Source organism: Rhodococcus sp. T2V, assembly GCF_029269925.1.
Taxonomy (GTDB): Bacteria; Actinomycetota; Actinomycetes; order Mycobacteriales; family Mycobacteriaceae; genus Rhodococcus_F; species Rhodococcus_F koreensis.
The window spans coordinates 1-57671 of record NZ_JARJBD010000051.1 but is presented as its reverse complement, the minus strand read 5'-3'; the positions used below and the strand labels follow the sequence as shown (position 1 = coordinate 57671).

The following is a 57671-nucleotide window of genomic DNA, read 5'->3' as shown; positions in this document are numbered from 1 at the left end:
GTGGGGGAACGGTTCAAGGCCGTCAGTGAGGCGTACGCGGTGCTATCGGACCCTGCCAAACGCAAGGACTACGATCGCACGCGCCGGCTGTTCCGATCCGGGGCGTTCGCGAGGACGGGTTTTCCTCCTGAAGCTGGCACCACCGCCGCGCGCGCCGGGTCGGGCGGCTTCGACTTCGGTAACCTGTTCGGGAGCCGTTCACCCTTCACCGTGGGCGATCCTCTTGGCGGGGTTGGTGATGTGCTCGGAGACCTGTTCCGGCGCGCCGGAACCAGAGCGGAGTCGGCCCGGCCGAGGCGGGGCAGTGACGTCGAGACCGAGACCCGGCTGTCCTTCCGGGAGGCGGTCGCCGGGATGGTGTTGCCGCTGCGGGTGAGTGGGCCGATGGTGTGCACCAGCTGTCACGGCTCCGGCTCACGACCGGGAACCCGGCAACGCACCTGCCCACACTGCCACGGCGTCGGGACGCGCAACCGGAATCAGGGCGGCCTCGGGTTCGGCGAATCCTGCGACGATTGCCGGGGCACTGGATCGATCGTCGACAGCCCCTGCCCGGACTGCCAGGGCGCCGGGATCGGGGACCGCGCCCGCACCATCTCCGTCCATGTCCCGCCCGGAGTGAGCGACGGGCAACGCGTCCGGCTACCCGCGCAGGGTGAACCAGGTCTCGCCGGGGCACCGTCGGGGGACCTGTATGTCACCGTGCGGGTGGACCCGGACCCGGTGTTCGCCCGCAGCGGCGATGATCTCACCGTCACCGTTCCCGTGTCCTTCGCTGAACTTGCCTTGGGGACAGTGCTGTCCGTGCCCACCCTCGATGGCCAAGTCAGTGTGAAGATCCCGCCAGGCACCCAGTCCGAGAGAACGTTCCGGCTGCGCGGACGCGGGGTGACCCACCGCGGCGCAGCGGTCGGCGATCTGCTGGTAACCGTAGAGGTCGCGGTCCCGCCCGAACTTGACCACGAGGCCGCCGAGGCGCTGCGCGCGTACGCTCGGGCAGAGGAAACAAGCGGATTCGACCCCCGCGCCGGATGGGCCGGAAAAAGATAATGCCGAGAAAAGCGGTCGTGATCGCCTCGGGCAGTCCGGTCGGAGCCGTTCTTCGGGATAGGCTCGAGCATCTTTCGGATCGTGTGGGCGGTCGGGTCGAGTGCGAGTGGTTCGGTTTCCATCGGCACGGTGACGTGTGCGGTGGACAATTCTGCGGTGGGACAATGAAGTGTCGTCGCGACCACGCGCCCGTCGAGGAGGCGCATCCGCAGTGACATCACGAAACGAAGGTCGGCGCCTCGACCGCGTCCACGCGATCGACTGGAACCGGGTGCCCGATGCGACGGACGCCGCCGTGTGGGATCGGCTGACCCGCAACTTCTGGCTCCCGGAGAAAGTGCCGCTGTCCAACGATCTTCGTTCCTGGCAGACGTTGACCCCGACCGAGCGGCAGATGGCCGTCCGGGTGTTCACAGGGCTGACGCTGCTCGACACCACCCAGGCCACCGTGGGGGCCGTCGCCATGATCGCCGACGCGCTCACCCCGCACGAGCGGTCGGTGCTGACCAACATGGCCTTCATGGAGTCCGTGCACGCCAAGAGTTACAGTTCGATCTTCTCCACCCTGTGCTCGACACGGCAGATCGACGAGGCGTTCACCTGGTCGGAGGAGAACGCTCACCTGCAACGCAAGGCCCAGATCGTCCTCGACTACTACCGCGGCGACGACGCGCTCGCACGCAAGGCGGCCTCGGTGATGCTCGAATCGTTCCTGTTCTACTCGGGGTTCTACCTGCCTCTGTACTGGTCCTCACGGGGCAAGCTCACCAACACCGCCGACCTGATCCGACTGATCATCCGCGACGAGGCGGTGCACGGGTTCTACATTGGCTACAAGTGCCGGCGCGTGCTCGATCGGATGCCCGTCGGCCTGCGGGCCGCCCACCACAACTACACCCACGAACTGCTGCACGCCCTGTACGAAAACGAGGTCGGGTATGCGCGGGATCTGTACGACGAGGTCGGCTGGACCGAGGACGTGCTGCCGTTCATGCGGTTCAACGCGAACAGGGCGCTGGCGAACCTCGGCTACTACCCCGCATTCCGGGACGACGAGTGCCAGGTGAATCCCGCGATCCTCGCTGCCCTGGACCCCGGCGGCGGGGAGACGCACGAGTTCTTCTCCGGTGCCGGCAGCTCGTACGTGATTGGCAAGCACCAGCACACCGAGGACGCGGACTGGGACTTCTGACCCGTGCTTTTGCCTCGTCACGGTCGGAGATCGCTTGGGAGGGGAACAATTCCGAGGAGAAGAGGCTCGGCCGATCCGTGACGATGTCCGCGATTACGTGGTCGACTGTCTCGGTGGGGTGAAAAGAGGGCCTCGGCCGGCACTGCGGCGGGCCGCGATCACGACGAGTTCGAGACCGGAGTCGACTCCGTGCAGGTCGATTCGGAGCACGTCGTCGGGCGTGGTGTGGGGGACCCGGGCTGGGATGCCGTGAGGGGCTTGGGTTCATTGGCGGATTTTTTCCTTCAACTGCAGCGGCGGCGGAGCAGGCGCCGGTGGGCGTAACGTTCCACCGGCAATTCGGATCTCGACCACGGTGGGGAGCAACTGCGAGGCTGCTAACGTAGGCCTCCTCACTCGGGACCCAGGGGCGCTCCGTCATGAAGTACACCGTTTCGATCGAGATCGCCCTGCCGCGGGAGACAGCGGTACAGCTGCTCGCCGACCCGGCACACCTGCCGAAGTGGCTGCGGGGTCTCGTGCTGCACGAGCCGCTGAGTGGGGTGCACGGGCAGGTCGGTACCACATCGCGGGTCGTGATGCAGATGGGGAAGCAGAAGTTCGAGTGCACCGAGACCATCACCCGTCGGGAACCGGCAGACCTGCACGCGATCCCGAAAGGGAGCGTCGTTCACTTCGACCGCGAGATAGTCGGCGAGGGCATGTGGAGCGCCGTGCGCGACCGGCTGACCGAAGCCGGTCCGCAGATGACGTTCTGGGAGAGCGAGAGCGAATACCGGTTCAGCGGCGTGCTGATGCGGCTGGTGGGGCTCCTGATGCCCGGCGCCTTCCGCAAGCAGTCGCAACAGCACATGCAGGACTTCAAGGCGTTCGCCGAGCAGGGAAAGGACGTCCGCGAAGCGAAGGACTGATCTACGATCAGCCCTCGTCCCTCGGAAAGTGGGAGCAGCCGGAGGTGACGGCGGGCCGACCACTGTCGGGAACGTGCTCGGGGCGGCGTCGAGTACGGGGGTTCGAGTGCGGTCAGGCCGATACCGATGACCGTATGGGGTGGGCGAGGGTTCGGCGGATGAGGGCGGTGTCGGCGCCGGTGGCGAGCAGGATGGTCAGTAGCACCCGTGTCTTGAGCCCGTCGAGCAGCCCGGCTGGGACGAGGCCGCGGCGTTGCAGGTCGATCTCGCCGCCGACGCCGCCGTAGGTCGAGCGCAAGGCGGGTCCGGTGCCGGGCCGCCCGGCGTAGAGCATCGGGATGTGCCGGGCGATCTGTTCGAGCGGCTGCGCCCACGACGGGGGTGTGGAACCACCGCCGGCGGCTTCGATCACCAGGCCGCGGTAGCCGAGGTCGACGAGGTGAGGGAGCAGTCGTCCGTCGTCGCCGATCGCGGTGCGCAGCAGTGCAACCGGAGGGAAGGGCCCGTCGGGAATTCCCACGGGGCGCCGACGCGGTGGACGGGTGTGGACATACACGACGCCCTCGCTGATTTCACCGAGCGGGCCGCCGGCGCTGACGAAGGCGTCGACGTGGGTGGTGTGCCGTTTCTGGACCTGGGAAGGCCCGTGGATGCGGTCGTTCATGACGACGACGACCCCGACGTCGCTGGTGCCGGGGTCGGTGGCGACCCGCAGCGCGCTGACCAGGTTGGCGGGGCCGTCGGCGCCGGGCGCTCCGGGATGGCGCATGGCCCCGGTGACGACCAGCGGGGCCGGCGCCGACCACATCAGGTCGAGGGCGAACGCCACTTCCTCGAGGGTGTCGGTACCGGTGGTGACCACCACACCGTTCGCCCCGGCGGTGACCTCGGCGTCGGCATGGGTGACCACCGACCGCAGAAGGTCGAAATCTACTGCCGCGGAAGGGACCTGAGCGAGACTGTGTTCGGTGATCTCGACCCCTGGTAGTAGCCGCTCGATCACCGGGCGCAGGTTCGGGGACAGCTCGCCCGGGAGGAGTCCGGGACCCCCAGCGTGAGGAAAGGACGCGATCGTCCCTCCGAGGGTGCAGAGCGCAACGCGGTGGCGGGCGCTCACGCGCTACACCTTTCGGCTGCACCGGGGTGCGGGGGCGGCGTCAGGTCGAAAAGAGTGCCGAGGTGGGGGAGTTTCTTCGCGCGGGCGAGTTTCAGGGGGTCGCTGCCGTCGCGGACGCGGGCGCCGTCCTCGCCGAGCTCGGCAACGGTCCTCTGCGCCCACGCCAGGTCGGCGACGGCGGTGCGGAGCAGGTCGGGATCGGTGTCCGGGGTGGGTCCGTCGATGGGGGCGGCGATTCCGGCGAGACGGCTGTGGTGGGCCAGGACCGAGCGGGGGTGCGCGAGGGCGGGTTTGTTCGGTGCGGCGACGCCTTCTTCGAGGTCGAGGATCACCGCGGCCGCGTCGATCCGGATGGCCTGCCGGGTGGTGGTGTCAGTGGTGAGTGTGCTCATCGGATTCTTTCTGTACCTCTTCGGCGACCTCACCGAGGGCTTCGGTGCCGGTTTCCGGGGCCCACGCCCAGCAGATGAGGCCACCGATGGCCAGGACGATCACACACGCGATCAGTGCCACGTCGACGCTGTACTGGGCGACGATGATCGGGAGCAGGAAGGTGCTGGCGGCGGAGCCGATGCGGCTGGCGGCGACCGCGATGCCGACGCCGGAGGCGCGCAGGTCGGTGGGGAACAGTTCCGGTGGGTAGACGTATTCGAGGTTCACCGCGGCGGCCAGGACCAATGCGAACAGCGCGAAGATGACGACGGCGACGACGGGGCTGGTGTCGGCGAAGGCGACGAGGGCCGCGAGCAGGGCCGCGCCGAGGAAGAATGTGCCGATCAGGAATGTGCGGCGGGAGAGTCGGTCGATGAAGAGCAGGCCGAGGACGGCGCCGATGAGCAGGAAGGTGTTGTAGGCGGCCCCGGCGCCGAGTTTGCTGGTGACGCCCAGCGATTCCATCACCTGGGGGGAGAAGGTGCCCAGCGCGAAGAACGGAATGACTTGGCAGACGTAGAACAGGGCGCCGACGGCGGTGCGCTTGCGGAACTTCGGGGTGAACAGCACCCGGATGCCGCGGCGTTCGATCGTGGTGGTCTCCACCGGGGGTGGGAGGACGCCGGCGCCGAGGTGGGTGCGGACGACGGCGGCGGCTTCCGCGGTGCGGCCGTGCTGGGTCAGCCACAGCGGGGATTCGGGGACACCGAGCCGGAACCAGAAGATCAGCAGGGCGGGGAGGGCGCTGGCGGCGAGCATGTATCGCCAGGATTCGCCGTGGAGTTGGGTGAGGAGGTAGCCGACGAGGTAGGCGGCGACGTAGCCGGTGGCCCAGGCCACGGCGAGCAGGCTCATCAGCCGGCCGCGGAAACTGCGGGGGGCGTGTTCGGTGACGAGGGATTTGCTCACGACGTAGTCGGCGCCGAGGACCACCCCGATCAGCAGTCGTAGCACCAGGAGCTGCCAGGGCGATTCGATGAAGAACTGGATCGCGGACAGGACCGCGAAGAGGAGCATGTCCCATGCGAAGATGCCGCGGCGGCCGATCCGGTCGGCGATCGGGCCGGTGACGATCGCGCCGACGAACAGGCCGGCGAGGGTGGCGGCGCCGAGGAGACCGATCCACAGCGGGGTCAATCCGAGGGCGCCGGTGGAGGCGGTGATGACGATGCCGATGATGCCGAGGATGAACCCGTCGCTGAACTGTCCGCCGGTGCCGGCGATGGTGACCTTGATCTGGAACTTCGTCAGCGGGGCGTCTTCGTAGGCGACCGGTGCGGTGCGGTGGGCGAGGTTAGTCATGGCGGGCACCATTCGTGGCGGGGGCGGTCTGCGCCTGGTCGTGGTAGCGGGTGGTGGAGGTTTCGTAGCCGGTGGTGGCGGCGAGGGTGACCCAGGAGTCGAGGGCGCCGCGCAGGTTCTCTTCGCGGCGGGGTCCGTCCCAGGTGATCCCGTTGACGCAGCGGCGGGCGAACGAGGTTGCGGCGGAGGTGATGTCGGCGAGGATGGTGATGATCGAGTCGACGATCACCGGTTCCATGATGTTCAGTTCCAGCTCGCCGGCGGCGACGGCGCACTGCACGGTGTGGGCGGCGCCGCGGATCCGGTAGCTCAGCTGCATCACGTACTCCGGGATGGCCGGGTTGACCTTGGCCGGCATGATCGACGACCCCGCCTGCACGGCGGGGATGGTCAGGTCCCCGAAGCCACCCGCGGGACCCGAGGACAGCAGCCGGATGTCGGCGGCGATCTTCGCCATGGTGAGGCCGGCGCGGGCGCCGGCATCGGCGATGGCTGCGTACGGGTCGAGGTTGGCCAGGGCGTCGAACAGATCGGGGGCCGGTTGCAGGTCACGGCCGGTCACGGTCGCGAGTTCGCGGACCGCGATCGCGCGGTAGCCCTCCGGTGCGCCGAGCCCCGTCCCGACCGCGGTGGCCCCGAGCGCCACGGTGTGCATCTCCGCGACCGCGTCACCGAGGGCGCCGGCGGTGCGGCGGATCGCGGCGGCCTGGGCGCGGTGGGACTGGCCCGCGGTGAGGGTCACCGCATCGCGCACGCAGGTGCGACCCAGATGCGGGGTCTGATCGAACTCGGCGCCCTTCGCCTCCAGTGCGGTCGCCAGTTCGTAGAGCGCCTCGAGCGGCTCGTGCGCCAGATCCAGCATCGTCAAGGCCATCGCGGTCGGGTAGGTGTCGTTAGTCGACTGCGAGGCGTTGACGTGGTCGTTCGGGTGAACCGGCTCGCCGAGCAACTGGGAGGCTCGGGCCGCGACGACCTCGTTGACGTTCATGTTCGTGGTGGTGCCCCCGCCGCCGAGCAGCAGCGCCGACGGGAACTGGCCGGGGTGCGCGCCGTCCGCGATCTCCTCGCACGCGGCGACGATCGCGTCCCTCCTTCCTTCGTCGAGGACACCGACCTCGTGATTGGCGCGGGCCGCGGCCAGTTTCACCAGCGCATAGTTCCGCACGAACGTGGGCACATCACCGAAGGTACGACCGGGCCCGGGGAAGTTCCCGAGCGAGAGGGTTGTCTGCTGACCGTAGAGCCGGGTTTCCGGCTCGGTGGTGGTCTGTGCGATGACCATGAGGTGGACCTTTCGTGTGATGCGAACCACTGGGGAGTGGTGACAACTGTATGAATCGCATCCAGCGCGTCCAACCACCTGTGCTTGCACAGCAACACTTTTTTCGACCCACTGGGGGTTTGGCGCAAAATCGTGAAATAGTGTTGTTTCCACAGCAACGAAGGGCAGGTCTGATGTCGGAGTCGAGCGCGGAACGGGTAGCCGCGCTGCTGCGCGCGTTCGGGCGCGGCGGCAATGCCCACGGTGAACACTCCGTCAGCGACCTGGCTCGCGCGGTCGGCCGCGAGCGCAGCCAGGTCTCGCGCATGCTCAAGGCACTCGAACGCGGCGGGCTGGTCGAGCAGGTTCCCGACACCCGCCGCTACCGGCTCGGATGGTCGCTGCTGGTCCTGGCCACCGGCGTGGGCGACACCCCGCTGCTGCGGGCGGCGCGGCCGGTCCTGCAAACCCTCGTCTCCCGGGTCGGGGAGGTGGCGTTGCTGTCGGTGCAACAGGGCAACCGGTCCCTGACCGTGCTCCGGGAAGAGTCCCACCAGTCGCTGCGGGCCGGCGGGTGGGTCGGGCGCAGCTCCCCGATGCACTGCACTGCCTCCGGACGGGCACTGCTGTTCGACAGCGACGACGAACTCGTCGAGGCGCTCACCGCCGAGGACCTGCTGACTCCCATCTCGACGCTCGCCGCTCCGGCTGATCTGAACGAACTCCTCGAACGCCTGAAAAGTGAACGAGCGCAGGGATATTCCGTCGCCAGCGAAGAGGTCGAGATCGGATTGACGTCGGTCAGCACACCCGTTCGCGATCGCAACAACACGATCACCTCCGTCGTCAACATCTCCGGGCCCACCTCCCGGCTCATCACGCACATCGAGGACATCGGGAAACTACTCAAAGCGGGCAGCGCCACGATCCAGCGAACCCTGACCTCACCGGGCACCCCGAGTCTGTCGGCCCGGCGAGGCTGAGCACCAGCCGCGGTCCGGCCGGACGCATCCGCGCGATCGCCGCCGCACAGGTCCAGCGTGCGGCGGCGATCCCGACAGCATCGAAGAGCGGATCCGGTGCTCAGGCAGCGACGAGAGTCTTCTGTGGGTAGAGGAAGAGGTTCTCCGGGTCGATCGCGAGGTCCACTTCACCGCGGTGGTTCGGGGTGAGGCAGTTGGCGGCGATCTGGTCGCCGCCGATTGACAGTAGGTATTCGTAGCGGGCGCCGACGTACGACGAGGAGTCGACGTGGGCCCGGATGAGGTTCGTGCCCGGGGAAACCGCGTGTCCGGGGGTGGTGATCGTGACCCGCTCCGGTCGGACGGCGACGGTGACCGGGTCGCCGGCGCGGACGTCGAATGTTCCGGCGGCGTGCACGATCTGACCGGATCCGAGTTCGACATGGGTTTCGGTGGCGTCAGCCCGGACGACGCGGCCGTCGAGGAAGCTGCAACTTCCGACGAACGCGGCGACCTCGCGGGCGGCGGGCCGGTCGTAGATGTCGGTGGGTGCGGCGATCTGCACCATCCGGCCGGCCGCCATCACGGCGATCCGGTCGCTCATCGCCAGCGCTTCCTCCTGGTCGTGGGTGACGTAGATGGTGGCGATGCCGACCGACGCCTGCAGTCCCTTGAGCCACGCGCGGGCCTGCTCGCGCAATTTCGCGTCGAGGTTCGACAGGGGCTCGTCGAGGAGGAGGACGCGGGGCGAGTAGACCAGGGCCCGGGCGAGGGCAACCCGCTGCTGCTGGCCACCGGACATCTCGTGCGGGTAGCGGCCGCGCAGGTGCAGCAGGTCGACCTTGTCGAGTGCGTCGTCGATCAGGTCGTCGCGCCGGGCTTTGGGCACCTTGCGCAGTGACAGCGGCAGCGCGAGGTTGTCGGCGATGCTCATGTGCGGCCACAGCGCATACGACTGGAAGACCATGCCGAGGTTGCGGCCCTCGGGTGGAATGAAGGTGCCGTTGCGTCCGCTGAAGAACACGACGTCGTCGAGTTCGATGGAGCCGGTGTCGGGGCGGTCGAGTCCGGCGATGCACGAGAGGATGGTGGACTTACCGCACCCGCTGGGGCCGAGGAGGGTGAAGAACTCGCCGTCGTGGACGGTGAAGTTGATGTCGTGGAGAACCTGGGACCCGTTGAAGGTCTTGTTGACGTCGGTGACGGTGAGTTCAGGCATCGGAGTGGCCCTTCAGGAGTTTGGTGGCGACGGTGACGAAGAGGACGGTGATGGCGATCTGTACGGTGGCGAGTGCCGCGACGGATCCGGCGTTTCCTTCGGCCCACAACTGGAGTGCGGTGGTGCCGATGACGCTGGACTCGGAGTTCGCCAGGAAGACGGCGGGTGAGTATTCCTTGATCATCGTCACGAAGACGAGGATCAGGGCGCCGGCGAACGCGGGAACGATGAGTTTGCCCAGCACCCGGGTGAACGTCTTGAACCAGTCGGCGCCGCTGATGCGGGCCGCGTTGTCGAGTTCCTCGCCGATCTGCATCAGCAGCGGTGAGATGTTGCCGTAGGCGGTGGGCAGCGCCCGCATGCCGAACGCGATGACCAGGATCCAGATCGTGCCGGTCAGCAGGGTGGAGACGAAACCGGGGGAGAAGGCCAGCGCCCAGAAGAATCCGATACCGACGATCAGTCCGGGCATCGCCTGCGGGGCGAGGGCGAGGTACTCGACGAGCTTGCCGCCCTTCATGGTCGACCGGCGAGCGACGAGAACCGCGAGGGTGGCGAGCACGCCGACGACGACCGCACCGACGATCGCGATGATCACGCTGTTGACGATGGACATGTAGTAGGAGCGGTAGCTGAAGATCGGAACGTAGTTCGCGAAGGTGAGGGTCGAGAACGGCGACTTCAGCGGGGTCAGCACCAAGGTGAACGACCGGAACACCAGCGTCGCGATGGGCAGGAGCGCACCGAAGATCAGGTAGACGGCGATGAACGCGGCCGAGATCCACTTGATCCACCCGAGGTCGAACTGGCGGGGGCGGGTGGCCTTCCCGCGAACGGAGACGAACCGCTTGGAGTTCTTCAGCAGTTTCGCCTGCATCGCGACCATTCCGACGGTCACGACGAGGATCAGGACCGAGGCGGCACCGAGGACGCCGTAGTCGGGGTCGATGGCCTGCAGGCCGTTGGTGTAGAGGAACGTCGAGAAGACGGTGATGTCGGAGGGCTGCCCGTAGAGCAGTGGTACCGAGAGCGTTTCGAGTGACATGCTCACGATCAGCACCGAGCTGTAGACGATCGGCGGCCGCAGCATCGGAACGACGACCGACCGGAGGATGCGCACCGGTCCGGCGCCGCAGACCTGTGCCGCGGATTCGAGGGAGGCGTCCGCCTGGCGCAGCGCGCCGACGCAGAAGGTGAACGCGATCGGGGCCAGGGCGACGGCTTCGGTGAGCGCCATTCCGGGGATCGAATACAGGTTCCACGGAACGAACCCGAAGAACTCGCGGAACTGGACGCTGAAGAATCCGGCGGGCCCGTAGAGGATGATCCATCCGAAGCCGAGCAGCAGTGAGGAGATGTAGAAGGGCCAGCGCATCGATCCGGCGATGAAGTTGCCGAAAGGCAGTTTGGTGCGGGTGATCACGATGGCCATCGGGACGGCGAACAGCTGCGCCAGGATCGTGGTCAGTCCCGCGAACAGCACCGTGTTGACGATGACGTCGCCGAACCCGGCCTCGGTGAACAGGCGGCCGTAGTTGTCGAGGCTGAAGATGCCGCCGCTCTCGTAGAGCGGGCGGTCGATGAATGACTGGTAGAGGGTCGGCACGACCGGTGCGAGGACGAGGGCGGCGAGAATCAGCAGCACCGCGTACTGGATGAGCGTGTCTCGGCCGATGTTGCGGAACTTGCGGTAGCGCGGGCTTCCGAGCTCACCCGGGCGTAGCGGGACGAAGGATTCGGTGGGCCGCGTGTCGGGAGGTGTCGTCAGTGTCATGGTGTGAATTCGCTATCTCGGCTCAGCCGGCTTGCAACGAAGACCAACGGTTCGAGAACTGTTGGATTTCCTCGTCGGATGCTTTGGTGTACGGGATGAGGATCGTGTTCTTCTCGCCCACCGAGGCGATGACGTCGCGGTACGTGGGCACACCGCCGTCGACGCGCTCGACTCCGTCGCGGTACGCGGTCAGTCCGCCCTCGGCGACGGCGGCCTGGCCGTCCGCGGACAACACGAAGTCGGTGAACAGCTTTGCCGTCGCTGGGTGCGGGGCACCCTGCAACATCGACATTCCGCGGCGCAGCAGCGGCGTGCCATCCTCGGGGAAGACCGCCTTGATCAAACCGCCGGTACGCTGCTCCGCGGTCAAAGCCGGCGATCCCATGAAGAACCCGACGGAATACTCACCGGCAGTGACCTTTTCCACCTGCGATCCGGTGGAGGTCTCGTTCTTGCTGTAGGGCAGGATCTGCGCGAGGGCGTCCCAGGCCGCCGGATCGTTCTCGACGAACGCCCGGGTCACGGTGAATCCGAAGGCGCCCTTCGGGTTTCGGACGGTGACGGCACCGTCGAATCGATCCGGGTTGGCCGTCACCTTCTCGGCCAGATCGGCGATTCCGGTCGGCCGGTCCTGCTCGTCGAGTAGCGCGGTGTTGTAGATCATCGAGATCGGGTCCACCGACAGCGAATACACGGAGGGCAGGGCCTCGGCGAAGGCGGGCAGATGTTCCTTCTCCGGCGACTGGTACGGGGCCACCGTTCCGGGGCGTTCGACGAAGTCGGCCCAGGCGTCGGCGGCCCCGGTGACGATGACATCGGCCGACGTCTGCCCGATCGCTTGCTCGCTGAGCACCCGCTGGAAGACTTCGTCGCTGTCGAGGTTGGTGGCGTTGATGCGGTCCACCCACGGGTACTTCTTCTGGAATGCCTTGAAGATCGGCGCCCAACTCTGCTGGTCGGTGCTCGAGTAGATCGTGAGAGCGCCGCCTTCGTTCTTGGAGGCCTCGACGACGGACGATGCGTAATCGCTCGGGTAGTAATCGGGCAGCGCCACCTGGTAGTCGCTGTAGTCCCGTCCCACCCCGCACGCGGTGAGTGCGCCCGCGGTCACCGCCGCAACGGCAAGGGCGCCGAGTCCGCGGCGCACCTGCCTCCGCGAGGTCCACGGTGCGCTGCGCCGCAGGTCACCCTGCTGGTGTGTCATGTGATGGTCTCCTCGGATGAAGTCATCGTCTCCGCCGACGGCGGAGAGCGCCGATGCCGGTAGTTCGATTTGCCCGCCGTGTGGTGGGGAGCGGTGGGTGTGAGGTGGAACACTAGCGCCGGGTAAGGTGTTTTGCAATGCCTTAATACCAACACGGGTGGAGGGTGCACCCAGGTTTGCCGGGGTGTGCCTCCTTCGTGGATAAAATTGACCGACTCCGAGAGGCGGCAGGACGTGACGATGACCGCAACACCCTTGGTGAACCAGATCGCCGTGCAGATCGTCGAGTACATCCGGGCGAACGGGCACGAACCCGGCACCCGGTTGGTCGAACGCCGATTGGCCGACGACCTACGCGTCTCGCGGTCTCCGATACGGGGTGCGCTGCGACTTCTCGAGCAGGACGGGGTGGTCGGACCGGCCGAACGAGGCGGGTTCGTCGTCCTCAAGTCCGGTGATGCGCTGTCGGCACCGGTCGTCGCCGATTCGGGCCACCGCGAGGAGGTCTACCTGCGGGTCGCCGAGGACCGGCTCAACAATGAGCTGCCCGACAAGATCACCGAGAACGAACTCGCCCGCCGCTACGACCTCACTCGCTCCGAACTGGCCGAACTGCTGCGCCGAATGACCAAGGAGGGCTGGATCGACCGTCTCCCCGGCTACGGCTGGGAGTTCCTGCCGATGCTGACCTCACTGAAGATGTACGAGGACAGCTACCACTTCAGGCTGGTCATCGAGCCGGCCGCCATCCTGGAAACCACCTTCGAACTCGACCGGGCCGCGCTCGAGGCGTCACGCGACGCCCAGCAACGGCTCGTCGACGGCGATATCTGGACGGTCTCGAACGCCGAACTGTTCGACCTGAACTCCCATCACCACGAGGTCATCATCGGCTGCAGCCACAACGCCTACTTCGTGGACGCGCTGCAACGCATCGACAAGGCGCGCCGGCTCATCGAATACCGGAAGTCGCTGCAGCGCGAGAAGGCGATCATCCGCTGCCGCGAGCACGTGCAGATCGCCAACCTGCTGCTCGACGGCGACAACGCCCGTGCGAGTTCGCTGATGTACCGCCACCTCGCCACCGTCAGCGTGGAGAAGACCGCGCACTGACCGGCCCTCCGGGGTCTGTGGTCGCTCTTCCCTTCGCGCATTCCTGCATGTCAGACGCCTGCGTTCAGCCATGTCGGAAAAGGTGGTATTAAGTAGTTGTGAAAAACCAACAGAAGCCTTAGTGTGGTGGAGCACACCGAAGAGTTCTGGTGTCGCGACTCACCGAAGAGGACCAGCAAATGTCAGGCAGCACGAACATCCCCGCCGATGCGCCCGCGATCTGCGACTCCCACGTCCATGTGCTCGATCCCGAGCGCTTCCCGTATGCGGGCGAACGGACGTACACACCGGCGCCGGCGACGGTCACCGACCTCGAAACCTTCATGCAGAAGACCGGGGTCGGGCGTGTGGTGCTCGTGCAGCCGAGCGTCTACGGCACCGACAATGCGGCGCTCGTCGACGGCCTCGGCAAGTTGGGCCCGGGCGTCGGCCGCGGTGTCGCGGTCATCGACACCGCCCGCACTTCCGATGCCGAACTCGGATCTCTGCGCGACCACGGCGTGCGCGGCCTGCGCGTGAACGTCGCCGTCCACGGCGACGACGGCAGTGCCCTCGCCGCCTGCATCGACCGGGCAGCCCCGTTCGGGCTGGCCGTCGAGATCTACGCGGGCATGCCGTTTGTCCTCGCCCACCGCGGCATCATCGAATCCTCGCCGGTGCCAGTGGTTCTCGACCATTACGCCGGTGTCGACCCCGCCGCCGGAAGTGCCGCGCCCGGGCTCTTCGAATTGACCGAGATTCTCCGCACCGGGCACGTGTGGTTGAAGATGTCCGCGCCGTACCGGCTGCCGAACCGACCCGCCTCCGGCGATGTGGAAGCCCTGTCCCGCCACCTCGTCCGGGCGAACGTCGATCGCCTGTTGTGGGCATCGGACTGGCCGCACACCGGACGCCTCCCCAATGGGGTCGCCCGGACACCGGACGCGATCGATCCGTTCCACGATGTCGACGACGTGTCCGTGCTGGCCGCGGTCCGCCGCGCCGCCGGATCCGACGAGAACGCGTACCGCATCCTCGTCGACAACCCCGCGGCACTGTTCGGATTCTGATCTCTTTCCCCTGAAACCACGGGCATCGCTGCCCCGTCAAAGGATCGACATGGCAACACATACGAAGGCACCGCGAGGCACCGGCCCGCAGGAACTGTCCGGGCACCCCTGGCGCGCCCGGTGGTGGGCCCTGATGGACCGCGACATCGGGATCATCCCGATCCCGATCTACATCCTGCTGGTCGGGCTGCTGATCGGGTTCACCGCGATGGACGTCGTCAAGAGCGACATCACGATGGTGATCGCCGTGATGGCCGTTTTCGCGTTCACCCTCGGCGAGATCGGCAAACGCGCCCCGGTCATCCGCAACATCGGCGGCGCCGCGGTCGTGGTCACGTTCGTGCCGTCCTACCTGAACTACAAGGGGTGGATCCCCGCGTCGAACGTCGACATCGTCAGCGACTTCTTCAAATCCACGAACATCCTGTACCTGTTCATCGCCGGGGTGATCGTCGGCAGCATCCTGAGCATGGACCGTACCGTCCTCATCAAGGGGTTCGTGAAGATCTTCGTCCCACTCGCGGCGGGGTCGGTCGTCGCCGGAATCGTCGGCACCGCAGTCGGTTCCCTCGTCGGGATCGGCTTTCGTGACACCCTCTACTTCATCGTCGCTCCCATCATGGCCGGCGGCGTCGGTGAGGGGGCGGTCCCGCTGACCCTCGGCTACGCCCAGGTCGGTTTCGGTGAGCAGGGTGAACTGCTGGCCAAGGTGATGCCCGCCATCCTCGTCGGCAACCTCACCGCCATCATCCTGTCCGGTCTGCTCAGCTACCTCGGCAAGAAGCGTCCGCACCTGACCGGTTTCGGCCGTCTGCAGCCCGGCGTCAACGACGACCTCCTCGAGGCCGAGGACACCAGGGACCAGTCCAACCTGTTCAGCGTCCAGAACATCTCCGCCGCCATGATCGTGGCCGTCACCCTGTACCTGGCCGGGCAGATGGCGCACGAGGTGCTCGGTCTGCCGGGCCCGGTGACGATGCTGTTCCTCGCGGTGCTGCTCAAGCTCGCGCACGGCGTCACCCCGCGCATCCAAGCCGGCTCGAAGATCGTCTACACGTTCTTCCTCACCGCCATGGCGTTCCCGATGCTCTTCGCCTTCGGACTCGTCCTGACGCCGTGGGAGAAGCTGATCGAGGGCTTCGCGCCCCGCAACCTGATTACCATCGTCGCGACGGTCACCGCCCTGGTCGTCACCGGATTCTTCACCTCCAAGCTGGTGCGCATCCACCCGGTCGAGGGCGCCATCATCACCTCCACCCACTCCGGTATGGGTGGCGCCGGTGACATCGCCATCCTGACCGCCAGCGATCGCATGCGGCTGATGCCGTTCGCGCAGATCGCCACTCGCATCGGCGGCGGTATCACCGTCGCCGGAATCCTCGCCCTCGCCGCCGTGTGGGGCATGTAAGTAACACCCTCTCCACCACTCCCACCGAAAAAGGACATTCCCATGAGCACCAAGATCCTCGTTCTGCCCGGCGACGGCATCGGCCCCGAAATCACCCCCCGCACCCTGCAGGTTCTCGAGGCCGCCGACCGCGCCCTCGGTTTGGATCTGCAATTCGAGATCCACGACATCGGACTGAAGAGCCTGGCGGAGAAGGGCACCACCCTCACCGACGCCACCATGGCCCGCATCCCCGAGGTCGACGGCGTCATCCTCGGGCCGGTCTCCCACTACGACTACCCGCCGCGGTCGGAAGGCGGCATCAACCCGTCCGCCGAACTGCGCACCAAGTTCGAGCTGTTCGCCAACGTCCGCCCGTGCCGCTCCCGCGAGGGGCTGAGCATCCTGCGCGAGCAGATGGACCTGGTCATCGTCCGGGAGAACACCGAAGGCTTCTACTCCGACCGCAACATGTTCGCCGGCACAGGCGAATTCATGCCCGACGAAGACACCGCGCTCTCGATCCGCAAGATCACCACCAACGCCTGCGAGCGGGTTGCCCGCGCCGCGTTCGAACTCGCGAAGGGCCGCCGCAAGAAGGTCACCGCCGTCCACAAGGCGAACGTCGTCAAACTCTCGGACGGGCTGTTCCTGCGTGAGGTCCGCAAGGTCGCCGCCGAATACCCCGAGATCGAACTCGAGGAACTGATCGTCGACGCCACCGCCGCGCTGCTCATCCGCAAGCCCTCCCGGTTCGACGTCATCGTCACCACCAACATGTTCGGTGACATCCTCAGCGACGAGGCCTCCGAACTGACCGGCAGCCTCGGCCTCGGCGGTGCGATCAACGCCGGCAACGACATCTGCGTCGCCCAGGCCCAGCACGGGTCGGCACCCGACATCGCCGGTCAGGGCGTCGCCAACCCGACGTCGCTGATCATCTCCGCCGCGATGCTGCTCGACTGGATCGGACAGCGTAAGAACGACCCCGCAATGATCGAAGGCGGACAGCTCGTCATGCGCGCGATCGACCGTGTGCTCGACAACCCCGACACCCGCACCCGCGACATCGGCGGCTCCCTCGGCACGGACGAGTTCACCGCCGCGGTCCTGTCCGCGATGAACGAACTCCGCTGACCCCAGTTCCCACTTTCCGCGGACGCCCGCAAGAGGACCCCATGACTGCATCGATCACCACCGTCAACCCCGCCACCGGCGAACCACTCGAGACCTATCCGACCATGTCGGACAGCAACATCGACGAGGTTCTCGACACCGCCGCTGCCGCGCAGGAGAAGTGGGCGCAGCTCGACTTCGCCGCCCGCGGACAGATCCTGCGATCGGCCGCCGCCGAACTGCGCAACCGCCAGGACTCCCTGGCGCTGCTCGTGACCCGGGAGATGGGCAAACCGCTCGTCGAGTCCCGCGCCGAGGTCGAAAAGTGCGCGGTCGGGCTCGAGTACTACGCGGACAACGCGGCAGCGTTCTTGGCCGACGAAACGTATGCTACCTCCGCCGACGACAGCTGGGTCTCCTACGAGCCCGTCGGGATCGTGCTGGCGATCATGCCGTGGAACTTCCCGCTCTGGCAGGTGTTCCGGTTCGCCGCGCCCGCACTGATGGCCGGAAACGCCGCCCTGCTCAAACACTCACCGAACACCACCGGCTCGGCAATCGAGAGCGAGAAGATTCTGCTCGCCGCCGGCCTGCCCGAGGGACTGTTCACCGCCCTGCTCATCGCCGAACCGGATGTGCCGGCCACCACCGAGCGTCTCATCGCCGACCCGCGAATCGGTGCGGTGACGATCACCGGCAGTGAACGCGCCGGCAGCGCCGTCGGCTCCATCGCCGGCCGGGAGATCAAGAAGTCGGTCCTCGAACTCGGCGGCTCCGACCCGTTCGTCGTCCTCGCCGACGCCGACCTTCCGAAGGTCGCCGCCCTCGCCGCGCGGGGACGTTTCCTCAACAACGGGCAGAGCTGCATCTCTCCCAAGCGGTTCATCGTCGACGCCGCCGTCGCCGAAGAATTCACGCGGCTGCTTCTCGAGAACGTCGGCCGACTGCAGGTCGGTGACCCGGAGGCCGACGGCACCGACGTTGGACCGATGGCCCGCAGGGATCTGATGGACGGCATCGACCGGCAGGTGCAAGCGGCGGTGCAGCAGGGCGCCACGCTGCTGCACGGCGGTCACCCCCTCGACGACACCGCCGGATTCTTCTACGCCCCCACCGTGCTCGCCGACGTCCACAAGGGAATGTCGGTCTACGAGGAGGAAACGTTCGGACCCGTCGCCACCGTCATCACCGTCGACGGACCGGACGAGGCCGTCGCCGTCGCCAACGACACCCGCTTCGGGCTCGGCGCCAGCGTCTGGGGCACCGACCTCGACGCTGCCGTCGCGGTCGGCAAACGCATCGAATCCGGAGCGTGCTTCATCAACTCCGTGGTCGCCTCCGACGCCCGGATGCCATTCGGGGGAAGCAAACGCTCCGGCTACGGCCGCGAACTCGCCTCCGCCGGCATCCGTGAATTCGTCAACGTCCGCACCTGGTGGGCGATGAAGGAACCCGGTTCTCAGGCGCCCGTCTCCGAGTAATCACCTCCCGTACGACACGAAGGATCACTTCCATGACCAACACCGCCACCACTCCCGGACACCACGTGACCGCCTCGGCCGGCGACGACGGCCGACCCGCCGTGGTGCTCCGCGCCTCCGAGATCACCCCGCGCCAGCGCGGCGGCGGCGCTCGCACCATCCCGCTGGTCTCCCAGCAGGTCGGCGCGAAAGACTTCCTCAACGGCATCACCATGTTCGGCCCCGGCGCCGCCATCCCCGAACACATCCACAACTGCGACGAAAGCGTGCTCATCATCAAGGGCTCCGCCGTCGCACACATCGACGGTGTCGAATACCCGGTCACCGTCGGCGACAACTCGTTCATCCCCGCCGGCATCCCGCACTTCTTCCACAACACCTCCGAGACGGACGAACTGCACATCTTCTGGACCTACGCGTCCATCGACGCGAACCGCACCATCCTCGCCACCGGCGTGACCACCCGCATCGACGAGGAACACGGCACCAACATCGCCTGACCGCCCCCACCCCATCGAAAGGAGGCGCCATGGTCTGGGAGATCGCCCAGCTCGAGATCCGCGACGGCCACAACGAAGCATTCGAATCCGCTGTTGCGGAGGCTGTCCCATTGTTCCAACGCGCCCACGGATGCCGCAGCATGCAGGTGCAACACTCCGTCGAGCTTCCCCAACGCTATCGATTGATCGTCGAGTGGAACACCATCGAAGACCACACCGTCCATTTCCGCGAATCCGAGGACTTCCAGAAGTGGCGCGGTCTGGTCGGCGAACACTTCGCCGAACCGCCGGTCGTCGAACACACGCACGCGTTGGCCGTCGGATTCCAGACCACCACCGGACCCGCCGCCTGACCGACACGACGTCACACCAGCCGTTCGCCACGCCCGCTCACCGGCATGGCGAACGGCTTCACGTGTCGATCGGCGGTCTTCGAAGCGGTCGGCCGGCGCACAGGCAGCGCGATTCGGTCCACCAATAGTTCGCATTCCGTAGCGATTCGGCGGGTCCGCTGTGAGCGCCCGTGGCCGGAACGATCTTCGCGACCTCATTGGTGACGAGGACGCGCCGGTGCACGTCGTCGATGTCGGGATCGGTGACAGTCCGGATGTGCGGGCGTATGGATCGAGACTCGTAGTAGTCCCGATCAGAAGACCTGACTTTGCCTGCCCTTTCTGTGGGATGCGACGATGTACGCCAGTATCGAACGGATTTCGTGTCGCCGACTGCTTCGGAGTCGGGTTGGTCCTCGGATCCAGAAACCACAGAAGGGCACATGATCGATCGCCGCGACGCTGCTGTACTCGACGACCCGGTGGGCGAGTCATTACGAAGCCGCCACGCACATCTCGCTCGTCGATTCGGCCTGGCCGTCACCTATCCGCCGGCAGTGGCGACCTTCTCCGCCGTCTCCGCCGATTGTGAACCGCAGGTGTGGGCCGACCTGGCTCGGCTACTGGGCCCGGGCGAACTCGCCGACCTGTTCAGCTGTCCGGCGACGCCGCCACCGGACTGGGAACCGGTGTTCGTCTTGGACGGCCGTCAGATGATCTGGTCGAGCAATGCTCAGGCCAAGTTGTGTCCGGCCGAGTCGGGTGTGGTCGAACTCGGCGCGGACAGTGTGCCGGAGATGCGCGACCTCGTCGAGCGGACCCGCCCGGGACCGTTCTGGCCGCGTACCCACGAACTCGGCAGCTATCTCGGTATCCGCGAGAACGGCCGGTTGGTGGCGATGGCCGGTGAACGGCTGCGCCCACCGGGGTGGACAGAGATCAGCGCAGTCTGTACCGCGCCCGAGGCCCGCGGCCGCGGGCACGCCGCCCGCCTGGTCACTGCGCTCGTCGCGCGGATCACTGCGCGTGGCGAGCGTCCTTTCCTGCATGTAGCCGAATCGAACACCGGCGCGATCGCCCTCTATGAGCGGCTCGGCTTCCTCTCACGCCGGCACGTGACCTTTCGGGGATTCCGCACGCCCTGACGTGGCCCTCCAAATGTTCGCCTGCCGGTGTGCCATCTACTCGGACCGGGACAGTACCCGGCCCTGCAGGTGAAACGGTCGCGTCGACGGCTCGTTCCTGGGATGGCTCGGCCACGCGACCATGGAGCAGTCCCTCCCCGGCGGTCACCGTCCCACCGATCGACAACGCGCCCTCGACCGGGCCGTGGCCCAGCCGTCGGAGCCGGTGTGCGTGGCGTTGACCGGCGACGTCGAGCGGGGTCTGCGGTCGATTTCGTCGGATAAGGAACTACTGAGGTGCCGGCGCCCGGCGGTCGGGCGAGCTACCGGTTCTGTCGAGGCGGCGGGTGGTGTCGGAAGTGCCGCTCGTGTTCGCGGTTCCCGGTGTAGTCGGTGTTGTGCTGGGCCCGGTGCAGGTGCCTGCGGTGGCGCCGGAACCTCGGCCGGCGCTTCGGCTTCGGCGTCCAGCGGTACGGGGGTGTGTCCGGGCGCCGGCGCCGGTGGCGCAGCGTTGCTCCTGCGCTGGTTCCGGGTTTGGTGCCGAGCGTGCTCCCGAATCCGGGGGTGTCGCCGGGGTGGTCCGTGCCGGGCGGCGGGCACCGGCCCAGGGCAGTATCGCTGAGGTGACGAGCACGACGGTCATGCCCGCCCATTGCGGCGCCGACAGGTTTTCGCCGAGGAACAGTTGTGCGGCGAGCACCCCGACCACCGGCTCGAGGAGGCCGAGCAGGCTCACCGGGCCTGACCCCAGGGCGCGTACCGCGAGGAACGAACCGGCGATTCCGATCGGCATGAGCACCAGTCCCTGGGCCAGTATCGAGGCCCACCCGGTGGGGGCGAACGAGAAGCTGTCGCGTCCGATCAGGGCGATGGCGCCGCTGGTGACACCGGCGCCGAGAGCGGCGAGGCCGCCTGCGGTGAGGGCGCTGGTCTGCCGTATCCAGCGTTCCCCGACAACGAGATAGAGGGCGTATCCGACCGCGCAGAGCAACGCGGACACGGCTCCGAGCGGTGCGACGGCGGTGGCGCCGCTGCCGGCTACCAGCGCGATCCCGCCGGTCATCAGGACGGCGAGCAGCAGCTGGCCGCGGTGGACTCGGCTGCCGACGCCGAGCCACAGCAGCAGGAGGACGACCAGCGGGTAGACGTGGACGAGGACGACGGCGACCTGTGCGCCGGTGATGCGCACGGCGGCGAAGAAGCACAGCAACTGCAGGCCGAAGAGCGGACCGCACACCAGCGACAGTCCGAGTGCCGGGCGCAGCGGCACCCGGCGCAGTCGTCCGGTCGCCCAGGCGAACCCGAGCAGCAGAACGGCGCCGACGAGACTGCGGAGGCAGACCAGGACGGCGGGGGAGACACCGCCCGCGTAGCCGATCGCGGCGGCCGTCGGCGTGAGCCCGTACGCGATCGCCGAGGCGAGTCCGATGAGCCAGAACGCGGCAGGGTGGTGACGAAGCGCAGTCTTTACCCGCATCATGTCTGCGAGTCGATCGGTTCGTCGTGTACGGATTGCTGGCTGCGCCGCGGCCACGGGTTCCTCCCTCTGACGGATGTTTCGTACCGAAGTATGAGACGACTCAGGTGTTCAGGACAAGTGAAAGAATCTGTACCCGGGGTTTAGCATGTGTGAATGGAGATCGATCCGCGACGGTTGCGTTACCTGTTGGCTGTGGCGCGGGCGGGTGGGATCTTGGCGGCCGCGGATCAGCTGCACATGACCCCCTCGGCGGTGTCGCAGCAGATCGCGCGTCTCGAACGCGAAACCGGGCAGGTGTTGATGACGCGGACCTCGCAGGGCTCGGTGTTGACCGCGGAGGGAACGTTGCTCGCCGAAGCCGGGCAAGAGGTCGAGCGAACCCTGGCCGGGGTGCGGTCCCGGCTCCAGCAGGGCCCGGCGGAGTTGCACGGCCGGATGCGCATCGCGGGTTTCCAGAGTTTTCTGTCGGTCGTGATCGCCCCCGCCCTCCCGCAGTGGCGCCGCGAGCTGCCCGGGGTGGTGTTCGAGCTGGTGGAGACCGAACTGGACCCGCATCTGCGTTCGCTCAAGGACGGCGAGTTCGATGCTGCGATCGTCGAACTCGATGCCGGAGCAGCCGAGACCGCCCCACCGGCCGGGATCGCCGAGGTTCCCCTTCTCGATGAGCCCTGGAAACTGGTGGTTCCGGCGGGAACGCTGATCACCGACATCACCGACCTCGAACACACCCCGCTGCCGTGGCTGGGTGAGCCGGAAGCGGCAACCGCGTACCCGGCACGGAGACTGCGACGGATCTCCGGGAGCAACAAGCAGATTGTGCACCGCTACTTCGGCACGCAGACCGCGCTGGCGTTGGTGGCCGCCGGGGAGGGGATGACGGTGCTGCCATCGCTCGCGCTTCGGGGGATGCTGCGTGAGGGGGTCGATGTCATCGACGTGCCCGGGCTCGGTACCCGTCGGATCGTTCTCCGGAGTTATCCCCGAGGGAAGATCGCCGACAATCTGGTGGCAGCGGTCACCGGGTTGCTGCGTGAGGCCACGTCCACGCTGAACGCCGGTAGCGGTATCGAATCGTAGTTCGCCTGTCAGAGAAAGACGGTATCGTCGGAACCTTCCGCCACGGTGCAGGCTGAAAGAGTGCTACGCCGTCGACGGCGTCGAGTACGTGATCGACCAGAGGGACGAGCGCGCGAAAGAACTCCGCGAGACGTTCGAGTGCTACATCGTCTACTCCCCCCGAGTCGGGGCCGCGAACACCGCTCGGACCGGTCGGCCACCCCGGTCGCCCGCACGGCGGCGGGTGGGGGAGACGAAGACGGTCCGGGCTTGGGCGTGCGAGCGGGCCACACCGCGGTACTCGACGGCGGTGAGGTGGTCGTTTCGTGCAGGGTGGTGGTCCGGCCGTCGGAGTGCCGATGATGTCGCCGTCGGGCTCCGGCGACGCCGGTGAGATCACCCCAGGTCGTCGTGTTAGGTTGTGCTGCAAGCCATCTCGGTCGAGCGGGGAGTGCGGCGTGCGGCTGCTCTGGGTTGGGGTTGTGTGCGTGAAGATCAGTCCCAGAGTGGTGGGGCCTCCGGTCGAAGTGCGTTGAAGGCTCGATCGAACAGGCTTGGTAGGGAGTCGGTTCCGTCTGACTGGGCCCACGCCCGGGTCGCGGCCAGGTACGCTCCCACGCTCGCCGCGGCGATTACGGCGACATCGAGGTCGGTTCGGGGATCCAGGTCGAACTTGGTGCTGATGACTGTGGCAAGGCTTGCTCGCCACCGGTCGACGCGGTCGAGATAGCTCGCGCGCAGCGAGGGGGCTTCTTCGACCAGGTGGTAGAGCGCGAGGGCTCGGGCCGGGTTGGCGTGTGCCCACTCTTCGAACGGGGTCATGCTCAGTCGCAGCGCTGTCCACCGGTTTTCATCGATGGGGCAGGCGACGAAGCAGTGGCAACCCTCCTCGGCAAGCTTGCTCAGCCGTGATACGACGACATCCTCCTTGCTGCGGAAGTAGCGGAAGAAGGTCCTGCGGGAGATCCCGGCGGCATCGCAAATCTCGTCGACGGTGGTCTCGTCGAAGCCCTTGTCGAGGAACAGTCCGATTGTGGTCTCGGCGACCTCCGACCGCATCCGGTCCTTCATGCGCTGCTGTAACGGCTCGGAAGCACTGGGACTCATGTATTGCATCCTAGCCACTTGATGCCACTTGGTGCTAACCTGCCACTCAGTGCCAGGAAGGCATTTAGTGGCCCAGACTCGGTGTCCAAGCGGTCACTCGCCTGGTTATCTCACCCCTACTTTCGACTCGGAGAAGTGATGAAAGCAGTACAGCTGGTCGAATCAATCGGGCCGTCCGGACTTCGTGTGGCAGAGCTGTCGGATCTAGATCCCGCCGACGATCTGGTCGTGGTGGACCTGCACGCGGCCGGAGTCTCTTTCCCCGACCTGTTACAGACGACTGGCAGCTATCAGATGGTCCAGGAGCTGCCCTGCGTTCTCGGGGTCGAGGGCGCCGGCATTGTTCGGTCCGCCCCGCGCGGCAGTGGTCTGACGGAGGGACAGCGTGTCGCGGTGCTCGCGCTGTCGGGTTCATGGCAGCAGACGGTGGCGGTGCCGGTCGGCTATGCATTTCCCCTGCCGGACACGGTGTCGCTCACTGCGGCGTCGGGGTTCGTCATGAACCACCTGACGGTCCACTTCGCGCTGGTCGAACGCGCCCGTGCCCGTCGAGGTGAGATCGTCCTCGTGCACGGGGCGGCCGGGGGAGTGGGCACCGCCGCACTCCACCTCGCGGCCGCCGTGGGACTCGAGACGATCGCCGTCGTCAGCAGTGACGAGAAGGCCGCTGTGGCCAAGGGCAACGGCGCCACGCACACCGTTCTGGTCGACGGGTTCAAAGATCGTGTGCTCGATCTTACCGGCGGCAGGGGGGTGGACATCGTTGTCGATCCGGTCGGTGGGGATCGGTTCACCGACAGCCTTCGTAGCCTGGCTGCGGGTGGTCGTGCCCTCGTTCTCGGCTTCACCGGGGGAAGCATCCCCACGGTCAAGGTGAACCGGCTCCTGCTCGAAAACATCTCCGTTGTCGGCGTCGGGTGGGGCGAATTCATTCGCGAAGATCCCGGATACCTCGCCCGGCAGTGGGAGGAGTTGTCGCCGCTCCTGACCTCCGGTGCCCTTACGGTCCCCGAGCCCACGCTCTACGAGCTGGACAACGCCGCCGCTGCTCTGCAGTTGCTCAGTGAGCGTGCGGCGACGGGCAAGATCTCCCTGAGTCTGCGCTGATCGTCTGGTGGCGCCGCGTCGCGAGCCGTGCGTGTGCCGCCTCTGCGGTGCCACCTGACCTCTGTCAGCGAACAACCCGGACGCCCGTGTCGTCGACACGGCCCGACAGAAAGGCCTATCGTGGTCAGCACCGAAACCCGAGACGTCATGGCGGAACGTCGATCTGCACAGATTCCGGCGGATGCGGCAAACACGCTCGAACACCTTCTCGCGGTCAGGGCCAGTTACCGCGCGTTCACGCCGGAGCCGGTCCCCGAGGACACCATTCGGCGGATCCTGCAGACCGCCCAGCTGACGGCGTCGTGGTGCAACAGCCAGTCGTGGCAGGTGGCCATCACCCGCGGTGCAGGAACCGAACGCCTCCGCAATGCGCTGTATACGACAGCCTCGGCCGGTGTCACCGAGGACACCGACATCGCTTTCCCTCGCGAATACCGCGGCGTTCACCTCGATCGTCGTCGTGAAAGCGGCTTCCAGCTCTACAACGCCCTGGGAATCGAACGCGGAGATCGCGCGCGCCAACACGAGCAGGTGTTGGAAAACTTCAAGTTCTTCGGAGCACCCCACGTCGCGATCATCCACTCCGACGAGGCACTGGGGCCTTACGGCGCCGTGGACTGCGGCGGCTACGTGGCCAACTTCCTCACCGCCGCCGCCGCGCACGGGGTCGGGACCGTGGCCCAGGCGGCGCTGGCGATGTACCCGAGCGTGCTGCGGAGCGAGCTCGGCCTCGATCAGGACCGCACCATCGTGTGCGGAATCTCCTTCGGATTTCCCCGCGTCGAGCACCTCTCGAACAGCTACCGGACCACCCGCGCTCCCATCGATGACGTCGTCGACTGGATCGACAACTGATGTCCGAACACGTCGACGGGGCTGAGCCCGTGCGGGTGATCACCGAGCGGTGCGGTCGAGTGCTGCTCATCCGCCTCCATCGCCCTTCCAAACGCAACGCCATCGACGCCGCCATGACCGCGGCACTCGATGCCGCATTCAACGAGTTGGACGACAACCCAGAAATCTGGTGCGGCGTCCTCAGCGGTGGCCGGCAGAACTTCTGTGCCGGGACGGACCTGATCGACGGACCCGGAGAGCTCACCACTCGGGGCGGCAGATATGGCGTCGTCGGCCGATTTCGAACCAAACCTCTCGTCGCGGCCGTCGAAGGATTCGCCTACGGCGGTGGCCTCGAACTGGCACTCGCCTCGGACATCATCGTTGCCGGTCGCTCGGCACGGTTCGGCCTGCCCGAGGTGACCCACGGCGTGGTCGCCAACGCCGGCGCCCTCTTCCGCGCCCATCAACGACTGCCGCTGAACATCGCGAAACAGATGCTCCTCACCGGTCAACCGCTCACCGCGGACAGAGCCCACAGCTGCGGATTCGTCAACGACATCGTCGACGATGGGACCGCGGAGCAGTCTGCGATAGCTACCGCCGAACAGATCGCCGCCAACGCCCCGGCAGCAGTCCAGGCCACCCTGCGCGCGGTCGATGCCGTGGTGCGTCGCGACGACGATCGAGGTTGGGCTCACAGCTCGGAAGCGGAGGAAAAAGTGCGTACTTCCAACGACTTTCATGAAGGGCTCCTCGCTTTTCGCGAGAAACGACGTGCCCGATGGCGGGGCAACTGAGCGCTACACATGATCACGCCTGTATTCGAAATCTGGCACCGAACAGGGCAATACGTTGGGATCGAATTCCGCATCGCCGATGCGTTCGATTCGGTCACCGACGCTCGGTCCGGCTGCGTCCACATCGACGGCTGTGGTGTGTGCGACGCAATGCCGTCAAAAATTATGGGGGGCAGCTGATTTGGGATTGACGTGCCGAACATTGAGGATGTAACGTAGGTCACGCCCGATACGGCATGGGTCATTCTCGACGCGGAATGTGTCTCGGGTCAATGGTGCTTACCAACCTGCAGAGCTGCGCACCCTGATGGGTATCCACCCCTCGTAGCGGTCTGTCTCCGGCATTGACCTTCGGGCAGTCCCATGGGGTATCGGCACAGTCAACTGTGATTCAGTTGTTCGCTACGGAGGTAAAGGTATGAACGTTAACGTCGCAGCGGGAGGAGCGCCCGCGCTCACTCCCGAGATCGGCGGAGTATCGTCGGATGCCGGCGGTCCCCGTGCTGTCCGGAAAGCCGCATTCGCCGCAACACTGTCCACGTCGCTCGAGTGGTACGACTTCTATATCTACGCGACAGCCGCGGCGCTGGTGTTCAACAAGACATTCTTCGCCACCGACAGCGAAGTAGTCGCGGCGATGAGTTCGTTCGCCACCGTCGCACTCGGATTCGTCGCGAGACCGATCGGCGGAATCGTGGCAGGTCACTTCGGTGACAAGTACGGCAGGAAACCGATCCTGGTCCTGTCGATCCTGCTGATGGGACTGTCGACCACTCTGGTCGGATTCGTACCCACCACCTCCATCGTGTGGCTGGCGCCGGCCATACTGGTGTGCTTGCGTCTGTTGCAGGGTCTCGCTGTCGGCGGACAGTGGGGCGGAGCCGTGCTCATCGTCACCGAGTACGCCCCGCCTCACCGGCGCGGATTCTTCGGCAGTTTCGCGCAGCTCGGAATTCCGATCGGGATGGTCCTGGGCAACGGAGTCTTTCTGGCCATGACATGGGCGCTCGCACCGGATGCGTTCATGTCGTGGGGATGGCGCGTGCCATTCTGGGGCAGCCTGCTGATGCTGGCCGTCGGGTTCGCAATTCACCGATACCTCGAAGAGACGCCGGACTTCCAGCAAGCGCAGGCCAAACTGGCGACCGCGACTGCCAAACGGCGGTCACCGATCCTGGAAGTCGTTCGCCACAATGGCGGCACACTGCTGATGGCCGGTGGCACCTACCTCGTCGGTATCGCGATGTTCTACATCACGATGACCGGAAGCGTGCAGGTCGCCACCACCACACTGGGAATGGCCCGTTCGGACGTACTGCTGTGGATCCTCCTCGCAGCACTGGTGATGATTCCCATCGTGCCGACGACCGCATACCTGTCGGATCGATTCGGCCGCAAACTTATCTACGGCATCGGAATCGCCGGAATGGGTATCTGGGCCGTTCCGATGTGGACTCTGATCGGCTCGGCCACCCCCGAGACCCCCGCCCGCCTCGGCATCGCGGTGGTCGTGTCCTGCGCCATAATGTCGATCCAGACCGGACCGCAGGCTGCACTGTTCGCCGAGCTGTTTCCCCCGGAAACCCGCTACTCCGGGGCGTCGCTGGGATACCAGACTGCGGCGATCCTCGGCGGCATGTCGCCCATGGCCATGGTCGCCCTGGTCAACGGTCAAGTGGACAACATCTGGCGAGTCGGATTGATGATCGTGGTTCTCGCCGTGATCGCCCTTATCTGCCTGTTCGGGTTGATTCGCCGCGACGCGAAACGCCACTCCGAGGCCCGGAGCAACCAGCGCTGAGCCAGAGCTGATGCACACGCCGGTGTCGGTTGTCCTTGGGGCAACCGACACTCGGGCGAGTGGGTGTGGCAACACCGCAATTCTCCGGATGGCGGGACGATCGGGGTCAAGTCACGTCCATGCCGCCCAAATCCTCGCGCCTCGACACGTAAGTTGCGATGGCGAGCCAGTTGATCGATCACAACATTGGTAGCCTCCGGTACTCAGTTCTTGGCGAGGACATCGTGGGCTTTGGCCTGCTGATCCATCGTGGCGAGTTGGCCTCGTCCGGTGCCGAGAATGCTCCATGGCCAGGACATCAGAGTCGAAACCCTGCTCCGGAATCCGACCACATAGACGATGTGTACGGCGACCACAGCACACCCACGCGAGGATGGTTGAGAGTTCCACCGGGCGGATCGTGGCGACCGCTTCGTATCGCGAGTTGGGCAACCCGGGTGCTCCGCGGTGCGACATCATGTCGCTGACGATGTAGACGTTCGGCCCGTCGGGCAGGGTGAGGTCATCCTCGACGAGCACACGTCCGGCTCGGTCGACCGCGGCGCCAGTCTGTTCGGCGAGCTGCGCTCCGAGGCTGCTCGCGGTAACGCCCGCCGACCAGATCTTGCAGGACGAGGGAATCGCGTAGCGGTCACCCTCGGCATTCTGGACCGTAATGCTGTGTTCGTCGAGGTCGACGACTGTCGCACCGAGGTGGACCAGCAGTGAGGTCGACGCCAGCACGGCGCAGTGATTTTGCGCCGTGCAGGCTGCCGAATCCGGACCCCGGACGACAACTGTGTGCGGGGGACGAAGAGTCGGTACGGGCGAAATGGCACTATGCGGAACGGCGGCGCGAGGATGCGCGAACGTGCAAGGTGGTGCCCACAACTCTGTGTCGCGGTGCGGGGTCCTGGCCGGACAGGGTGGCCGCCAGCAAGTCGACGGCTTCTTCGGCGACCTGTTCCGCGTGCAAACTGAGCATGGTGAGATCGGACAGGCTCGGCTCGGTGGCGTGCTCGGCGCAGTATGCAATCAGAACGTCGTCCGGAGCACGCAGATTCTGTTCTCGCGCCGCCTTCAGGAGGTATCCGCCGGCAGGTGCCTCGGTGGTGTACACGGCGTCGGGTCGGTTCGCTCCATCGAAGAGTCGCCGGGCGGCCGACATGGTGGATTCGGGATCGAGAATGCTTGCACGTTCGATGCGGGGCACCTGCCCGTTCTCCTCCGCCCACTGCAGAAATCCGGCAAGGCTGCGCGCCGTGTAGTCCTCGTCGCTGTCCGATACCAGCATTCCCACGGTCGCTGCACCCTGATCCTTGAAATGGTTACAGACGCCGATCAGGGCCTGCGCCTGATCATTTCCGACGCAGAGGGCGTCCGGATCGTCGACCTCCCCGAGGTCGGACACGTACGCGATACCGCGTGCCTTGAGTTCGGTGATCAGAGGATCGCCGGGCGGTGGGTCCGCGACGATGACTCCGTCGATCGCAATATTGCGCAGCAGCGTGGGCAGGGACGGGGGCATGACGACGAGCGCGTAGCCGTGCTCGAGCGCGGTCACGGTCGCCGCATTGAGGAACCTGGCGTAGTAGCTGACCGCCAGATACTGCGACGGCGCTCCACCAAAGGGGCGGATCGACAGTCCGATGATCCCACTTCTGTTGCTCTGCAACGACCTTGCCAGTGCGCTGGGGTAGTAGCCGATCGCGTCCGCGACCTGCCGGACACGATCCCGGGTGGCCGGATTCATCCGCCCTTTGCCGTTGAGCGCATCGGATGCCGTCCCGACACCCACCTCCGCTATCGTGGCCACATCTTTCACGCCTGGGCGGCGACGCGTCCCGCGACGTGCCGCGACTATCGTCGCGAACCGTTCTCGGTAGAGCTCCGCGTCGCCGCCCATGCTGTGCATCCTAGTCAGGACTTCATCCGCTGATCGCCGGCCGGAATGCCGGTCAATACGCGATCACGGTGCGCGCGGCTTCACCGTTGCCCATCGCGGCGAACGCCTTGTTGATGTCGTGAATGGTGCCGGTGCGGGCGATCAGGACGTCGAGGTCGAGTTTGCCTTCCATGAACAGATCGACCAGGCGTGGGAAGTCCACTGCCGGGTGGCAGGTGCCGTAGCTGCTTCCGATCATCGACTTTTCCCGGTCGGACATCACCAGGGGATCGATCTCGACGGTGACCCCGTCGGCTGCCTGTCCGACGATCACCGCGGTGCCGCCGGGACGGATCGACTGGAACGCCGTCTCGATGGTGCGCTTGAGTCCGATGGCCTCGAACGCCCAGTCCACACCGTCCGGTCCGACCAGGTCGTGCAGAGCGCCGGCGAGGTCCGTCTTCGCGGAGTTGATCGTGGTGGTCGCACCGAGAGACTGTGCGCGCGCCAGGGAGTCGTCGTTGATGTCGACGGCGATGATCTTGCCCGCCGAGACCAGGGCGGCGCCCATGACCACGGACAGGCCGACGCCTCCGCAGCCGATCACCAGGACGGTGTCGCCGGCCTGGACCTTGGCCGTGTTGATGACCGCGCCGACGCCGGTGGCAACCGCGCAGCCGATCAGGGCGACCTTCTCCAGCGGCGCGTCCTTGCGGATCGGGATGGCGCCGGTTTCGGGAACCACGACCCGGTCGGCGAACGACCCGGTTGCGCAGTAGCTGTAGACGGGTTCACCGTCGCGGGTGAGGCGAGTGGTGCCATCGAGCATGACGCTCTGGTAGGCGCTCTCCTGCACCTGCGGGCAGAGTGCGGGGCGACCGGTGTTGCAGTACTTGCAGTGACCGCAGTACGGCACCCAGGAGAGCACGACGTGGTCTCCGACCTCGACGGTGGTGACGCCGGGGCCGACCGCTTCGACCACCCCGGCACCCTCGTGGCCGAGGACCAGCGGAGACGGGGAACCCCACTCGCCCTTGACGACGTGGTAATCACTGTGGCACACGCCGCTGGCGGCCAGGCGAACGAGCACCTCGCCATCTTTCGGATCGTCGAGCTCGAGTTCCTGGACGACGAGTTCCTTGCCCGCTTCTTCGAAGACGGCAGCTGTAATCTTCACGGATTGTTCCTTTTCTGGCGTGGACGTTCTCGAGCTGCGGGATTTGTGCAGCCGAAACATCGGTTCCTGATCGGACTGTTGTCGGTTAGCCGGGGAGCTGGATGGACTTGGTTTCGTAGAACTCCTCGAGACCGATTCGGCCGAGTTCACGACCGACCCCGGACTGCTTGTAGCCGCCGAAGGGTGCGTCGACGTTGAAGTCTCCGCCGTTGACGTCCACCTGGCCGGTGCGTAGTCGTCGGGCGAATGCGAGCGCCTCTTCGTCTGTTTTTGCCCAGACTGCGCCGTGCAGCCCGTAGGGGGTGCCGTTCGCGATGTCGGCGGCCTCGTCGATGGTGTCGTACGCCTGGATCACCAGCACGGGTCCGAAGATCTCTTCCTGCGCGATGCGCATGTCGGGGGTGACGTCGGCGAATACGGTGACTCGGTTGTAATTGCCGTCGTCACCGCCGTCGGGGTTACCGGGACCGCCCGTGACCAGGCGTGCGCCCTCCTCGACACCGATACGAATGTAATCCTGAACCTGGTGGTACTGCCCTCGGGAGGCTGCCGGTCCGAGCGTGCCCTCGATCGCGGTGGCGGCGACGGCCGCGATGGTCTCCACCTCGGCGGCGACCGCGCGGGGCACGATGAGGCGGGTCCATGCGCTGCAGGACTGCCCCGCATTGGCCATGCAGTACTCCACCGAGTACGGAACCGCTTCGCTCAGGTCCGCGCCGGGGAGGATGACGCTCGCGGACTTTCCTCCCAGCTCGAGAGCGACACGCTTGATGGTGTGCGCGGCGGACGCGGCCACACGTCGTCCCGCCCCGGTAGATCCGGTGAAGGACACCATGTCCACGTCGACGTGAGTGGACAGTGCCTCACCGACGACGACGCCCCGACCGGGGACCAGGTTGAAGACTCCGGCCGGCAGGCCTGCTTCCGCGACGAGCTCCGTGAAGCGGAAAGTGGACAACGGTGCCAGCTCCGACGGCTTCACCACCACCGTGCATCCGGCCGCTACCGCCGGGATCGCCTTGGCGACAAGCTGATACAGCGGATAGTTCCACGGCGTGATCGCAGCAACCACACCGATCGGCTCTCGGACGATCAGCGAGTTGCCGATACGCTCTTCCGGCCGCTCGGCGGCCAGCGCGTGGACGAAGCTCTCGATCATCGCGATGGGGGTGCCCACATGCTCGGCCAGGGCAAACTCGTGCGGTGCGCCCATCTCGATCGATACCAGGTGGGCAAGCTCTTCGGAGTTCTTTCGAAGGAGTTCGATCAGCCGCCGCAGTATCTCGATGCGGACGGATGCAGTGGTGGTCGACCACGATGGAAATGTGCGTCTAGCTGCCGCGACAGCGGAGTCGACATCCTGCTCGTTGCAGCTCGGGACGCGTCCGGCGATGTCGCCGGTCGCGGGATCGATGACATCGACCGAGTCGGTTCCGCGGGGCGGGACCCACTCTCCGTCAATGAAAATCGTGTCGAAGGTAACCATCATTTCCTTTCTCGCGCAGTATATTTCGACTCCCTGTAGGGGGGTCGCTCTCGCTCGCTCGCTGCCACATTCAGGACGGGCGGCGGGGTTCTGCGCAGTAAGTGTGCGCAAAAGCCTTTTCCTGCAGGCATTTACGACGCAGACTGGGGTGGGATGACTGCTTGTGAGTTGCAACACTAAATGCCGAAACGTTTCGTCACAACAGTTCGGCGGGTTTTTTCGCCAAATCGGCACGGAAGGCGGCCGTCGAGCACCGAAAGTGTTGGCTCACTTGACAGGTGCTGTGCGCGCGATCACACTTCTCAACTACCGAAGCGTCTCGGCCACCGCGATCCGCGTGACGGCCGTCCGACCACGGACCCACAGTCCCAAAATTCCCCCGGAGAGTTCCTGTGTCAGCTACAGACAGTTTGTCCGGCAACAATGCGTCCAGCCCCCAGTCGCGGAGGCCCAGCAGAATCGAACGCCGATCGATTGATTATGTACCCACGTCAGAACGTCACGGCAAGGCATGGCACCTGTGGCCGGTGTGGTTCTGCGGCGACGCCCACCTGACGACACTGGCGGTCGGTGTCATCGGCGTCAGCCTCGGCACCAACCTGCTGTGGGCCTCGATCGCGATCATCGGCGGCTGCCTCTTCGGCACCCTCTTCATGGCCGCGCACTCCGCACAGGGTCCGCACATGGGACTGCCGCAGCTGATCCAGTCCCGGCCGCAGTTCGGGTACGTCGGCGCCCTCCTGGTGTTCGTCGTCGCCCTCGCGACGTACATCGGCTACAACGCCTTCAACCAGATTCTGGCCGGCCAGACGTTCCACGACACCCTCGGGTTCGATCCGACCGCCACCGAACTCGGCTTCACCCTCCTCGCCATGGTGATGGCGTTTCTGGGCTACTCGTGGTTCCACAAACTGCAGCGGTACCTGTCGTTCGTCCTCATCGCCGCGATGCTCGTCTTCACCGTGCACGTACTGTTCTTCGACTCCTTCCCCGAGGGGCAGCTGAGCTTCGAGGGATTCTCGGCGACGCCTTTCCTGGCGCAGTTCTTCACCGCCGCCGCGTACCAGCTGAGCTGGGCGATCTACGTCTCCGACTACTCGCGCTACCTGCCGGCCACGGTGAACACGCGTGCCACCTTCTGGTGGACCTACCTCGGCGCGACGATCGGCGGCGGATGGATGATGCTGATCGGTGCCGCGGCAGCATCCATGTTCCCCACCCTCAACGTGGCCCAGGCCCTCGTCGAGGCCGGTAACCGGGTCTTCAACGGGTTCGGCGTCCTCATCACCGTCCTCGCGGTGATCGGGCTGATCACCAGCGCGGCCCAGAATTTCTACGGCTCGTCGTTGACGATTCTCAGCGCGATCGACTCCGTGAAGCCGATCAAGGCGACGCTGCTCAAACGGTTCTTCGCACTGGTCTCCGCCGGCGTGATCGCCGTGTTCATCGCCGCCAATGCCAATGACGACTTCATGACCGAATTCGGCAGCTTCCTGGCGATCATGCTGTATCTGTTCACGCCGTGGACCGCAGTGAACCTCGTCGACTACTACTTCGTCCGCAAGGGCGTGTACTCGATCAGGGAAATCTTCAACCCACGCGGTATGTACGGGCGCTGGGATTGGCGAGGGATCTCGGCATACTTCGTCGGCTTCATCGCGATGACCCCCTTCTTCGTCACCGTGTGGTGGACGGGCCCGATCGCCGGGATGCTCGACGGCGCGGACATCGCGATGCTCCCCGGCCTCGTCGTCGCGTCCGTTTTCTACCTGCTGGTCTGCCGCAATCTGGACCTGGTCGGCGAGCGGACGAGGATCGCACGACTCGACGACGGCATCGACGAGTTGGGTGTCGACGGGACTTTGGTCGTCTCCGAGCTCACAGAGGGGGTCGAATACGAGATCGATCACGACTTGTCTCGGCCTGAGCCGGAGCACGAACTGTCCTAGATCGCACGACGCCTGTCCCTCGGCGGTGTCACCCCGTGCGGGTGACCAATCCCTCGTGAACGGCGGCGAGCGACCGGAGCGCGGCGATCGCGGCGCGTACCCGTGCGAGCCGTTGCAGTTCGCGCGGCACGATCAGCCAATACTTCCGCAGCACCGTCACCTCCTCTTCGAGGATCCGGACGAGGCGAGGATCCGGATCCCCGATGTAGAGGGGGAGTGCCGAGACCCCGAGGCCGGCGGCCGTCGCGGTCCATTGCCCGGTGATGTTGTTGGTCTGGATCCGTGTGCGGTGCCCGGGAAGAACCTCGTCGAGGATGCGCAAAGCCGGGACGTCGAGCAGGGAGTCGACGTAGCCGATCAACGCATGCTCGTGCAGGTCGAGGACATGCGAAATTCGGGGATGTGTGTCGAGATAGTCCGCGCTGGCGTAGAGACCGAGCCGGTAGTCGGCGAGCTCGCTGATATCCACCGCGCGCGGAGAGGGTCTCTCGAGGGTGACCGCGACGTCGAACTCACGGGCGGCGAGTACGTCGTGTCTTGTAGCGGTGACGATTTCGATATCGAGATCGGGGTGCTGCGAATACAGAGTCTTCAAATTGGGAGCAAGCACGAACGCCCCGAAGCCGTCGGGAGTCGCGATCCGCACGGTTCCGGACAGTCGCCCGCCGCCTGAGGCGGCTCCTTCCATGGCGGCCAGCAGGGCGGACTCGATCGACTCCGCATGCACGACGAGTTCGTGTCCGGCGTCGGTGAGGACCCAGCCGGTCGGCACTCTGTCGAAAAGTCGATTCCCCAACGCGCGTTCGAGTGCCGTGATGCGGCGCCCGACCGTGGTGTGGTTGACGCCCAGGCCCTTTCCTGCAGCCACGAGGCGGCCGGTCCGCGCCACTTCCAGGAAATAGCGGAGGTCGTCGGCATCGATCATGCTTCACCTAACCATGCCTGTGCACATTTGCACAGGCATGTGCCCAGTTGGCTGTTGTGATCTGCATTCTGCGCAGTGAGACTTGCTTCACACAGAGGACGAGCGCCTGGCCCGGGTCAGCTTCCACATCCCCGCAACGAGGAGAATCACGTGCAAGACATCGATACCCACGGAGGGTTGCACACTCCGTTGAAGCAGAAGCACCTGACGATGATTGCGTTGGGTGGAACCATGGGGGCGGGTCTGTTCATCGGCTCGGGTGCCATCATCAGCGAGGTCGGTCCGGCCTCGATCGTCACCTACGCGCTCACCGGTGTGCTGATCTTGCTGGTGATGCGGATGCTCGGCGAGATGGCCGTCGCCAATCCCCGGACGGGATCGTTTACCGACTACGCTCGCGACGCCATGGGCAACTGGGCCGGCTTCTCCACCGCCTGGCTGTACTGGTACTACCAAATGGTCGTCGTCGGATTCGAGGCCGTTGTCGGTGCGCAGCTGCTGCAACGATGGATACACGGCGTGCCGGCCTGGGTGCTGTCAGTGGCGCTACTGCTCGCTCTGACCCTGGTCAATCTGGTTTCGGTGGGGAACTTCGGCAAGTTCGAATACTGGTTCGCCGGGATCAAGATCGCCGCCGTCGTCGCGTCCGTCGCCGTGGGTGGGTTGTTCATCTTCGGTCTCTGGCCGAATTCGAGCATCGACTTCTCGAACCTGACCTCGCACGGGGGAATCGCCCCCAACGGCGCATTCCCGATGCTCGCCGGCGTCGTTGTCGTCATCTTCTCCATGGTCGGTGCCGAGGTGGTGACGGTCGCCGCCGCAGAGTCCAAGGAACCGGGGCTTGCGATCAAGCGTGCCGTCAACGCCGTGATCTATCGTGTCCTGTTCTTCTTCGTCACGTCCTCGCTCATCATCGTCACGATCGTTCCGTGGGACAGCATTCCCACCGGGGAGTCGCCGTTCCTGCTCGTGCTGCAGGTACTCGACATCCCGGGGGTGGCCGACATCCTCAACGTCGTCATCCTCATCGCCGTCCTGTCGTGCCTGAACATCGGTCTGTACTCCACGTCGCGGATGCTCTTCACCCTCGGTTCCAACGGTGAATGCCCGAAGTGGATGACCGCGGTGAACAAGCGCGGTGTTCCGGTCTGGGGCGTGCTCTCCTGCACCGTGATCGCCTACGGCTGCATCGCCGTGGCCTACTTCTTCCCCGACACGGTGTTCTTGTTCCTGATCAACGCGTCCGGGGCGATGATCCTGTTCGTCTACTTGATGATCTGCATCTCGCAGATCATCCTCCGCAAGCGCAATGAGCTCGCCCACGGCGGGAAGCTCGAATTCAAGATGTGGTTGTTCCCGTACCTGTCGATCTGCGTGACCGCCGTCATCGTCCTGATCCTGGGAAGTATGATGTGGGACAGCACCTCCCGGATCTCACTGCTGCAGGGGCTGGCCGTATGGGCGGTCATTCTCGTCGCCTTCGGCGTCAAGACGGTCCGTGCACGATCACGGTCAGGGCTCACGCTCGATTCAGGCATCGACCCGAACGAATCCGCGATCTCGGAAACACGAAACCCCGAAAAGGTCTGATTCCTCGACGACCAGCCGGTACCCCGCGACCCTCGCCGGGGTACCGGCGTCGTTGACGATCACCTCGACCGAATACAGGAAAGGCTCCACCATGCTTGCCGCGTATGCCGACACCATCTCCTCGGACGATCCCGTCTCGGGGCTCGTCGTCGGAAATCGACCCGACCCACAGCCCCGCGACGGCTGGACCACGGTCACCGTCAAGGCGGCGGCTCTGAACCACCACGACCTGTGGACCCTCCGCGGCGTCGGCATCCGCGCCGAGCAGCTACCGATGATCCTCGGCGGCGACGCGGCCGGAATCGACGAGGACGGCAACGAAGTCGTCGTGCACTCGGTGATCACGTCACCCGGGTGGACCGGTGACGACACCCTCGACCCGAAGCGTTCCCTGCTCTCGGAGGTCTACGACGGAACCCTGGCGGAAAAGGTTCTGGTTCCGGGCCGCAACCTCGTCGCCAAGCCGGCGTCCCTGACCTTCGAGCAGGCCGCATGCCTACCCACCGCCTGGCTGACCGCCTACCGCATGCTGTTCGTCAAGGCGAACCTCGCACCGGGATCGACCGTGCTTATCCAGGGCGCCGGGGGCGGCGTGTCGACGGCATCGATCGCCCTGGGCAAGGCCGCCGGCCTGCGGGTGTGGGTCACCGGACGCAGCGAAGCCAAGCGCGAGGCCGCGCTCGCACTCGGCGCCGACCAGGTCTTCGAATCGGGGGCACGCCTCCCTGAGCGGGTCGACGCGGTCATCGACAACGTCGGTCAGGCCACCTGGGCGCACTCGCTCAAATCCCTGAGGCCCGGGGGAGCGATCGTGACCTGCGGCGCGACCTCCGGACCGAACCCTGCGTCCGACCTGAACCGGGTCTTCTTCCTGCAACTGCAGGTCCTGGGCTCGACGATGGGCACCCGTGACGAACTCGAGCAGCTCCTCGCGCTACTCGACACCACTGGCGTACGACCACAGATCGACTCGGTCCTGCCACTGGCCGACGCCGAGTCCGGGCTCAAGAAGCTCGCAGCCGGCGACGTGCAGGGAAAGATCGTGTTGGTGCCCTGAGTGAGGTAAACCGTTGGGCGGAGGCGGCTTCGGGCCACCTCCGCCCAACCCGTCCGAGATGGATGAGAAGTCCCAGAAGGGGGCAGAATGTCGACGATCAACCGGTTCGAACTGTCCAGGGCGCTGAGGCAATTCCGTGCCATCAAACTGCCCCTCGACGGTCGCCGCGCCGCCGCGGTCTGTATCGCGGTCCTGATCGAGGACGGGAAACCCGCCATCTGGCTGACCGAGCGCTCATCGAGCCTGCGTGCGCATCCCGGCCAGTTCGCCTTTCCCGGTGGGCGTATCGACCCGAACGAAACAGCCGCGGAGGCCGCCCTGCGAGAAGTGAAGGAAGAACTCGGACTTCACGTTCATCCCCAGCAGATCCTCGGCGAACTCGACGACTTCGCCACGAAATCCGGTTACGTCATCACGCCGTTCGTCGTGTGGATCGGCGACTTCACCGGCACCCTGCATCCGAACGCGTCGGAAGTCGCCCGCGTACACACGGTCACCATGGACGAGGTGGACACAGATCCCCGTTTCGTCACCGATCCACGGGTCGAATCACCGATTCTGCAATGGCCATTCCGGGACCTCGATATTCACGCACCCACCGCGGCGATTCTCTACCAGTTCCGAGAAGTGGTGTTGCGCCGGCGGCATACGCGCGTCGCGCACGTCGGGCAGCCGGTGTTCGCCTGGCAGTGAGCATGTGGTTCGGTCACTCCTGATCCAAGGTCGTGCCGAGCAGCGATTCCGCGATGCGTCGGAGCATCCGGGTATTGCGTTCGTGGGTGTAGCCGCTCAGATCGATTGCGACGGCGGTCATCAACCCGTCGATCACGCTGATGATGCTGTCGACGATCTCGTCGACGGGCGCGACAGGTCGGAACATGCCTTCGCTGCGGCCGGACTCGACGACCTCGGACAGTTTGGCGCGCCATGCATCGTAGATTCGGGCCACGTCAGGGATGAACTGCTCGTTCCGACTCGCCACCGACGTCGTCGCCAGCCAGACCGTGCACCGCTCGCGGTCGGTGATCGCGTGTTCGAGCAGCGAGACCATCTTCGTGGCCGGGTCGTCGATGTCGGAGGCGAACGTCGCCCAGTCCGAGACTCGCCGCAGGCTCGCCGCGCTGAGCATCTCCTCGATGACCGCGTCACGGCTGTCGAAGTAGTGCTGAATCTTTCCGATCGACACACCTGCCTCACGGGCGATGTCGCGCAGGCGCACCTTCTCGATGCCGTGCACCGCTATCAGTCGTTCCGTGGCATCGAGAATCCGTCGCCGACTCTCGGCGACGAGGGGATCCTCACCCACTACTTGCGATGCATCCGCCACAACCATCCGTCCCAACCTCCACCTGCAGGTCCCTCGCGTTCCCCGAACGCGCAGGTCGTCTCTCGATCGTAGCGATCGGCGCAGTGCGCGCGAACTGCCCGTGAAACGAGCACTTCACGGACCTGTTCGGTGCGTTCACGGGGTCGGGAACATTCCGTATTGACGTCGAAATAATTCCATATTATTGTGCTTTGCACCACACATTCTTATCCGCGGTTTCCCGAACCTGCGGTTTCACAGCTGCCGACCACCGAGCACCCCGCTTCCGAAGACGGAGATCCTTCGATGACCTCACTTGCCCTCGCACCGCCCGCTACCCGCCGGGACCTCACCGCCCTGTTCGCCCCGTCCTCGATCGCGATCGTCGGCGCGAGCAACGATCCCGCCAAGTACGGCAACTGGCTCGCGGTGCGAGCTCTGCGGGACGCCGATCGGCGGCCGGCCCACCTGATCAACAAGACACGGACGACGATCCTGGATCACCCGGCGGTGCCCAGCCTGACCTCCCTCGACGGTCCGGTCGATCTCGCCGTCATCGCGGTTCCGGCCGCCGGGTTCGACGAGGCCGTCGACGACGCCATCGCCGCGAACGTCAAGGCGATCGTTGCCATCACCGCCGGTCTCGGCGAATCCGGCGAAGAAGGACTGGCGCGGCAGAATGCCCTGGTCTCCCGGCTGCAGGAGGCCGGGATCCCGATGCTCGGCCCGAACTGCCTGGGCGTGCTCGACAACACCAGCGGACTCGACGCGACGGTCAACGAATTCCGCCCCGGCTCGGTGTCGATCATCTCCCAGAGCGGCAACGTCGCGATCGATCTGGCGGAGCACTTCTCCGAACAGGGACTCGGCGTCGCCCGCTTCGCGAGCCTGGGCAACTGCGCCGACCTCGACGTCGCCGACCTGATCGACAGCTGCGTCGACCACGAGGGCACCGAGGCGATCGCGGTGTACTGCGAGGGCTTCAAGGACGGCCGCAAGTTCGCCCGCGCAGCCGCCCGCGCCGCGGACGCCGGCAAGCCCGTCGTGCTGCTGTCGGTCGGCCGCGGTGCCGCCTCCACCCGCGGCGCGGCCTCGCACACCGGTTCCCTGGTGACCTCGAACGTCGTCCTCGAAGCCGTGTGCGAGGCCACCGGCACCGAACTGGTTTCGAGCCCGTTCGAGATGGCCAACCTGCTCCAAGCCCTCGTCCGCACCAATCCTCCGGCCGGTGCACGGGTCTCGGTCCTCGCCGACGGCGGCGGTCACGCCTCGCTGGCCAGTGACAGCCTCGAAGAAGCCGGCCTGCAGGTCGAGGAGTTCTCGAACGAGTTGTCCGCCCGAATCGCCGGCGAGCTGCCGCCGACCGCGGCAACATCGAACCCGATCGACCTCGCCGGCGGCGGCGAGCAGGACATCACCTGCTTCGCCCGCGTCGCGGAGCGCCTGATCGCCAGCCCCGAGACCGACGCCGTCCTGATGACCGGATTCTTCGGCGGGTACGGCGACTACGACCCCGCCGTCGTGCCCGGCGAGATCCAGGCCGGCTACGACATCGGCGCCCTCGTCGCCGAGTCCGGCGCCAGCTTCATCGCCCAGACGATGTTCGCCGACTCCAAGCCAGCACAGGCGTTGCGGGACAGTGGAATTGCTGTCTACCGCAACGTCGAACACGCCAGCTGGGCGCTGAGCCGACTGGCCCGTCGGGCCCTGGCCGGATCGCATCCCCTTCCCGCCCTGCCCGACCCCGCCGCCCCGCTGACCGAGACCGGATACTGGCCGGCCCGTCGCGCCCTGACCGCCGCCGGCGTCCCGTTCGTTCCCGCCGCCGAGGTCTCCACCACCCGGGAGTTGGAAGCAGCGGTTGCCGACCTGCAGTTCCCCCTCGTCCTCAAAGCCCTCGGCGACGAACACAAGTCCGACAACGGTGGCGTCATCTTGAACATCGCCGACCACACCGCCCTGATCGAGGCCTGGGACGACGTCCAGGCTCGGCTGGCCCCACCGGTCTGCTCCATCGAGGAGATGGCAGACCTTTCCGGCGCGGTCGAACTGATCATCGGCGTGCGCCGCGATCCGACGTTCGGTCCGATCGTCCTCGTCGGCATCGGCGGCGTGTACACCGAACTGCTCAAAGACACCCGCTGCGCCCTGGGCCCGATCACCGCCGACCAGGCCCGCGAGCTGCTGCTCTCGCTGCGCGGTGCGGCCCTACTGACCGGTTTCCGTGGCAAGGCGCCCGTCGACGTCGATGCCGCAGCCCAACTGGTGGCCACCCTCTCGACCTACGCGGCGCAGCACCCGGAGATCGGCGAAATCGAGTGCAACCCCATCGCGGTCACCCCCACCCGGGCCATCGCACTCGACGCCCGCATCATCCTCGACTCCGCTCACTGAACCCCAGCAGACCTGAAAATCCCACAAGGAGAAATAGATCGATGACCGATATCGCCGAGAACATCACCGCGCTGCCCACCCACAGCGAGACCGACTACGCCTACCTCCTGGTCGAACGCCGTGGCCCGGTTGCCCTGATCACCCTCAACCGCCCGAAGGCCCTCAACGCCCTGTGCAACGACCTCACCGAGGAGCTGACCGCCGCCCTCGATGCCACCGAGGCCGACGACAGCATCGGTGCCGTCGTCCTGACCGGCAGCGCGAAGGCCTTCGCCGCCGGCGCCGACATCAAGGAGATGCAGCCCAAGTCGTTCACGGACGTCTACCTCGAGGACTTCATCACCGCCAGCTGGGAACGCGCCTCCACCACCCGTAAGCCGATCATCGCCGCGGTCGCCGGCTACGCCCTCGGCGGCGGAGCGGAGCTCGCGATGAGCTGCGACATGATCATCGCCGCGGACACCGCCAAGTTCGGCCAGCCGGAGATCACCATCGGCATCCTTCCCGGCGCGGGCGGAACCCAGCGCCTGACCCGCGCCGTCGGCAAGTCCAAGGCCATGGACATGGTGTTGACCGGACGCACCATCGACGCCGAGGAAGCGGAGAAGATCGGCCTCGTCGCCCGCATCGTCCCCGCCGACGACCTCATCGCCGAGGCACTCGCCATCGCGCAGAAGATCGCTGGATTCTCCCGGCCGTCGGTGCTGATGGCGAAGGAGGCCGTGAACTCCGCGTTCGAGACCCCGCTGGCAGAGGGCCTGCGCTTCGAGCGGCGCCTGTTCCACGCCGCGTTCGCCACCGACGGCCAGGCCGAGGGCATGGCCGCCTTCCTCGACAAGCGCAAGCCGTCCTTCAACCACCGCTGACAGGAGACTCGATTATGGCTGCACCCATTGCACTCCCGCGGATCATGCGGATCGGCGGCGGCGCCGTCGCCGAGATCGGCGAGGTCGTCTCGAGTCTCGGCCTCACCCGCCCGCTGGTGGTCACCGACGCCTTCCTCGTCTCCACCGGCGCCGCCGAGCAGATGATCAAGACCCTCGAATCCGCCGGTCTGTCGCCGCGCCTGTTCGACGGCACCGTCCCCGACCCGACCACCGACTCCCTCGACGCCGGCGTCGCCGCGATCACCGAGCACGACTGCGACTCGGTCATCGGGTTCGGCGGCGGCAGCCCGATGGACACCGCCAAGGCCCTCGGCATCCTCGGCCGCCAGGGCGGGCGGATGCGCGACTACAAGGCACCCCGCACCAACACCGGTCCCGCCCTGCCGGTGATCGCCGTGCCGACCACCGCCGGAAGCGGTTCGGAGGCCACCCAGTTCACGGTCATCACCGACAGTGCCTCGGATGAGAAGATGCTCTGCCCGGGCCTGGCGTTCCTGCCGATCGCCGCCGTCATCGACTACGAGCTGACCGTGTCGATGCCGCCGCGGCTGACCGCCGACACCGGCGTCGACGCCCTGACCCACGCGATCGAGGCGTATGTCAGCAGGAAGGCGAACCCGTTTGCCGACAGCCTCGCCCTGACTGCGATCGCCACGATCGGCCGGGTCCTGCGCCGCGCCTACACCGACGGCACCGACACGCAGGCCCGTGAGCAGATGATGCTCGCCGCCACCCAGGCGGGCATCGCGTTCTCCAACTCCTCCGTCGCCCTGGTGCACGGGATGAGCCGGCCGATCGGCGCGCACTTCCACGTCGCACACGGACTGTCGAACGCCATGCTCTTCCCCGCGGTCACCGCGTTCTCGGTGCGGGCCGCGCCGTCCCGGTACGCCGACTGCGCCCGCGCCCTCGGCGTCGCCACCGCCACCGATTCCGACGCCGCCGCCGCGGACAACCTCGTCGACGCGCTGGCCGAACTGTGCCGGGACGTGGCGGTGCCCACCCCCAAGGCCTACGGCATCGACAAGACCCGGTGGGACGAGTTGATCCCGCTCATGGCCGCCCAGGCCCTGGCGTCGGGTTCACCGAACAACAACCCGCTCGTCCCGACCGACGCCGAAATCCGCGACCTCTACGCCCAGATCTACGGCTGAACCACCACAGAAGGACACACATGACCGCCACCCTTCCCACCCCGGCCGGCACCGCCACCTCCGCTCGGCCGGTCGACATCGACCACTACATCGCCGGCCGCTCCGACGCCCGCCGTGCCGCCACCCGCGCCGACGTCTACAACCCCGCCACCGGTCAGGTCACCGGCACGGTCGCGATGGCCACCACCGCCGACGTCGACGCCGCCGTGGCGGCGGCCGCCGCGGCGTTCCCGGCCTGGTCGGCCACCCCCGCACACATCCGGGCCCGGGTGATGTTCCGGTTCCGCGACCTCGTCGAACAGCACGCCGACCGGCTCGCGGCGATCATCACCGCCGAGCACGGCAAGGTGCACTCCGACGCCCTGGGGGAGGTGACCCGCGGCCTCGAGGTCGTCGAATTCGCCTGCGGCATCCCGCAACAACTCAAGGGCGAGTTCTCCGAGAACGTCGGCCGGGCCGTCGACGGCGTCACCTTCCGCCAGCCCCTCGGCGTCGTCGCCGGGATCTCGCCGTTCAACTTCCCCGCCATGGTCCCGATGTGGATGTTCCCCGTCGCCCTCGCCTGTGGGAACACGTTCGTGATGAAGCCGTCCGAGAAGGACCCCACCCTCAGCGTCGAACTCGCCAAGCTGCTGACCGAGGCCGGCCTGCCGGACGGGGTGTTCAACGTCGTGCACGGTGACAAGATCGCCGTCGACGCCCTGCTCACCCACCAGCAGGTCGAGGCGATCAGCTTCGTCGGGTCCACCCCGATCGCCGAATACATCCACAGCACCGCCGCCGCGCAGGGCAAACGGGTCCAGGCCCTGGGCGGGGCGAAGAACCACATGGTGATCATGCCCGACGCCGACCTCGACCAGGCCGTCTCCGCCCTGATGGGCGCCGCCTACGGCTCCGCCGGGGAACGCTGCATGGCCATCTCGGTGGCCGTGCCGGTCGGGGAGGACACCGCGACCGCGCTGCGCGAGCGGCTGATCGCCGCCCTCGCCGACCTGAAGGTCGGGCCCGGCACCGACCCCGAGGTGGAGATGGGTCCGCTGGTGACCGGGGTGCACCGCGACAAGGTCGCCTCCTACATCGACGTCGGGGTGCAGGAAGGCGCGGAACTGGTCGTCGACGGCCGGGAAAGCATTCCGGCGACCGCGGGGGACGGGTTCTTCCTCGGCGGCACCCTGTTCGACCACGTCACCCCGTCGATGCGGATCTACCTCGAGGAGATCTTCGGACCGGTGTTGTCGATCGTGCGCGCCCACTCCTTCGAGGAAGCCCTGCAGTTGGTCAACGACCACGAATTCGGCAACGGCACCGCCATCTTCACCGCCGACGGCAACACCGCCCGCACCTACCTCGCGCAGGTCAAGGCCGGCATGGTCGGCATCAACGTTCCGATCCCGGTGCCGATGGCGTTCCACTCCTTCGGCGGCTGGAAGCGGTCACTGTTCGGGGACCACCACATCCACGGCCCCGAAGGCGTCCGGTTCTACACCCGCAACAAGACCGCCACCACCCGCTGGCCCAACAACACCCAGGTCCGCACCGACTTCTCCATGCCCACCCATGAGTGAGGGCACTGTGATGACCGCGACCGTCCAGACGACCGACACAGTCCGCACCGAGATCCGCGGCGGCGTCGGGGTGATCACCCTCGACCGGGTCACGGCGCTCAACGCGCTGACCACCGAGATGGTCGAGGCGATCGATGCCGCCCTGGCCGAGTGGGAGGACACCGGACTGCGTGCCGTCCTGCTCGACAGTGCCAGCCCGAAGGCGTTCTGCGCCGGCGGCGACATCCGGGCCGTTCAGGAGAACAGCCTGGCCGGCGACCCGGAATCGAGTGAACGGTTCTTCTCCACCGAGTACCGGCTCAATGCCCGCATCGGCGAGTACTCGGTGCCGTTCGTCTCGCTGATCGACGGGATCTGCATGGGCGGCGGCATGGGCCTGTCCGTGCACGGGGCGTTCCGGGTGGTCAGCGGCAACGCCACACTGTCCATGCCCGAGACCGGGATCGGATTCTTCCCCGACGTCGGCGCCAGCTACTTCCTCTCGCGCCTGCCAGGGGCGCTCGGGGTCTACCTGGGTCTGACCGGGGCGCGGATGTCGGCGGCCGACGCCCTCTACACCGGACTGGCCACCCACTTCATCGACGATGCGGCCATCGCGCTGGTCCCGGCCGCCCTCGCCGACCACCCCCATCGGCCGGTCGACGAGACGCTCCGGGCCCTCGGCAGTCCCTCGCCGGTCGGGGAGAGCACGCTTGCCGAGCACCGTGGGCAGATCGACTGGTGCTTCAGCGCAGACACACTTGCCGAGATCGACGCCCGGCTCGCGGCCGCAGCCGGGGACTGGGCGGCCACGACTCGGGACGCACTGTCCCGTCTGTCGCCGCAAAGCCTGCAGCTCACCGTCGAACTGCTGGCGTGGGGTAGGCAACGGACTCTCCGGGAATGCCTCGCGGCGGAACTGCACCTCACCCGCGATGTCATCCGCACCCCGGACTTCATCGAAGGCATCCGGGCCGCTCTGGTCGACAAGGACCGCAATCCCACCTGGGGCGCATCCCGATTCGGCGGTCTGGACCCCGACGGCCTGCCCCGATGGCAGCACTGACCCAATTCTCCTCCAACAGTTTTCGACGAAGGACACGAGTGACATGTCAGATGTAGTGCTCTACGAAACCAACGGCCCGATCGCCACGATCACCCTCAACCGACCGGACAAGCTCAACGCCCTGAGCACCGAGGTCGTTCTTGAACTCGACAAGCGCGTCGCGGAGGCGGGTGCCGACGACTCGATCAAGGTCGTCCTCATCGCGGCGAACGGGCGCGCATTCTCCGCGGGATTCGATATGAACGACGAGATCGAAGACGGCACCGACACCCCGCTCGAATGGTTGCCGGTGCTGCGCCGCGACGTCGACGTCACCATGCGAGTGTGGTCCTGCCCGAAGCCGACCATCGCCGTCGTCCAGGGCTACTGCCTGGCCGGCGCCTGCGAAATCGCGATGGCCTGCGACATCATCGTCGCCGCCGAGGACGCGAAGTTCGGCGAGCCCGAGATCCAGTACGGCTCGGGCCCGGTCACCTTGCTGATGCCGTTCATCCTCGGCCAGAAGAAGACCAACGAACTGCTCTTCACCGGCGACAAGATCAACGCAGAGGAAGCGCTCTCGCTCGGTTTGATCAACAAGATCGTCCCGCTCGAGGAGCTCGAGACCGCTGCCCGTGAGCTGGCCCTGCGGATCGCACCGACCCCGCTACCGATCCTGCAGTTGACCAAGCAGGCACTCAACCGTGCCTACGAGGCCAAGGGACTGCGCACCGCGGTCAACGCCAACATCGACATCTCCGCTCTCATCAACGGCGCCAACACCCCCGAGCAGCAGGCCTTCGACCAGGTCGCCGCCGAAAAGGGATTGAAAGCTGCTCTCGCCTGGCGTGACGAGCGCTATGGCGCCGTCAAGGCCTGACAGGCGGAACATCCGGCGGGGCCGCACGAACCCAGATCTGCGGCCTCGCCGGACCACGTAGCCCGCTCACGACCTCGCGGGAGACCCGCGCATGACCACGCACTTCGGTCACACGTCCACGATCCCACTCCGGTGGAGAGATCTCGACGCACAACAACACGTCTTCCACGCCGTGCATGTCACCCTCTTCGACCAGGCCCGCGGCAACATGATCGCAGCCGCCCTGTCCGACCCGGACCCGGTGTACGTCATCACCCGCCTCGACCTGGAATACCTCCACGAACTCACGCTCGACGATTCCCCGGCCTCGGTGACCTCCACCGTCGTGAATGCCGGAACGACGAGCATCACCACCCAAGAATGCATTTTCAGTCGGCACGGGAAAGAAATCGCCTACGCGACGGCAGTTCTGGTGTGGTGGGACACGGGGACGGCATCGAAGCGCGCCCTCACCTCCACGGAACGCACGGCACTGCTAACTCCCACGGACTACTCCAGTCCTGGCGCATCGCGCACCTGACTTGTGTCGGTGCTCCGAGCGGAAGGTGACTGCACCGACGACCAATCGAACCGCTACTCGCCGGTGCTGTGTGTCGGCTGCTCGCCTGATGCGGTGGCGGCGAGATTGGTGGCGGCCCAGCTGGCGAGCAGGGTCATGGCGTCGGCGGAAGGGCTGCCGGGTTCGGCGCTGTAGAGGGTCAGGACCTGGCCGGGGTCGGCAGGTAGTGGCATTGTTTCGTAGTCGATGGTGATGTCACCCACGACGGGGTGGTGAAAGGTCTTGGTGCCGGTGTAGTGCAGGCGCACATTGTGCTTGGCCCAGCGAACACGGAATTCTTCGCTGCGGGTCGATAATTCACCGACGAGGTCGGAGATGCCCCGGTCGTAGGGGTCGCGGCCGGCGTCGGTGCGCAACAGGTCGACGGCGCCGTCGGCCATCAGGTCCCAATCGGGGTAGAACTCGCGGGCACGGGGATCGAGGAAGCAGAACCGGACGAAATTGACCGCACTGCTGGGGTCGGGGTGCAGTTGGTCCGGGTAGAGGGGCGAATAGAAGGCGTCTTCTCCGCCGGCGTGGACTTCCTGCGCACCCAGTCCTTCGTCGACACCGAACGCATCGGCGCGCTCGGCATCTGCGGCAGCGGCAGCTTCGTCATCAGCGCCGCCAAGATCGACCCCCGCATCAAGGCCATCGCCACCGTCAGCGTGTACGACATGGGCGGTGCCACCCGCAACGGGCTGGGCCACTCGGTCACCCCCGAGCACCGTCAAGCCGCCCTGGCCCAAGCCGCAGCCCAGCGAGACGTCGAATTCACCGGTGGTCCCACCGAATACACCGGCGGCACACCCGAACAGCTGACCGATCAGTCCGGCCCGATCGCGCGCGAGTTCTACGACTTCTACCGCACCGCGCGCGGGAGCAGTCCCGACACCACCACCCAGCCGACCCTGTCGAGCAACGTCAAGTTCATGAACTTCTACCCCTTCAACGACATCGGGGCCATCTCGCCTCGCCCGATGCTGTTCATCGCCGGCGAAAACGCGCACTCCCGCGAGTTCACCGAAGAGGCCTACCGCCTCGCCGGCAACCGCAAGGAACTGGTGATCGTCCCCGGCGCCGGTCACGTCGATCTCTACGACCGGACCGACTTGATCCCGTTCGACAAACTGACCGAGTTCTACACCCGGAACCTCACTTAACGAGTGCTCGTACCTCCGAGGACCCACGGAGGTGCCGGCGCTCGGTCCCGGTGCACCACGGGTGCACCGGGACCGAGTCGTAGCCGGGTGACGAGCTCTGCTCGGCTAGCCGCAATACCGTTCAGTTAGTGAACGAGGATGGCGCATTCCGGTGGGTGGGTGGGTTGTGGATGGTGTTGGTGGTGCGCGCGTTTGGCGGCCCATTTGAGGACTTTGCGTTTGACGACGCGGGGGTTTGATCGGGGTCGGCGTACCGGGTTGATACGGCGCAGGAGTTTGACGATGCCCTGATCCCACAATCGGGTGGCGGCGTGGTGGTTATGAGGGGGAAAAAGAGCTGTGGGACAGGGATCGTCGGGTTATCCGCAGGGCGGCGACGAAAGAGATCCGGTCCGGGTCGTGACCGCCGGCGGTCGCGGCGTCGCGCATCAGGGTGCGGATGGCGTAGTGGCAGCACAGGTGCCCCCAGATTTCCTGCAGGACCAGCGGTGGCGATTTCGACCGCAGCACGGCGCGCGGCCCGCGTTGGTGGGTTTTCAGTTCGTCGAAGGTGTTCTCGATCTCCCACCGTTGGGCGTAGGCGAGGGCGAGTTCTTCCGCGGGTGCGTCGGAGGGGTCGAGGATCGTGGTCAGCAGCCGGTACTGCTCGGGGTTCTCCCGCCCGTCGTCGAGGGTGTAGTCGATCACGCGCACCGTCAGTGCGCGCTGCTGCCGATTCTTCCCGGAGGTGGGGACGATCTGTGCCAGCCAGGATCCGTCGTCGAGGGTCTCGAGGTGCCGGGGTGAGAGCGTCGAGTTGACCCTCCACAGCAGGTCGGCGCCGGTGGCGGCGGCCCGGGTCCACATGTCGAATCCGTAGACGCCGCGGTCGGCGAGCAGCAGCATCCCGGGTTCGAGGGTGTCCATCAGATCGTGCGCCAGCTCCCGCTCGGAGGTGCGGCACGATCCGATCGCGGCGTCGAATACCGCGTGGGTGCCACACTCGGCGACCGCCACCAAGCGTGCCTGCGGGAACGCGGACTGCTCGCCGCGACTCGATCCGGGCCGCCCGAAATGCTCGGCGTTGGCCGGGGTGTCGGGCAGGTCGAGGCAGGTCCCGTCGAGGGCCACCAACCGGCGCCCCGCGAGCCAGGATCCGGGCGTCTCCGTGTCGGCGAGCGGTCGTGCGACGCGGCGGAACAGTTCCCGCACCGGTTCGTATCCCAGACGTGACCGGGCCTGGAAGATCGCCGATTTCGTCGGCGGCGACCAGGATTGCGACCATCCCGACGACCACGACAAACCGTCGGTGAGCTGCTCGAAGACCTCCTCGTAGGAGCCTTGCGAATTCAATGCCATCCCGATCGAGAAGTACGCCGTCACGCGAGCGGTCAACGACCGACTGCGCTGCTCCCTGCGACCGCATTCCGCGATCACCTCATCGACCAAGGACGCGGGAAACACCCTGGTCAGCAACCCCACCGACACCACATCCGACAACCGCCGATCCGAGACCGGCTTCACCCATCCACTCCGAGGCACACCTCATCGTAACGCAAACCCCACTAACTGAACGGTATTGCGGCTAGCCGAGGGGTGTTCCCGCGACGCCCCAGGATTCGCGCGGGACTTCGGTGATGGTGACCCATACCGATGACGGTGGCTTTCCGGTGGCGTCGACGTAGGCGCGGGTGATCGCTTCGATGGTGGCGCGCTTCTGTTCGGTGTCGAAACCGGGTGGCTGGGTGATCTGGATGAGCGGCATGAGTGGTCCTTCTACGCGGGGTGGGGGTCGAGTCAGCTGGTGGCGCCGGAACGCATCCAGCTGTCCGAGAGCGTGTATCCGAGGGGGAAGGGGTCGGTCGGATCGATTCCGACCTGGGACATGTCGGTGATCCATGCCTGGCCGGAGACGCTCGGCACGACGGCGTCGTAGTCACCGACGCGGGTGAGCGATTCGATGGTGCTCTCGAACCGGCTGTCGATGAGGGATTCGTGGATGAACTTCTCGCCCGGCTTGATCTGGTTGCGGGCGTGCATCACCGCGAGCCTGGCGGAGGTGCCGGTGCCGCACGGGCACCGGTCGATGCGCCCAGGGGAGACGACGACCGCGTTCTTGGCGACGAGGGTGTCGTTCTCTCGCCGCAGGGGGTTGGTGAACTCGGTGATGGTGATCCCGGCGAACTGGGGGTTCTCCGGGTGGATGGCCTTCAACTGTTCGGCGGCCGCGGTCTTGATCTTTTCGCCCACCACGCACAGGTCGCGGGCCTCGTCGGGGACGAGCTCGAATCCGAGGCCGGCGGCGTCGATGATGGCGAAGGCCATCCCACCCCACGCGACGTCGAGGGTCACGGTTCCGATGCCTTCGACCTCGACGGGTGCGTCCAAGTGATAGACGAAGGCGGGCTGGTTGACGAAGCGGACGCTGAGCACCTTGCCGTCCCGGCACTCGCAGTGCAGTTTGATCAGGCCGGCGGGTGATTCGAGGGTGAGTTCGGTGACCGGTTCCTGCATCGGGACCATCCCGGTCTCGAGGAGAACGGTTGCGACACAGATGGTGTTGCCGCCGGACATCGCAGGATATTCCTCGGATTCCATGATGACGTAGCCCATGGCGGCGTCCGGGTGTGTCGGCGGTAGTACGACGTTGACGGAGCGGATCATGGAGCCACGCGGCTCTTTGAGGAGCAGCTGCCGGATGTCGTCTCGCTTGTTCTCGAGGTAGAGCCGCTTCTGGAACATGGTGTCGCCGGGTACGTCGCCGACACCGCCCACGACGACGTTGCCGACCTCACCGCCGACATGACATCCGACGACGTTGAAAACCTTGCTGAATCGCATTGAATTTCGACTTTCTTTCTCGCCGAGCGTGCGCTCGGAGTGCGAAGTGGATGCCTGTGACGGCAGTTGTAACTCGAGTTCCCTAGTGCACTACGCCGGCGGCGGTCTCGCTGAGGCTCATGCCGTTGGTCTCGGGGGCCAGCCACTGTGACAGTCCGGCCCCGATTCCGGCGATGACGGCGGCGATCAACATGGTGACCGCGGTGCCGAGGTTCGCCATCGACCACGGCAGCAGGAACGTGCCGATGCCGGCCCCGACGCGGCTGACGGCGGCCGCGAAGCCCGTGCCGATCCCGCGGATCTCGGTCGGGAACACCTCGGCGGGATAGATCCCGGTCAGCGTGTTGTACATCGCATTGAAGAAGGAGAAGGCCAGGAACAGCGCCAACACCACCATCGGCGGCGCCCCCGCCCAGAGGCCGATGACCGCGAGCAGCGCCATGCACAGCCACTGCGGCGGCACGGTCAGCGCACGGCGGCCGAGCTTGTCGACCAACAGCACCGTGAGCACCACGGCGCCGGCGGCGACCGCGGACAGCCCGACCCCACCGGCCAGCCCTCCACTGAGCCCGTACTGGTCCAGCACGCTGTCGGCGAACGTGGCGATCGCGAAATACGGTGTGACTGCGCAGAACCAGAACCCCGCGGTGAACAACGTGGCCCGCCAGTACTGCCGGGAGAACAGCATCCCGAAACTGCCCTTGCGGGTGTCCTCGTGCTCGACATCGACCATGTCGGCGAAGCACTCCATATATTTGTGCGCGAGGGCGTGGGCCTCGTCCCGTCGGCCGACGTTCCACAGCCAGCGCGGCGACTCGGGCAGCCCGATCCGAGCGATGAGCAACACCACCGCGATGACGGTGCTCGTGCCCAGGATGACCCGCCAGCCCAGGTCGGTGTTCTCGGTCAGCAGATACCCCACCAGGTACGCGAGCATGAACCCGACATACCAGGCGATCAACGTCACGCCCATCAACCGGCCCCGCAGCCGGGCCGGAACGAACTCCGACAGCAGCGGCCAACCGACCGAGTACTCGGCACCGATCGCCACACCCATCAGCAGCCGCACCACCAACAGCTGCCAGGGCTCGTGGACGAAGAACTGCATCGCGGAGGCGATCACGAACAGCGCCATGTCGGCCGTGAACATCAGCTTGCGGCCGAACTTGTCCGAGGCCCAGCCCGCCAGCGGCGAGCCGATCAAGATGCCGAACAGCGCGCTCGCTGCGATCAGCCCCTCGGATAGTGTCGACAGGCCCAGATCGGCGGCCATCGGGCCGGTCACCGGGCCGATGATCCCGAGGACGTAGCCATCCAGGAACATCCCCCCGGTCAGCACGAGGACCAGTTTCCACAGGAAACGCCGCTTGAACGCTGCGTCGGCATGGTCTGAAACAGCGACCGTATTCTTTATTGACGACACCAGTCACTCCTCACAATCCGGAACGATGACATGGGTTTCTCCTTATTTTCTTCCGGGGTTGGGGTGTTGGGTAGGGATCTCAGCGGGACGATCTCGCCGGGATTGCGGAGCGCGACGTCGGCGTGGCGAGCAACTCCGGGATCCGGGCCGAAGGGTCTGTGTGACCTGCGCCTCACAAAGTAGGCTGTTGGGGGAGTTGTCGACAACAAGGTCTGACATTGAAACTGAAAGATGTCGTTTTGAGTTGTAACTCTCTCAACGGAAAGTGTGCGCCTGCACGCGGGAACTTGACGTGAAATTCTGCAATTCTCAGGTGGTTCAGCTCAGATCGGCGGCAATAGCACGGGCACGATGTTTACGAATTAATGACTCAGTAGCACTGCGTTGGAATAGGGTGCTTCGCCTCGGAACGTACGGGCAGGGAGTGAGGAGGAATGGGCATGGCGCTTTCCGCGGAGGACAGGGGCATGCTGGAGCGGTTGGTGGCGGCGCCGGCCACGACCCAGGCGTTGGCCTTGCGGGCCCGGATCGTGCTCGCGAGTGAAGACCAGTCGGTCGCAGAGGCGGCGCGGACCCTCGACGTCACCCGGCACACGATCATGAAGTGGCGCAGAAGGTTCGACGAACACGGAATCCACGGTCTCGGCGACCGGGCCCGACCGGGACGCCCGGTGTCCATCGGCAGCGACGCGCAGCGGGCAGTACTCGGCGTGCAGCTTCGGGAACCGGCAGACGGTGCGTGGACCACGCGCACGATCGCTGCCGAACTCGGGCTGAGTCAGACTGCGGTCAGTCGAGTCCGCCGGCTGTCGTTCACGGAGGCGCCCGATCTCATCACCCGATCGGTGCTCAACAAGTCGAGGCGGGTGGTGCTCGCTGCGGTGTTTGTGAGCGCGGCGACTCGCGTCCTGATCTTCCACGATCCGGCCTCGCCTCCCGGTGCCGCCGAAGCACGATCGCGCAGCAGCCGGACCCGCCAATGGCGGGAGGGCGTCCGTACCGTGCTGTCCGCCCGGTTCGCCTACGAGCCGCAGGTGTCCTCGGTCGAGTCTGCCGAGTCGGCGGCTGTCGGGTCGGACCTTCTCGACATGCTGGAACAAGTCGACAAGGTGGCCCCACCGGATCGACGAGTCATCATGTTGGTCGACGTGAAGCTCCCGACGCAGACCCAACGCTGGTTGTATCGGCACCCCCGGTTCAGCGTGTACGAGATAGCGCCACACCGCTGGCTGGCGCAACTGGATTCGATCACGGAAGCCCTCGACCGGCGCCAGGGCGAACAGTTGCTCACCGTGGAACACCAGGTGCGATCCTGGGCGGCGAGCGCGGAACACTCGTTCCGGTGGGTCCGGCCGCCGCGCCTCGAGGCCAAGGCGTCGGGTGCGTCCGTCCCGGCGGCCGCAGGTGGTGCCCTGCGTAGTACCCCGCCGCGGCTGGCGACTGCCGTGGTCAAGGTGCTGCGCGAGTCGATCGCGACGGGTGCGTTCGATGCCGGACAGAGGATTCTCGAAGAACCGCTCGCGGCGCGACTCGGTGTTTCCCGGGGGCCTATTCGGGACGCGCTGCAGATCCTGGCCGAGGACGGATTGGTGGCACTCGAACCGCATCGCGGTGCGTACATTCCCATCCCGACCCGCCAGGACATCTTCGACACCTATACCGCGCGTGGTCCGCTCGGGGCGTTGCTGCTGCGGCGTGTGGCTACCAAGGGCAGAACGCGGCTGGCGCCGGTCGAAGCCGCGATGGAGGACGTCGTCAGGACCGCGCGGATGGGTGACGCTCCGGCCACGGGGGATGCGGACATTCGGTGGCAGGATGCGGTAGCTCATGCCGCCGACATGCCGAGGATCGAGAAGATGTTCGTCCGCCTGTCGCTGCAGTTGCGGATGTTCGTCTCGATCTTGGGGCTGGACTACGCGTACTCCGTTGACGACATCGTCGCCGACGACACAGCCATCCTCGATGCGTTGCGGAGCCAGGACCCCGAACTGGTGACGAGCCTGTGGAGCCGCAAGATCGACAACGCGGTGTTCAACATGGTCGAGCAGTTCCGGCGTCACGAAGACGCGGGAATCCCCGACGGCAAACGAAAATAGCCGACTGCCGTCCCACGACCGCAACGTGGCGTTCGCGTCGGGGGTACGCCCACGCCACCGCCTCGGGCGGCCCGCTGCGGGAGTGAAATATCGCGTGTTGAGTCGTTAATCCGTACTGGAACCGACCGCGAGCCACCCGCCTACTCCATCACCGCGAGGTGAGATGGGCGAAAAGTCCGCCCGTTCTCGCGGGCGACGAGGATGAGCGCGCTCTGAACGCGGTGGTTCGATGGCCTATTGCCACACACTTCTGTGTAGTTATTTAAAACTCAAAACTGCATTTTCCGAACTTGAGACGTTCACCTGTTGTCGACAACTTGGTCGACCAGCATACTTTGTGAGGCGCAGGTCACAGGGATATGTGATCAGACATCGGGCGGTCACCGCACCGACAACATCCTCGAAACGCCACACACACAATCTGGAGGTTTCTTCCATGACCAGCACGAACGGTCTCGTCGAGCGGGAATTGGTACGTCTCGAATCGACCCCGGCCACGGCTCCGTACTCGGCGGCCGCGGTCCTCGGCGATCTGGTGTGGACCAGTGGAGCGCTGCCGGTCGAGGCCGACGGCACCACGTCGGAGGACTTCGCCACTCAGGTGCGCACGGCGCTGTCGAACCTGGAGACCTCGCTGCGCGCCGCCGGCGCGGACTGGTCGACGGTGCTCAAGATCAACGGCTACGTCGCCGATATCGAGAAGCTGCCCGAACTCAACAAGGTCTACACCTCGGTGGTGACCGTGCACGGCGCGCCGGCCCGCACCACGGTCGAGGTCTCCCGCTTCCGCGGCCGCACCGCGGTCGAGTTCGACGCCGTCGCTTACCGCCGATAGGGCTGAGTCGCAACATCTCTCGCCGCTCCGTCCACGAAAGGTTCACATCATGATCGACGCCACCGAGCCCGTGACATGCTCCGCGGTCACCATCGCGCCGTCGGTCGCACACCGCTCGGCTGCGCCGCCCGCTCCGAAGCCCGAGTTCCGGGTGTCTTCTTCGCTGCTGGCCGATCAGGTCTTCGAGGCTCTTCGTGGACGGATCGCGCAGGGGGAGTGGGAACCGGGCAGTCAGCTGCGGATCCGCGAGGTCGCCGAGTCGGTGGGCACCAGTGACATGCCCGTGCGAGAAGCCTTCCGGCGGCTCGAGCAGGCCGGCCTGATCGTCGTCGAACCGTATCGCGGTGCGACGGTGCGGGTCTTGAGTATCGACGAGCTCGAGCACGTGTACGACGTGCGGATCATGCTCGAACCCGAGGCCGCTCGCCAAGGTGCCGACCGCGCCGACCGTGGCGTCATCGAGAAGATGCAGCACCATTGGCTGCTGCTCCGGGACGCCGCAGAACGCGGTGACACCGTCGAAGCCGCCATCCAGGACGAGCACCTGCTCGGTGCCCTCTACGACGCCGGCGAGAACGTCGAGCTGGTCAAGGTGGTCCGCAATCTCTGGGACATCTGCCGTCCGTACAAGAACCTGTGGATCACCAACGCGCTCGAGCAGGGACTGGCCACCTGGAGTCATCTCACGGACATGCTCGATGCCGTCGAACGCCACGACAGCGCCGCCGTCTCCACCATTCTCGACCGGACCTACCGTGACGCCCGCGCCACCGTCCGGCAACTACTCGACACACAGTCAGGAAGAAACCAGTGAGGACCACCGTCGT

51 protein-coding genes and 2 pseudogenes (1 of these 53 running past the window's edge) are annotated in these 57671 nt (G+C 66.2%); 33 read left to right on the top strand and 20 right to left on the bottom strand.

Annotation, left to right across the window (positions count from 1 at the left end; all coding sequences use genetic code 11):
- The 3 genes from dnaJ to P3H15_RS33190 all read left to right on the top strand — a co-directional run.
- Positions 1-1050 carry the 3' portion of a molecular chaperone DnaJ gene (dnaJ, locus tag P3H15_RS33200; protein WP_276141121.1) on the top strand. It extends 141 nt beyond the left edge of the window, so only the last 1050 of its 1191 coding nucleotides appear in the window; the start codon falls outside the window, past its left edge; it ends in the stop codon at positions 1048-1050.
- Between the two features lie 211 nt (positions 1051-1261).
- Positions 1262-2242 carry a class 1b ribonucleoside-diphosphate reductase subunit beta gene (nrdF, locus tag P3H15_RS33195; protein WP_276141120.1) on the top strand — a complete coding sequence of 327 codons (981 nt, stop codon included), beginning with the start codon at positions 1262-1264 and terminating at the stop codon, positions 2240-2242.
- A gap of 419 nt (positions 2243-2661) precedes the next feature.
- Complete coding sequence (locus P3H15_RS33190; protein WP_276141119.1) at positions 2662-3153, top strand: SRPBCC family protein; 492 nt, start codon at positions 2662-2664, stop codon at positions 3151-3153.
- Positions 3154-3265: 112 nt separating this feature from the next.
- On the opposite strand, the gene P3H15_RS33185 is transcribed toward P3H15_RS33190, so the two are convergent.
- Genes P3H15_RS33185 through P3H15_RS33170 form a run of 4 tightly spaced genes read right to left on the bottom strand, consistent with a single transcriptional unit; the run spans position 3266 to position 7286 of the window.
- Positions 3266-4270 (bottom strand): asparaginase, encoded by a 1005-nt coding sequence (locus tag P3H15_RS33185; protein ID WP_276141118.1) that lies wholly within the window; start codon positions 4268-4270, stop codon positions 3266-3268.
- Entirely contained in the window at positions 4267-4662 is a 396-nt protein-coding gene (locus tag P3H15_RS33180) for a hypothetical protein (protein WP_276141117.1), read from the bottom strand. Before P3H15_RS33180 ends, P3H15_RS33185 begins: the two co-directional genes overlap by 4 nt.
- Positions 4643-6004: an MFS transporter gene (locus tag P3H15_RS33175; RefSeq protein ID WP_276141116.1), complete on the bottom strand. Its 1362-nt coding sequence runs from the start codon at positions 6002-6004 to the stop codon at positions 4643-4645. Before P3H15_RS33175 ends, P3H15_RS33180 begins: the two co-directional genes overlap by 20 nt.
- Positions 5997-7286, bottom strand: a complete 1290-nt coding sequence (locus P3H15_RS33170) for a lyase family protein (RefSeq protein WP_276141115.1) — start codon at positions 7284-7286, stop codon at positions 5997-5999. The genes P3H15_RS33175 and P3H15_RS33170 overlap by 8 nt, the downstream gene beginning before the upstream one ends.
- 173 nt (positions 7287-7459) lie before the next feature.
- Here P3H15_RS33170 and P3H15_RS33165 point away from each other — a divergent pair, with 173 nt between their 5' ends.
- A complete protein-coding gene (locus P3H15_RS33165; RefSeq protein WP_276141114.1) occupies positions 7460-8248 on the top strand; it encodes an IclR family transcriptional regulator in 789 nt (262 codons plus the stop codon).
- Between the two features lie 100 nt (positions 8249-8348).
- Here the strand turns inward: P3H15_RS33165 and P3H15_RS33160 are convergent, their stop codons facing one another.
- From P3H15_RS33160 to P3H15_RS33150, 3 genes are read right to left on the bottom strand one after another with little or no spacing between them, the layout of a single operon-like run.
- On the bottom strand, positions 8349-9446 hold the full coding sequence (locus P3H15_RS33160; RefSeq protein WP_276141113.1) for an ABC transporter ATP-binding protein: 1098 nt from the start codon (positions 9444-9446) through the stop codon (positions 8349-8351).
- Positions 9439-11220, bottom strand: a complete 1782-nt coding sequence (locus P3H15_RS33155) for an iron ABC transporter permease (RefSeq protein WP_276141112.1) — start codon at positions 11218-11220, stop codon at positions 9439-9441. The genes P3H15_RS33160 and P3H15_RS33155 overlap by 8 nt, the downstream gene beginning before the upstream one ends.
- A gap of 22 nt (positions 11221-11242) precedes the next feature.
- Positions 11243-12424, bottom strand: coding sequence for an ABC transporter substrate-binding protein (locus tag P3H15_RS33150; RefSeq protein WP_276141111.1), 1182 nt, complete (start codon positions 12422-12424; stop codon positions 11243-11245).
- Positions 12425-12664: 240 nt separating this feature from the next.
- Between P3H15_RS33150 and P3H15_RS33145 the strand changes: the two genes are divergently transcribed.
- From P3H15_RS33145 to P3H15_RS33110, 8 genes are all read left to right on the top strand, one after another.
- Positions 12665-13537 carry a GntR family transcriptional regulator gene (locus P3H15_RS33145; RefSeq protein ID WP_276141110.1) on the top strand — a complete coding sequence of 291 codons (873 nt, stop codon included), beginning with the start codon at positions 12665-12667 and terminating at the stop codon, positions 13535-13537.
- A 179-nt stretch (positions 13538-13716) separates the two neighbouring features.
- On the top strand, positions 13717-14586 hold the full coding sequence (locus P3H15_RS33140) for an amidohydrolase (protein ID WP_276141109.1): 870 nt from the start codon (positions 13717-13719) through the stop codon (positions 14584-14586).
- A gap of 49 nt (positions 14587-14635) precedes the next feature.
- The gene (locus tag P3H15_RS33135; protein ID WP_276141108.1) at positions 14636-15994 is read left to right on the top strand and encodes a 2-hydroxycarboxylate transporter family protein; all 1359 of its coding nucleotides are present in this window, start codon (positions 14636-14638) and stop codon (positions 15992-15994) included.
- A 42-nt stretch (positions 15995-16036) separates the two neighbouring features.
- Complete coding sequence (locus P3H15_RS33130) at positions 16037-17110, top strand: isocitrate/isopropylmalate dehydrogenase family protein (RefSeq protein WP_276141107.1); 1074 nt, start codon at positions 16037-16039, stop codon at positions 17108-17110.
- Between the two features lie 41 nt (positions 17111-17151).
- Positions 17152-18570 carry an NAD-dependent succinate-semialdehyde dehydrogenase gene (locus P3H15_RS33125; protein ID WP_276141106.1) on the top strand — a complete coding sequence of 473 codons (1419 nt, stop codon included), beginning with the start codon at positions 17152-17154 and terminating at the stop codon, positions 18568-18570.
- A gap of 32 nt (positions 18571-18602) precedes the next feature.
- A complete protein-coding gene (locus tag P3H15_RS33120; protein WP_276141105.1) occupies positions 18603-19070 on the top strand; it encodes a cupin domain-containing protein in 468 nt (155 codons plus the stop codon).
- A gap of 29 nt (positions 19071-19099) precedes the next feature.
- Positions 19100-19423 carry an antibiotic biosynthesis monooxygenase gene (locus P3H15_RS33115; protein WP_276141104.1) on the top strand — a complete coding sequence of 108 codons (324 nt, stop codon included), beginning with the start codon at positions 19100-19102 and terminating at the stop codon, positions 19421-19423.
- 422 nt (positions 19424-19845) lie between these two features.
- Positions 19846-20547: a GNAT family N-acetyltransferase gene (locus tag P3H15_RS33110; RefSeq protein WP_276141103.1), complete on the top strand. Its 702-nt coding sequence runs from the start codon at positions 19846-19848 to the stop codon at positions 20545-20547.
- Positions 20548-20815: 268 nt separating this feature from the next.
- Here the strand turns inward: P3H15_RS33110 and P3H15_RS33105 are convergent, their stop codons facing one another.
- Complete coding sequence (locus P3H15_RS33105; protein WP_276141102.1) at positions 20816-22006, bottom strand: DMT family transporter; 1191 nt, start codon at positions 22004-22006, stop codon at positions 20816-20818.
- 153 nt (positions 22007-22159) lie between these two features.
- Here P3H15_RS33105 and P3H15_RS33100 point away from each other — a divergent pair, with 153 nt between their 5' ends.
- Both P3H15_RS33100 and P3H15_RS33095 read left to right on the top strand, forming a co-directional pair.
- Positions 22160-23083, top strand: a complete 924-nt coding sequence (locus tag P3H15_RS33100) for a LysR family transcriptional regulator (RefSeq protein WP_276141101.1) — start codon at positions 22160-22162, stop codon at positions 23081-23083.
- Between the two features lie 52 nt (positions 23084-23135).
- Positions 23136-23456 (top strand): histone-like nucleoid-structuring protein Lsr2, encoded by a 321-nt coding sequence (locus P3H15_RS33095; protein WP_276141138.1) that lies wholly within the window; start codon positions 23136-23138, stop codon positions 23454-23456.
- 101 nt (positions 23457-23557) lie between these two features.
- Here the strand turns inward: P3H15_RS33095 and P3H15_RS33090 are convergent, their stop codons facing one another.
- On the bottom strand, positions 23558-24169 hold the full coding sequence (locus P3H15_RS33090) for a TetR family transcriptional regulator (protein WP_276141100.1): 612 nt from the start codon (positions 24167-24169) through the stop codon (positions 23558-23560).
- 138 nt (positions 24170-24307) lie between these two features.
- Between P3H15_RS33090 and P3H15_RS33085 the strand changes: the two genes are divergently transcribed.
- The 4 genes from P3H15_RS33085 to P3H15_RS33070 all read left to right on the top strand — a co-directional run bounded on the left by P3H15_RS33085 (position 24308) and on the right by P3H15_RS33070 (position 28711).
- Positions 24308-25276: an NADPH:quinone oxidoreductase family protein gene (locus P3H15_RS33085; protein WP_276141099.1), complete on the top strand. Its 969-nt coding sequence runs from the start codon at positions 24308-24310 to the stop codon at positions 25274-25276.
- A 147-nt stretch (positions 25277-25423) separates the two neighbouring features.
- Positions 25424-26131, top strand: a complete 708-nt coding sequence (locus P3H15_RS33080) for a nitroreductase (RefSeq protein ID WP_276141137.1) — start codon at positions 25424-25426, stop codon at positions 26129-26131.
- Positions 26131-26910, top strand: a complete 780-nt coding sequence (locus tag P3H15_RS33075) for an enoyl-CoA hydratase-related protein (RefSeq protein ID WP_276141098.1) — start codon at positions 26131-26133, stop codon at positions 26908-26910. Before P3H15_RS33080 ends, P3H15_RS33075 begins: the two co-directional genes overlap by 1 nt.
- Positions 26911-27328: 418 nt before the next feature.
- The gene (locus P3H15_RS33070) at positions 27329-28711 is read left to right on the top strand and encodes an MFS transporter (protein WP_276141097.1); all 1383 of its coding nucleotides are present in this window, start codon (positions 27329-27331) and stop codon (positions 28709-28711) included.
- Positions 28712-29206: 495 nt separating this feature from the next.
- On the opposite strand, the pseudogene P3H15_RS55840 reads toward P3H15_RS33070, so the two are convergent.
- The 4 genes and pseudogenes from P3H15_RS55840 to P3H15_RS33050 form a co-directional block, all read right to left on the bottom strand.
- Positions 29207-29434 (bottom strand): annotated as a pseudogene (locus P3H15_RS55840) (NAD(P)/FAD-dependent oxidoreductase); the annotation flags it as partial.
- A gap of 94 nt (positions 29435-29528) precedes the next feature.
- A complete protein-coding gene (locus tag P3H15_RS33060; RefSeq protein WP_276141095.1) occupies positions 29529-30596 on the bottom strand; it encodes a LacI family DNA-binding transcriptional regulator in 1068 nt (355 codons plus the stop codon).
- A gap of 52 nt (positions 30597-30648) precedes the next feature.
- A complete protein-coding gene (locus P3H15_RS33055; protein ID WP_276141094.1) occupies positions 30649-31752 on the bottom strand; it encodes a Zn-dependent alcohol dehydrogenase in 1104 nt (367 codons plus the stop codon).
- 85 nt (positions 31753-31837) lie between these two features.
- Positions 31838-33238, bottom strand: a complete 1401-nt coding sequence (locus P3H15_RS33050; protein WP_276141136.1) for an aldehyde dehydrogenase family protein — start codon at positions 33236-33238, stop codon at positions 31838-31840.
- A gap of 392 nt (positions 33239-33630) precedes the next feature.
- Between P3H15_RS33050 and P3H15_RS33045 the strand changes: the two genes are divergently transcribed.
- Positions 33631-35187, top strand: coding sequence for a cytosine permease (locus tag P3H15_RS33045; RefSeq protein ID WP_276141093.1), 1557 nt, complete (start codon positions 33631-33633; stop codon positions 35185-35187).
- 28 nt (positions 35188-35215) lie between these two features.
- On the opposite strand, the gene P3H15_RS33040 is transcribed toward P3H15_RS33045, so the two are convergent.
- Entirely contained in the window at positions 35216-36112 is an 897-nt protein-coding gene (locus P3H15_RS33040; RefSeq protein WP_276141092.1) for a LysR family transcriptional regulator, read from the bottom strand.
- A 150-nt stretch (positions 36113-36262) separates the two neighbouring features.
- On the opposite strand from P3H15_RS33040, the gene P3H15_RS33035 reads away from it, so the two are divergent.
- From P3H15_RS33035 to P3H15_RS33025, 3 genes are all read left to right on the top strand, one after another.
- A complete protein-coding gene (locus tag P3H15_RS33035) occupies positions 36263-37702 on the top strand; it encodes an amino acid permease (RefSeq protein WP_276141091.1) in 1440 nt (479 codons plus the stop codon).
- A 91-nt stretch (positions 37703-37793) separates the two neighbouring features.
- Complete coding sequence (locus P3H15_RS33030) at positions 37794-38759, top strand: zinc-binding dehydrogenase (protein ID WP_276141090.1); 966 nt, start codon at positions 37794-37796, stop codon at positions 38757-38759.
- A gap of 87 nt (positions 38760-38846) precedes the next feature.
- Positions 38847-39452, top strand: coding sequence for a CoA pyrophosphatase (locus P3H15_RS33025; protein WP_276141089.1), 606 nt, complete (start codon positions 38847-38849; stop codon positions 39450-39452).
- Positions 39453-39465: 13 nt separating this feature from the next.
- On the opposite strand, the gene P3H15_RS33020 is transcribed toward P3H15_RS33025, so the two are convergent.
- Entirely contained in the window at positions 39466-40092 is a 627-nt protein-coding gene (locus tag P3H15_RS33020) for a TetR/AcrR family transcriptional regulator (protein ID WP_276141088.1), read from the bottom strand.
- Positions 40093-40371: 279 nt separating this feature from the next.
- Between P3H15_RS33020 and P3H15_RS33015 the strand changes: the two genes are divergently transcribed.
- From P3H15_RS33015 to P3H15_RS32985, 7 genes are all read left to right on the top strand, one after another.
- Positions 40372-42459: an acetate--CoA ligase family protein gene (locus P3H15_RS33015; RefSeq protein ID WP_276141087.1), complete on the top strand. Its 2088-nt coding sequence runs from the start codon at positions 40372-40374 to the stop codon at positions 42457-42459.
- A gap of 41 nt (positions 42460-42500) precedes the next feature.
- Positions 42501-43325 carry an enoyl-CoA hydratase gene (locus P3H15_RS33010; protein WP_276141086.1) on the top strand — a complete coding sequence of 275 codons (825 nt, stop codon included), beginning with the start codon at positions 42501-42503 and terminating at the stop codon, positions 43323-43325.
- A gap of 14 nt (positions 43326-43339) precedes the next feature.
- Entirely contained in the window at positions 43340-44500 is a 1161-nt protein-coding gene (locus P3H15_RS33005; RefSeq protein WP_276141085.1) for an iron-containing alcohol dehydrogenase, read from the top strand.
- Positions 44501-44520: 20 nt separating this feature from the next.
- Entirely contained in the window at positions 44521-46065 is a 1545-nt protein-coding gene (locus P3H15_RS33000) for a CoA-acylating methylmalonate-semialdehyde dehydrogenase (protein ID WP_276141084.1), read from the top strand.
- Positions 46058-47110 carry an enoyl-CoA hydratase/isomerase family protein gene (locus tag P3H15_RS32995; protein ID WP_276141083.1) on the top strand — a complete coding sequence of 351 codons (1053 nt, stop codon included), beginning with the start codon at positions 46058-46060 and terminating at the stop codon, positions 47108-47110. The genes P3H15_RS33000 and P3H15_RS32995 overlap by 8 nt, the downstream gene beginning before the upstream one ends.
- A gap of 43 nt (positions 47111-47153) precedes the next feature.
- Positions 47154-47969: an enoyl-CoA hydratase/isomerase family protein gene (locus P3H15_RS32990; protein ID WP_276141082.1), complete on the top strand. Its 816-nt coding sequence runs from the start codon at positions 47154-47156 to the stop codon at positions 47967-47969.
- Between the two features lie 91 nt (positions 47970-48060).
- Positions 48061-48489, top strand: a complete 429-nt coding sequence (locus tag P3H15_RS32985; protein WP_276141081.1) for a thioesterase family protein — start codon at positions 48061-48063, stop codon at positions 48487-48489.
- 53 nt (positions 48490-48542) lie between these two features.
- Here P3H15_RS32985 and P3H15_RS32980 read toward each other — a convergent pair.
- Positions 48543-49028: pseudogene (locus P3H15_RS32980) on the bottom strand (transcriptional regulator); the annotation flags it as partial.
- Here P3H15_RS32980 and P3H15_RS32975 point away from each other — a divergent pair.
- Positions 48993-49670 (top strand): alpha/beta hydrolase, encoded by a 678-nt coding sequence (locus tag P3H15_RS32975; protein WP_276141139.1) that lies wholly within the window; start codon positions 48993-48995, stop codon positions 49668-49670. The pseudogene P3H15_RS32980 and the gene P3H15_RS32975 overlap by 36 nt on opposite strands.
- 318 nt (positions 49671-49988) lie before the next feature.
- On the opposite strand, the gene P3H15_RS32970 is transcribed toward P3H15_RS32975, so the two are convergent.
- The 4 genes from P3H15_RS32970 to P3H15_RS32955 all read right to left on the bottom strand — a co-directional run bounded on the left by P3H15_RS32970 (position 49989) and on the right by P3H15_RS32955 (position 53913).
- Positions 49989-51191 (bottom strand): IS4 family transposase, encoded by a 1203-nt coding sequence (locus tag P3H15_RS32970; protein WP_276141080.1) that lies wholly within the window; start codon positions 51189-51191, stop codon positions 49989-49991.
- Between the two features lie 43 nt (positions 51192-51234).
- Positions 51235-51414 (bottom strand): 4-oxalocrotonate tautomerase family protein, encoded by a 180-nt coding sequence (locus P3H15_RS32965; protein WP_276141079.1) that lies wholly within the window; start codon positions 51412-51414, stop codon positions 51235-51237.
- Between the two features lie 32 nt (positions 51415-51446).
- Complete coding sequence (locus P3H15_RS32960; protein WP_276141078.1) at positions 51447-52490, bottom strand: proline racemase family protein; 1044 nt, start codon at positions 52488-52490, stop codon at positions 51447-51449.
- Between the two features lie 82 nt (positions 52491-52572).
- Positions 52573-53913 carry an MFS transporter gene (locus P3H15_RS32955; RefSeq protein ID WP_276141077.1) on the bottom strand — a complete coding sequence of 447 codons (1341 nt, stop codon included), beginning with the start codon at positions 53911-53913 and terminating at the stop codon, positions 52573-52575.
- A gap of 440 nt (positions 53914-54353) precedes the next feature.
- Here P3H15_RS32955 and P3H15_RS32950 point away from each other — a divergent pair, with 440 nt between their 5' ends.
- The 3 genes from P3H15_RS32950 to P3H15_RS32940 all read left to right on the top strand — a co-directional run bounded on the left by P3H15_RS32950 (position 54354) and on the right by P3H15_RS32940 (position 57658).
- Entirely contained in the window at positions 54354-56009 is a 1656-nt protein-coding gene (locus tag P3H15_RS32950; RefSeq protein WP_276141076.1) for a helix-turn-helix domain-containing protein, read from the top strand.
- Between the two features lie 436 nt (positions 56010-56445).
- Positions 56446-56844 (top strand): RidA family protein, encoded by a 399-nt coding sequence (locus P3H15_RS32945; RefSeq protein WP_276141075.1) that lies wholly within the window; start codon positions 56446-56448, stop codon positions 56842-56844.
- A gap of 49 nt (positions 56845-56893) precedes the next feature.
- Entirely contained in the window at positions 56894-57658 is a 765-nt protein-coding gene (locus P3H15_RS32940) for a GntR family transcriptional regulator (RefSeq protein ID WP_276141074.1), read from the top strand.
- Positions 57659-57671: the final 13 nt, after the last annotated feature.

What these genes read in the sequence shown, in the direction of transcription:
- P3H15_RS33190 (WP_276141119.1), top strand. Translation starts at nt 2,662, where the DNA reads ATGAAGTACACCGTTTCGATCGAGATCGCCCTGCCGCGGGAGACAGCG.
- P3H15_RS33180 (WP_276141117.1), bottom strand. Translation starts at nt 4,662, where the DNA reads ATGAGCACACTCACCACTGACACCACCACCCGGCAGGCCATCCGGATC.
- P3H15_RS33175 (WP_276141116.1), bottom strand. Translation starts at nt 6,004, where the DNA reads ATGACTAACCTCGCCCACCGCACCGCACCGGTCGCCTACGAAGACGCC.
- P3H15_RS33170 (WP_276141115.1), bottom strand. Translation starts at nt 7,286, where the DNA reads ATGGTCATCGCACAGACCACCACCGAGCCGGAAACCCGGCTCTACGGT.
- P3H15_RS33165 (WP_276141114.1), top strand. Translation starts at nt 7,460, where the DNA reads ATGTCGGAGTCGAGCGCGGAACGGGTAGCCGCGCTGCTGCGCGCGTTC.
- P3H15_RS33160 (WP_276141113.1), bottom strand. Translation starts at nt 9,446, where the DNA reads ATGCCTGAACTCACCGTCACCGACGTCAACAAGACCTTCAACGGGTCC.
- P3H15_RS33155 (WP_276141112.1), bottom strand. Translation starts at nt 11,220, where the DNA reads ATGACACTGACGACACCTCCCGACACGCGGCCCACCGAATCCTTCGTC.
- P3H15_RS33150 (WP_276141111.1), bottom strand. Translation starts at nt 12,424, where the DNA reads ATGACACACCAGCAGGGTGACCTGCGGCGCAGCGCACCGTGGACCTCG.
- P3H15_RS33145 (WP_276141110.1), top strand. Translation starts at nt 12,665, where the DNA reads ATGACCGCAACACCCTTGGTGAACCAGATCGCCGTGCAGATCGTCGAG.
- P3H15_RS33140 (WP_276141109.1), top strand. Translation starts at nt 13,717, where the DNA reads ATGTCAGGCAGCACGAACATCCCCGCCGATGCGCCCGCGATCTGCGAC.
- P3H15_RS33135 (WP_276141108.1), top strand. Translation starts at nt 14,636, where the DNA reads ATGGCAACACATACGAAGGCACCGCGAGGCACCGGCCCGCAGGAACTG.
- P3H15_RS33130 (WP_276141107.1), top strand. Translation starts at nt 16,037, where the DNA reads ATGAGCACCAAGATCCTCGTTCTGCCCGGCGACGGCATCGGCCCCGAA.
- P3H15_RS33125 (WP_276141106.1), top strand. Translation starts at nt 17,152, where the DNA reads ATGACTGCATCGATCACCACCGTCAACCCCGCCACCGGCGAACCACTC.
- P3H15_RS33120 (WP_276141105.1), top strand. Translation starts at nt 18,603, where the DNA reads ATGACCAACACCGCCACCACTCCCGGACACCACGTGACCGCCTCGGCC.
- P3H15_RS33115 (WP_276141104.1), top strand. Translation starts at nt 19,100, where the DNA reads ATGGTCTGGGAGATCGCCCAGCTCGAGATCCGCGACGGCCACAACGAA.
- P3H15_RS33110 (WP_276141103.1), top strand. Translation starts at nt 19,846, where the DNA reads ATGATCGATCGCCGCGACGCTGCTGTACTCGACGACCCGGTGGGCGAG.
- P3H15_RS33105 (WP_276141102.1), bottom strand. Translation starts at nt 22,006, where the DNA reads ATGATGCGGGTAAAGACTGCGCTTCGTCACCACCCTGCCGCGTTCTGG.
- P3H15_RS33100 (WP_276141101.1), top strand. Translation starts at nt 22,160, where the DNA reads ATGGAGATCGATCCGCGACGGTTGCGTTACCTGTTGGCTGTGGCGCGG.
- P3H15_RS33090 (WP_276141100.1), bottom strand. Translation starts at nt 24,169, where the DNA reads ATGAGTCCCAGTGCTTCCGAGCCGTTACAGCAGCGCATGAAGGACCGG.
- P3H15_RS33085 (WP_276141099.1), top strand. Translation starts at nt 24,308, where the DNA reads ATGAAAGCAGTACAGCTGGTCGAATCAATCGGGCCGTCCGGACTTCGT.
- P3H15_RS33080 (WP_276141137.1), top strand. Translation starts at nt 25,424, where the DNA reads ATGGCGGAACGTCGATCTGCACAGATTCCGGCGGATGCGGCAAACACG.
- P3H15_RS33075 (WP_276141098.1), top strand. Translation starts at nt 26,131, where the DNA reads ATGTCCGAACACGTCGACGGGGCTGAGCCCGTGCGGGTGATCACCGAG.
- P3H15_RS33070 (WP_276141097.1), top strand. Translation starts at nt 27,329, where the DNA reads ATGAACGTTAACGTCGCAGCGGGAGGAGCGCCCGCGCTCACTCCCGAG.
- P3H15_RS33060 (WP_276141095.1), bottom strand. Translation starts at nt 30,596, where the DNA reads ATGGGCGGCGACGCGGAGCTCTACCGAGAACGGTTCGCGACGATAGTC.
- P3H15_RS33050 (WP_276141136.1), bottom strand. Translation starts at nt 33,238, where the DNA reads ATGGTTACCTTCGACACGATTTTCATTGACGGAGAGTGGGTCCCGCCC.
- P3H15_RS33040 (WP_276141092.1), bottom strand. Translation starts at nt 36,112, where the DNA reads ATGATCGATGCCGACGACCTCCGCTATTTCCTGGAAGTGGCGCGGACC.
- P3H15_RS33030 (WP_276141090.1), top strand. Translation starts at nt 37,794, where the DNA reads ATGCTTGCCGCGTATGCCGACACCATCTCCTCGGACGATCCCGTCTCG.
- P3H15_RS33025 (WP_276141089.1), top strand. Translation starts at nt 38,847, where the DNA reads ATGTCGACGATCAACCGGTTCGAACTGTCCAGGGCGCTGAGGCAATTC.
- P3H15_RS33020 (WP_276141088.1), bottom strand. Translation starts at nt 40,092, where the DNA reads ATGGTTGTGGCGGATGCATCGCAAGTAGTGGGTGAGGATCCCCTCGTC.
- P3H15_RS33015 (WP_276141087.1), top strand. Translation starts at nt 40,372, where the DNA reads ATGACCTCACTTGCCCTCGCACCGCCCGCTACCCGCCGGGACCTCACC.
- P3H15_RS33010 (WP_276141086.1), top strand. Translation starts at nt 42,501, where the DNA reads ATGACCGATATCGCCGAGAACATCACCGCGCTGCCCACCCACAGCGAG.
- P3H15_RS33005 (WP_276141085.1), top strand. Translation starts at nt 43,340, where the DNA reads ATGGCTGCACCCATTGCACTCCCGCGGATCATGCGGATCGGCGGCGGC.
- P3H15_RS33000 (WP_276141084.1), top strand. Translation starts at nt 44,521, where the DNA reads ATGACCGCCACCCTTCCCACCCCGGCCGGCACCGCCACCTCCGCTCGG.
- P3H15_RS32995 (WP_276141083.1), top strand. Translation starts at nt 46,058, where the DNA reads ATGAGTGAGGGCACTGTGATGACCGCGACCGTCCAGACGACCGACACA.
- P3H15_RS32990 (WP_276141082.1), top strand. Translation starts at nt 47,154, where the DNA reads ATGTCAGATGTAGTGCTCTACGAAACCAACGGCCCGATCGCCACGATC.
- P3H15_RS32985 (WP_276141081.1), top strand. Translation starts at nt 48,061, where the DNA reads ATGACCACGCACTTCGGTCACACGTCCACGATCCCACTCCGGTGGAGA.
- P3H15_RS32965 (WP_276141079.1), bottom strand. Translation starts at nt 51,414, where the DNA reads ATGCCGCTCATCCAGATCACCCAGCCACCCGGTTTCGACACCGAACAG.
- P3H15_RS32960 (WP_276141078.1), bottom strand. Translation starts at nt 52,490, where the DNA reads ATGCGATTCAGCAAGGTTTTCAACGTCGTCGGATGTCATGTCGGCGGT.
- P3H15_RS32950 (WP_276141076.1), top strand. Translation starts at nt 54,354, where the DNA reads ATGGCGCTTTCCGCGGAGGACAGGGGCATGCTGGAGCGGTTGGTGGCG.
- P3H15_RS32945 (WP_276141075.1), top strand. Translation starts at nt 56,446, where the DNA reads ATGACCAGCACGAACGGTCTCGTCGAGCGGGAATTGGTACGTCTCGAA.
- P3H15_RS32940 (WP_276141074.1), top strand. Translation starts at nt 56,894, where the DNA reads ATGATCGACGCCACCGAGCCCGTGACATGCTCCGCGGTCACCATCGCG.